The organism is Propionibacterium acidifaciens (genome assembly GCF_003798325.1).
Classification (GTDB): domain Bacteria; phylum Actinomycetota; class Actinomycetes; order Propionibacteriales; family Propionibacteriaceae; genus Propionibacterium; species Propionibacterium acidifaciens.
Genome location: NZ_CP033719.1, coordinates 1208964 through 1264985, shown reverse-complemented (window position 1 = coordinate 1264985; position 56022 = coordinate 1208964). Strand labels below are relative to the sequence as shown.

At 68.7% G+C, this 56022-nt stretch carries 54 protein-coding genes, 1 tRNA gene and 1 riboswitch (1 of these 56 cut by a window edge); of the genes, 21 read left to right on the top strand and 34 right to left on the bottom strand.

The window, feature by feature from the left end; all coding sequences use genetic code 11:
- The 4 genes from EGX94_RS05400 to EGX94_RS05385 form a co-directional block, all read right to left on the bottom strand.
- Window positions 1-786 carry the 5' portion of an L-lactate dehydrogenase gene (locus EGX94_RS05400; RefSeq protein ID WP_021798041.1) on the bottom strand. It extends 171 nt beyond the left edge of the window, so 786 of the gene's 957 nt are visible here — the first part of the coding sequence; the start codon lies at window positions 784-786; the stop codon falls past the left edge of the window.
- Window positions 787-1052: 266 nt separating this feature from the next.
- The gene (locus EGX94_RS05395) at window positions 1053-2171 is read right to left on the bottom strand and encodes a hypothetical protein (protein ID WP_123825995.1); all 1119 of its coding nucleotides are present in this window, start codon (window positions 2169-2171) and stop codon (window positions 1053-1055) included.
- Window positions 2146-2865, bottom strand: coding sequence for an ATP-binding cassette domain-containing protein (locus tag EGX94_RS05390; RefSeq protein ID WP_196807775.1), 720 nt, complete (start codon window positions 2863-2865; stop codon window positions 2146-2148). The genes EGX94_RS05395 and EGX94_RS05390 overlap by 26 nt, the downstream gene beginning before the upstream one ends.
- A complete protein-coding gene (locus tag EGX94_RS05385; RefSeq protein ID WP_021798008.1) occupies window positions 2855-3106 on the bottom strand; it encodes a hypothetical protein in 252 nt (83 codons plus the stop codon). The genes EGX94_RS05390 and EGX94_RS05385 overlap by 11 nt, the downstream gene beginning before the upstream one ends.
- Before the next feature lie 140 nt (window positions 3107-3246).
- Here EGX94_RS05385 and EGX94_RS05380 point away from each other — a divergent pair, with 140 nt between their 5' ends.
- Entirely contained in the window at window positions 3247-3537 is a 291-nt protein-coding gene (locus tag EGX94_RS05380) for a hypothetical protein (RefSeq protein ID WP_123825993.1), read from the top strand.
- A gap of 81 nt (window positions 3538-3618) precedes the next feature.
- Window positions 3619-3858, top strand: a complete 240-nt coding sequence (locus EGX94_RS05375) for a hypothetical protein (protein ID WP_123825991.1) — start codon at window positions 3619-3621, stop codon at window positions 3856-3858.
- 169 nt (window positions 3859-4027) lie between these two features.
- Here the strand turns inward: EGX94_RS05375 and EGX94_RS05370 are convergent, their stop codons facing one another.
- From EGX94_RS05370 to EGX94_RS05355, 4 genes are all read right to left on the bottom strand, one after another.
- The gene (locus tag EGX94_RS05370; protein WP_021798025.1) at window positions 4028-5443 is read right to left on the bottom strand and encodes a radical SAM protein; all 1416 of its coding nucleotides are present in this window, start codon (window positions 5441-5443) and stop codon (window positions 4028-4030) included.
- A 346-nt stretch (window positions 5444-5789) separates the two neighbouring features.
- Window positions 5790-7118 carry an IS256 family transposase gene (locus EGX94_RS05365; RefSeq protein WP_123826441.1) on the bottom strand — a complete coding sequence of 443 codons (1329 nt, stop codon included), beginning with the start codon at window positions 7116-7118 and terminating at the stop codon, window positions 5790-5792.
- Between the two features lie 31 nt (window positions 7119-7149).
- Window positions 7150-7311: a subtilosin A family bacteriocin gene (locus EGX94_RS14295; RefSeq protein WP_021798039.1), complete on the bottom strand. Its 162-nt coding sequence runs from the start codon at window positions 7309-7311 to the stop codon at window positions 7150-7152.
- A gap of 791 nt (window positions 7312-8102) precedes the next feature.
- Entirely contained in the window at window positions 8103-8432 is a 330-nt protein-coding gene (locus EGX94_RS05355) for a VOC family protein (protein ID WP_021798043.1), read from the bottom strand.
- Window positions 8433-8581: 149 nt separating this feature from the next.
- Between EGX94_RS05355 and EGX94_RS05350 the strand changes: the two genes are divergently transcribed.
- The 5 genes from EGX94_RS05350 (at window position 8582) to EGX94_RS05330 (ending at window position 13286) form a co-directional block, all read left to right on the top strand.
- Window positions 8582-9079: a hypothetical protein gene (locus tag EGX94_RS05350; RefSeq protein WP_021798015.1), complete on the top strand. Its 498-nt coding sequence runs from the start codon at window positions 8582-8584 to the stop codon at window positions 9077-9079.
- Between the two features lie 211 nt (window positions 9080-9290).
- The gene (locus tag EGX94_RS05345) at window positions 9291-9752 is read left to right on the top strand and encodes a hypothetical protein (protein ID WP_021798017.1); all 462 of its coding nucleotides are present in this window, start codon (window positions 9291-9293) and stop codon (window positions 9750-9752) included.
- A 182-nt stretch (window positions 9753-9934) separates the two neighbouring features.
- Window positions 9935-10201 (top strand): hypothetical protein, encoded by a 267-nt coding sequence (locus tag EGX94_RS05340; protein ID WP_021798012.1) that lies wholly within the window; start codon window positions 9935-9937, stop codon window positions 10199-10201.
- 192 nt (window positions 10202-10393) lie between these two features.
- Window positions 10394-11722 (top strand): Ig-like domain-containing protein, encoded by a 1329-nt coding sequence (locus EGX94_RS05335; protein WP_021798019.1) that lies wholly within the window; start codon window positions 10394-10396, stop codon window positions 11720-11722.
- A 382-nt stretch (window positions 11723-12104) separates the two neighbouring features.
- The gene (locus EGX94_RS05330) at window positions 12105-13286 is read left to right on the top strand and encodes an aminotransferase class I/II-fold pyridoxal phosphate-dependent enzyme (protein WP_021798010.1); all 1182 of its coding nucleotides are present in this window, start codon (window positions 12105-12107) and stop codon (window positions 13284-13286) included.
- Window positions 13287-13323: 37 nt separating this feature from the next.
- Here the strand turns inward: EGX94_RS05330 and EGX94_RS05325 are convergent.
- The 9 genes from EGX94_RS05325 to gdhA all read right to left on the bottom strand — a co-directional run bounded on the left by EGX94_RS05325 (window position 13324) and on the right by gdhA (window position 22946).
- Window positions 13324-13397: transfer RNA gene (locus EGX94_RS05325), tRNA-Gly, on the bottom strand.
- Between the two features lie 93 nt (window positions 13398-13490).
- Window positions 13491-14072, bottom strand: coding sequence for a type II toxin-antitoxin system PemK/MazF family toxin (locus EGX94_RS13720; protein ID WP_021798037.1), 582 nt, complete (start codon window positions 14070-14072; stop codon window positions 13491-13493).
- A gap of 13 nt (window positions 14073-14085) precedes the next feature.
- Window positions 14086-14772, bottom strand: coding sequence for a hypothetical protein (locus EGX94_RS05315; protein WP_123825989.1), 687 nt, complete (start codon window positions 14770-14772; stop codon window positions 14086-14088).
- 168 nt (window positions 14773-14940) lie between these two features.
- The gene (locus EGX94_RS05310; RefSeq protein ID WP_021798630.1) at window positions 14941-16455 is read right to left on the bottom strand and encodes an acetyl-CoA hydrolase/transferase family protein; all 1515 of its coding nucleotides are present in this window, start codon (window positions 16453-16455) and stop codon (window positions 14941-14943) included.
- Between the two features lie 140 nt (window positions 16456-16595).
- Window positions 16596-17783: a DUF1015 family protein gene (locus EGX94_RS05305; RefSeq protein WP_021798615.1), complete on the bottom strand. Its 1188-nt coding sequence runs from the start codon at window positions 17781-17783 to the stop codon at window positions 16596-16598.
- 423 nt (window positions 17784-18206) lie between these two features.
- The gene (locus tag EGX94_RS05300; RefSeq protein ID WP_021798624.1) at window positions 18207-19064 is read right to left on the bottom strand and encodes an aldo/keto reductase; all 858 of its coding nucleotides are present in this window, start codon (window positions 19062-19064) and stop codon (window positions 18207-18209) included.
- Between the two features lie 395 nt (window positions 19065-19459).
- Window positions 19460-20251 (bottom strand): YwiC-like family protein, encoded by a 792-nt coding sequence (locus tag EGX94_RS05295; RefSeq protein WP_021798616.1) that lies wholly within the window; start codon window positions 20249-20251, stop codon window positions 19460-19462.
- Between the two features lie 156 nt (window positions 20252-20407).
- A complete protein-coding gene (locus EGX94_RS05290; RefSeq protein ID WP_021798621.1) occupies window positions 20408-21397 on the bottom strand; it encodes a class I SAM-dependent methyltransferase in 990 nt (329 codons plus the stop codon).
- A gap of 205 nt (window positions 21398-21602) precedes the next feature.
- On the bottom strand, window positions 21603-22946 hold the full coding sequence (gene gdhA, locus EGX94_RS05285; protein WP_021798612.1) for an NADP-specific glutamate dehydrogenase: 1344 nt from the start codon (window positions 22944-22946) through the stop codon (window positions 21603-21605).
- Between the two features lie 547 nt (window positions 22947-23493).
- On the opposite strand from gdhA, the gene EGX94_RS05280 reads away from it, so the two are divergent.
- Window positions 23494-24816, top strand: a complete 1323-nt coding sequence (locus EGX94_RS05280) for an MATE family efflux transporter (protein ID WP_021798629.1) — start codon at window positions 23494-23496, stop codon at window positions 24814-24816.
- Here EGX94_RS05280 and EGX94_RS05275 read toward each other — a convergent pair.
- Window positions 24767-25162: a DUF3024 domain-containing protein gene (locus EGX94_RS05275; RefSeq protein WP_021798632.1), complete on the bottom strand. Its 396-nt coding sequence runs from the start codon at window positions 25160-25162 to the stop codon at window positions 24767-24769. The genes EGX94_RS05280 and EGX94_RS05275 overlap by 50 nt on opposite strands.
- A 283-nt stretch (window positions 25163-25445) precedes the next feature.
- Here EGX94_RS05275 and EGX94_RS13715 point away from each other — a divergent pair, with 283 nt between their 5' ends.
- From EGX94_RS13715 to EGX94_RS05250, 7 genes are all read left to right on the top strand, one after another.
- Window positions 25446-25745, top strand: a complete 300-nt coding sequence (locus EGX94_RS13715; RefSeq protein ID WP_021798609.1) for a hypothetical protein — start codon at window positions 25446-25448, stop codon at window positions 25743-25745.
- Between the two features lie 216 nt (window positions 25746-25961).
- Entirely contained in the window at window positions 25962-26603 is a 642-nt protein-coding gene (locus EGX94_RS13710) for an ImmA/IrrE family metallo-endopeptidase (RefSeq protein ID WP_021798622.1), read from the top strand.
- A complete protein-coding gene (locus EGX94_RS05265; RefSeq protein WP_021798610.1) occupies window positions 26600-27013 on the top strand; it encodes a DUF4411 family protein in 414 nt (137 codons plus the stop codon). Before EGX94_RS13710 ends, EGX94_RS05265 begins: the two co-directional genes overlap by 4 nt.
- A gap of 101 nt (window positions 27014-27114) precedes the next feature.
- Window positions 27115-27513: a DUF1998 domain-containing protein gene (locus EGX94_RS05260; protein ID WP_043123083.1), complete on the top strand. Its 399-nt coding sequence runs from the start codon at window positions 27115-27117 to the stop codon at window positions 27511-27513.
- Complete coding sequence (locus EGX94_RS14040; RefSeq protein ID WP_021798625.1) at window positions 27506-27634, top strand: hypothetical protein; 129 nt, start codon at window positions 27506-27508, stop codon at window positions 27632-27634. Before EGX94_RS05260 ends, EGX94_RS14040 begins: the two co-directional genes overlap by 8 nt.
- Before the next feature lie 157 nt (window positions 27635-27791).
- Window positions 27792-28037 (top strand): plasmid maintenance system killer protein, encoded by a 246-nt coding sequence (locus EGX94_RS05255; protein WP_021798627.1) that lies wholly within the window; start codon window positions 27792-27794, stop codon window positions 28035-28037.
- Window positions 28038-28048: 11 nt separating this feature from the next.
- Entirely contained in the window at window positions 28049-29149 is a 1101-nt protein-coding gene (locus EGX94_RS05250; protein ID WP_021798617.1) for a HigA family addiction module antitoxin, read from the top strand.
- A gap of 81 nt (window positions 29150-29230) precedes the next feature.
- Here the strand turns inward: EGX94_RS05250 and EGX94_RS05245 are convergent, their stop codons facing one another.
- From EGX94_RS05245 to EGX94_RS05220, 6 genes are all read right to left on the bottom strand, one after another.
- Window positions 29231-29734 (bottom strand): transposase family protein, encoded by a 504-nt coding sequence (locus EGX94_RS05245; protein WP_021798619.1) that lies wholly within the window; start codon window positions 29732-29734, stop codon window positions 29231-29233.
- A 645-nt stretch (window positions 29735-30379) separates the two neighbouring features.
- On the bottom strand, window positions 30380-30961 hold the full coding sequence (locus tag EGX94_RS05240; protein ID WP_043123077.1) for a hypothetical protein: 582 nt from the start codon (window positions 30959-30961) through the stop codon (window positions 30380-30382).
- Window positions 30962-31299: 338 nt separating this feature from the next.
- Window positions 31300-31845 carry a hypothetical protein gene (locus EGX94_RS05235; protein ID WP_043123073.1) on the bottom strand — a complete coding sequence of 182 codons (546 nt, stop codon included), beginning with the start codon at window positions 31843-31845 and terminating at the stop codon, window positions 31300-31302.
- Between the two features lie 662 nt (window positions 31846-32507).
- The gene (locus EGX94_RS05230; protein WP_021798628.1) at window positions 32508-33575 is read right to left on the bottom strand and encodes an IS630 family transposase; all 1068 of its coding nucleotides are present in this window, start codon (window positions 33573-33575) and stop codon (window positions 32508-32510) included.
- Between the two features lie 229 nt (window positions 33576-33804).
- Window positions 33805-34839: an Abi family protein gene (locus tag EGX94_RS05225; protein WP_021798611.1), complete on the bottom strand. Its 1035-nt coding sequence runs from the start codon at window positions 34837-34839 to the stop codon at window positions 33805-33807.
- A gap of 174 nt (window positions 34840-35013) precedes the next feature.
- Entirely contained in the window at window positions 35014-35376 is a 363-nt protein-coding gene (locus EGX94_RS05220) for a hypothetical protein (protein WP_021798618.1), read from the bottom strand.
- A 141-nt stretch (window positions 35377-35517) separates the two neighbouring features.
- On the opposite strand from EGX94_RS05220, the gene ppsR reads away from it, so the two are divergent.
- The 3 genes from ppsR to EGX94_RS05205 all read left to right on the top strand — a co-directional run bounded on the left by ppsR (window position 35518) and on the right by EGX94_RS05205 (window position 40824).
- Entirely contained in the window at window positions 35518-36408 is an 891-nt protein-coding gene (ppsR, locus tag EGX94_RS05215) for a pyruvate, phosphate dikinase/phosphoenolpyruvate synthase regulator (RefSeq protein ID WP_021798614.1), read from the top strand.
- Between the two features lie 191 nt (window positions 36409-36599).
- Window positions 36600-39212: a pyruvate, phosphate dikinase gene (gene ppdK, locus EGX94_RS05210; RefSeq protein ID WP_404825145.1), complete on the top strand. Its 2613-nt coding sequence runs from the start codon at window positions 36600-36602 to the stop codon at window positions 39210-39212.
- Window positions 39213-39438: 226 nt separating this feature from the next.
- A complete protein-coding gene (locus EGX94_RS05205) occupies window positions 39439-40824 on the top strand; it encodes an FHA domain-containing protein (protein WP_123825985.1) in 1386 nt (461 codons plus the stop codon).
- Between the two features lie 262 nt (window positions 40825-41086).
- On the opposite strand, the gene EGX94_RS05200 is transcribed toward EGX94_RS05205, so the two are convergent.
- From EGX94_RS05200 to EGX94_RS05190, 3 genes are all read right to left on the bottom strand, one after another.
- A complete protein-coding gene (locus EGX94_RS05200) occupies window positions 41087-41296 on the bottom strand; it encodes a hypothetical protein (RefSeq protein ID WP_123825983.1) in 210 nt (69 codons plus the stop codon).
- Window positions 41297-41594: 298 nt separating this feature from the next.
- On the bottom strand, window positions 41595-43391 hold the full coding sequence (locus EGX94_RS05195; protein WP_123825981.1) for a sensor histidine kinase: 1797 nt from the start codon (window positions 43389-43391) through the stop codon (window positions 41595-41597).
- Window positions 43366-44100, bottom strand: a complete 735-nt coding sequence (locus tag EGX94_RS05190) for a response regulator transcription factor (protein ID WP_021797453.1) — start codon at window positions 44098-44100, stop codon at window positions 43366-43368. Before EGX94_RS05190 ends, EGX94_RS05195 begins: the two co-directional genes overlap by 26 nt.
- A 369-nt stretch (window positions 44101-44469) precedes the next feature.
- Here EGX94_RS05190 and EGX94_RS05185 point away from each other — a divergent pair, with 369 nt between their 5' ends.
- The 3 genes from EGX94_RS05185 to EGX94_RS05175 all read left to right on the top strand — a co-directional run bounded on the left by EGX94_RS05185 (window position 44470) and on the right by EGX94_RS05175 (window position 47823).
- On the top strand, window positions 44470-45744 hold the full coding sequence (locus tag EGX94_RS05185) for an inorganic phosphate transporter (RefSeq protein ID WP_021797452.1): 1275 nt from the start codon (window positions 44470-44472) through the stop codon (window positions 45742-45744).
- The gene (locus tag EGX94_RS05180) at window positions 45741-45971 is read left to right on the top strand and encodes a hypothetical protein (RefSeq protein ID WP_021797455.1); all 231 of its coding nucleotides are present in this window, start codon (window positions 45741-45743) and stop codon (window positions 45969-45971) included. Before EGX94_RS05185 ends, EGX94_RS05180 begins: the two co-directional genes overlap by 4 nt.
- 103 nt (window positions 45972-46074) lie before the next feature.
- Entirely contained in the window at window positions 46075-47823 is a 1749-nt protein-coding gene (locus EGX94_RS05175; protein ID WP_123825979.1) for an alpha/beta-hydrolase family protein, read from the top strand.
- 661 nt (window positions 47824-48484) lie between these two features.
- Here EGX94_RS05175 and EGX94_RS05170 read toward each other — a convergent pair.
- The 7 genes from EGX94_RS05170 to EGX94_RS05140 all read right to left on the bottom strand — a co-directional run bounded on the left by EGX94_RS05170 (window position 48485) and on the right by EGX94_RS05140 (window position 55528).
- Window positions 48485-49411 (bottom strand): IS630 family transposase, encoded by a 927-nt coding sequence (locus EGX94_RS05170; RefSeq protein ID WP_192962698.1) that lies wholly within the window; start codon window positions 49409-49411, stop codon window positions 48485-48487.
- Window positions 49412-49467: 56 nt separating this feature from the next.
- Window positions 49468-50535, bottom strand: coding sequence for an IS630 family transposase (locus EGX94_RS05165; protein WP_081707412.1), 1068 nt, complete (start codon window positions 50533-50535; stop codon window positions 49468-49470).
- A gap of 1370 nt (window positions 50536-51905) precedes the next feature.
- The gene (cobA, locus tag EGX94_RS05160) at window positions 51906-52679 is read right to left on the bottom strand and encodes a uroporphyrinogen-III C-methyltransferase (RefSeq protein ID WP_021797793.1); all 774 of its coding nucleotides are present in this window, start codon (window positions 52677-52679) and stop codon (window positions 51906-51908) included.
- A 37-nt stretch (window positions 52680-52716) separates the two neighbouring features.
- Complete coding sequence (locus EGX94_RS05155; protein WP_021797810.1) at window positions 52717-53559, bottom strand: energy-coupling factor ABC transporter ATP-binding protein; 843 nt, start codon at window positions 53557-53559, stop codon at window positions 52717-52719.
- Complete coding sequence (gene cbiQ / locus EGX94_RS05150; protein WP_021797797.1) at window positions 53556-54359, bottom strand: cobalt ECF transporter T component CbiQ; 804 nt, start codon at window positions 54357-54359, stop codon at window positions 53556-53558. Before cbiQ ends, EGX94_RS05155 begins: the two co-directional genes overlap by 4 nt.
- 10 nt (window positions 54360-54369) lie before the next feature.
- Entirely contained in the window at window positions 54370-54825 is a 456-nt protein-coding gene (locus EGX94_RS05145; protein ID WP_021797816.1) for an energy-coupling factor ABC transporter substrate-binding protein, read from the bottom strand.
- On the bottom strand, window positions 54818-55528 hold the full coding sequence (locus tag EGX94_RS05140; protein WP_021797813.1) for an energy-coupling factor ABC transporter permease: 711 nt from the start codon (window positions 55526-55528) through the stop codon (window positions 54818-54820). Before EGX94_RS05140 ends, EGX94_RS05145 begins: the two co-directional genes overlap by 8 nt.
- 33 nt (window positions 55529-55561) lie before the next feature.
- Window positions 55562-55695, bottom strand: a riboswitch (cobalamin riboswitch).
- Window positions 55696-56022 lie beyond the last annotated feature (327 nt).

Sequence of the window (56022 nt, the reverse complement as noted above, 5' to 3'; positions counted from 1 at the left end):
GCTCGAGACCGGCAGCACGCTGCGCGTCGGCGACAGCAGGGCCTCGACCAGCCGGGCCCCGGCGAGGCCGATGGCGTAGTTCGTCGCGCCCTTGCCCTCGATCACCTCGTACGCGGCGAAGGCCGCCTCGTGCGCCAGGCCGTCGAGCACCTCCTGGGTGAACACCCGCTCGCCGGCCACCGTCCAGTCGCGGATCGCCACGGACGAGATGCGGGCGCTCGACCACAGCGGGAACTCGGAGTCGCCGTGCTCGCCGACGATCATCGAGTGCACATTGGGCTGGGCGACCTGGGCCTTCTGCGCGACGAGGTAGCGCAGGCGCGAGGTGTCGAGCAGGGTGCCGGTCGACAGCACCTGCGCGGTGGGCAGCCCCGAGACCCTCTGGGCGACGACGGTGAGCACGTCGCAGGGGTTCGTCACGAGCACGTAGAGCGCCTCGGGAGCCTGCTCGACGAGCTGGGGCATCATCGACGAGAGGATCCTGGCATTGGTGGCGGCCAGGTCGAGGCGGGTCTGGCCCGGCTTCTGCTTCGCCCCGGCGGTGATGATGACGATGGAGGAGTCCCGCACCGCGGTGATGTCGTCCCCGCCCATGACGACCGAGTTCGTGAACTGGGTGCCGTGCGCGAGGTCCTTCACCTCGGCCTCGACCTTCTTGGTGGCGATGTCGTACAGGGCGACGACCTTCGCCGAGTCGCGGATGAGCGCGGCGTAGGCGAGCGAGGTGCCGACCGCCCCGGCTCCGACGATGGACAGCTTGGAGGGATGACGCGTGGACGTTCGCATGTCATCACGATAGGCGCTCGCGCGCGGGTCCCGGAGCCGTCGTTCCCGTGGGCCGGGACGATGGCACTCTCATCCATCGCTCACCCATCGGTGGCGGACGGGCCGCCGCCCCCTGCATCCGCCGGGGCCCGCGCCGGACCGTCGTCACGAGCGGCCCCCGCCCGAACCGTCCCCTGCACCCGCCGGGGCCTGCGGGTCCGGGAGGACCCGTCCGCGGTGTCTGCGAAGACGCCCCGGCCGGGGCCGGGCGAGCAGATCCAGCGCGGTCATGCCGGCGAGCCCACGAGCATCACGAGCGTCGTCGCCGCCAGTCCGGCAGCGGGTGGGAGGTATTTCCGGGGGTGGCGGAGCACCTCCCGCTCCGACTTCCACGAGGTGATGGGGCGGTATCTTTCGAGCGTTCCCGCGACGAGCGCGGCCGCTGCCGCGCACGAGATCAGCTCCGCGAGGAGGATCGGCAAGGGGACTCCACTGCGGCTCAGCATGATGGCAGCGGGGATCCCGCTCAGCACGTAGAAGACACAGGCGCTCGAGTAATACCGTGCGAAGATCGCGTTCGATCCGGGAGCCGCGACGATCACCGAATAGGTGCTGGGATTCCTCGAGAAGAATGAGTTGAGCGGTGTGTTCGCGGTGACGAAGGCCATGCCCAGAGGCGTGATGAGACCCTGATCGGCCGTTGTGAAGGTGAAGATCGCGCTCATGACGGCAAGACCGATCGAGTCCACGAGCGTCATGGTGCTGGACCGCAGCTCGCCGAGCAGGATGTTCGGATCGGCGGTCGCGTGCCGCGCGGTTCCGTGCAGGGCGCCCACGTCGTGGACCGCCGCGAGGCCCACGGCTCCGAGAACGAGGACGAGCAGGGTTCCGATGCCGTCGTGGACGATCCAGAGGGCGGCCGAGACGATCAGGCCCAGCAGCATGGCGAGCCGGACGACGGCCCTCGACGCCGACCGTGAGAGCACGGACACCACTGCCGCGCCCATCCCGAAGAGGACGGTGCACCAGGTCTTCTCGGCGTCGGGGCTGTCGGCCGAGAACACCGAGAACAGGATGATCGGGCACGCCACGTCGAGCGTCAGGACTCCCGCGGCGACGAGGACCGTCTGGCGGACGAGGGTCGCCTCCTCGATCGGGAAGGCCCTGAGGATGCGCCATTTCTGCGTGCCGATCCAGGTTCTGCTGATTGTCGACGCCGCTCCCAGCAGGGCCACGCACAGCGATGCGACGATGATTCCCGTTCCCACCCGGATGCCGATGTTCAGGGCGAGGAACACGGCGATCGCACTCAGGGAGGCCCCCCACAGCACGGAGCGAACAGTGATGAACTGCCCGCGGACCGCGATGAGAGCGCTCGTCCTACTGGATGAGCGAGGCCACGTCATGGGGATCCTCCGGCGTCGGGAACGGGCCGGTGAGCGCACCGCCCTTCAACACGTGGACGCCGCTGCTGCATCTCGTGAAGGACTCGGCGATGTGCGAGCTGAGGAGGACGGACCGTCCCCCGTCCCGTGCCGCCGAGATGGATTCGTACAGGAACTCGGTCGCCGTGAAGTCCAGGAAGTCGACTGGTTCGTCGAGCAGCAGCAGGGGCGTCGAGACGTAGAACGCGGCTATCAGGTTCGCCTTCTTCCGTGATCCACTCGACAGTTCGGAGAAGACGGTCGTGAAATAGCTTTCGAAGCGGAACCCGCGCACCAGGGAATCGAGCCGGGCGGTGTCGTGCGGCATCCCGTACGCTCGTTCGATGAATCGGATGAAGCAGGGCAGATCCCAGGTCGGGAAGGATGTTTCCTCGGTCAGGCTCAGATATCGCTGGCGCTTGAACAGTTCACTTCGCGGGGTGGTCGGCATCCCGTTGAGAAGAAACTTCTCACAGCTCATTCCTCGGTGCACCGAGCTGATCGTCAGCAGGAGCGTGGTTTTCCCGGCGCCATTGGCCCCGAGCAGGCCGATGACCTCTCCGGGGGCGATCTCGATGCGGACGTCCCTGAGCACTGGGCGGTCGCGTTCGTACCACGCTGAAAGGCCCTCGATCGTCAGCAGGGGGGAGCCTGGTTTCATCGGTTCAGTCCTCATCCATGGTCGTGGACGCCGCGGGTGATGGGTCGTCGTCGGGCCGTTTCCCTAAGCGGTCCCTTGCAGCTACAAAGCCAAGAGCAATGCCTCCCAAGGCAAAAATAATTCCGATGGCCAGGTCATGAGACGAGACACTCTTCATCGCCGAAACGATAAACACAACAGCAAAAACAGCCTTCAGGTAAGAATGGTTTAATTTCGGCATTGCATCAAGTCCTTCTTTCTTGGTGGACCAATCCACGTGTGACTAGGGTGCTATAGGCCCCTAGGGTCACAATCGCCATCCCAACTAGTAGTTCACTCCCGCTTAGGCGCGCTTGGATCACTGATAATATCAAAGCTACTACAGATGATGCGAGGCAAAGCAATGAGAGAACATGGATGGCTAATCCAAAAGACGATAATTTTTCGGAAAGCCAAGTTATTACTAGAAAGCAAGGGGTCAAACAGGCGTATGCTATTAGTTCGGGCAGCGTTGAGGTTGCTAGGATGGTGATTGAAATCAGTCCGGCGAAGAGCTGTTTAAAGAGGCTCAGCCGCATTCTCTGGAGCATGAGTATGAGCAACATGACTTCAAACGCCATGGTCGGCAGTTTGACTCTCGGGCTCAAGTGGCTCATGATTGGCATTGATTTGAGAAATGTAAAAATTATAATCAGAGCTAATATTTGAGCGGAAAGGCAGTGTAGAAAGTGTTTCCTGAGCAATTCCAAGTACGATGTCTTTGCCAAGAGTTCCTGTCTTCTTACTCCCATGCTTGTAACGGAAGTGAACACTATCGACGCAAGCGTTGCGGCTGTACCTAAAAGAATAAAGGGCGGTGCTGCTCCAAAAGCCTGGGCGGGGTTGCTTCTAACGGCAAAAAGTCCAAAGCCAAAGTTTCCTAACGTTTCCAAAATTAATGGTATGGGGATCCGTTTTGACATTGTAGCCTTCTCGCCTCTTGGGTATTTCGTAGGATTCGTGAGTATCGAGTTGCAGTTTCAATGGTGAAAAATCCCGAGGTGGGTCGAAGGATCCTCGTAGTAGATTCCGTGAAGATAGCTTTGTTGGCATCAGGTGAGGATGATTATGGTTAGGGGCAAGTTTGCTCGAGCTGTGAGTCATGTAGATAGGTTCATTCTATCTCTTGGTGTGGATGTGAGACTGGGATAAAATGGTCCTAGTCGATCTTTTCTGATCGAGGGGGCAGTGGGAGGGAGGGGAGGTCAAGAGCGACCGGTTTCGGGCGGATGAGGTCAACCAGATCATAAAGGTTGTTTAAAGTAACCCATTTGCAGTAATCATTTGATGATCTGTGAATGTTTTGCTGCAACCCTCTGAGAAAACACATATGACACTCATAATAGTGAGGACAGTCTGTCGGGCATCCGGTTTTTGATGAAGGTGCTGGTACGTCAAGAAGCCGATTGTAAATATCGGTTCCAAAGATATCCGTCAGAGAAGTTTCATGAAAATCTCCAAACCTCGAATTCTTGGGGAAAAGAGGACATGGTCGAAGAGATCCATCGGCTGAGATTGTTATTCCATTTGTACCGGCGCCACAATTGATTCCGATGCTGTCAGAGCCCTCCTCTCCCTTGATAATTGGAATGATCGACTCATATTTTTTCAGGATTCTTCTCAGATAAGCACCGTATTCGGAACTCTGTGGAATCATTCGTTCTCTTCTGAAACCTTCTCCTCTTCCGAAGCCTTCGACAAAGTTAAAGCTGAAGGAGAAGGCTCCAAGCTCTATGGCGAGTTTAGCCAAGGACTCGATTTCCCACATGTTGTCTTGAAAAATCACTGATGCAATGCGCACTTTGATCCCATTTGAGGTGAGGCGCTTGACTGAAGCGACTGACCGTTCAAATGCATTGCGGGCGCCGCGGATACGATTGTGCAGCTCCGGGTTTGTTGAATCGATGGAAACGTTGACAAAGACCTTATTCTTGTGTTCGGTTAAAATGTCAAGTGCTGCTTGCGGTATGTGTGTTCCATTGGTCAGAAGGCCGATATGGGCAAAATTCCTGCAAGCGTATTCAAGGATCTCAGCGGCATCATGATTGAGGAAAAATTCACCGCCGGTGAGGTCGATCATGGTTGTGCCGTTTGTGCGGAGCTCGTCCATAATGCGGATGGCTGTGACGAGGCTCATGGAATTTTTATTATTTGGTCCGGCGGAAAAATAGCAGAAAGAACATTCCAAGTTACATTTGTCGGTTACTTCAAGTGATGCGTGTACTGGGAATATTGAGTCGTCAGACCCGATGACGACGAGCTTGGTGTGCGCAGTGGTTTGGTTGGATATCTTCGTGACGCCCTCATCTGTCATTTGCTTGATGAAGCTGATGATCCATGGTGAAGCGTCTGCTGGGTTAAGGTCATATTTCGTACAAAAATTGCTGATCACCTCAGGCAGACTCCGCTCCCCATTGATTTCTTGAAGCAGAAGTTTACCTGTCACATTGATATTGCACTGATGTTGATGGGGCTTGCCATCTACTATGCGTTCATTGGTGACCCAATAGCCATTTTTGTGCTGGTGGAGGATAGGCCTGCCCGTCAGCTGAATAGGCAGTGTCTGAGCTGACATGTCTCACTCTGTTTCGTCAGTAAATTATATTGATTCCATTCGAGCGGGGTAAGGTGTTAAGGACTCATTCTGATTCAGAGTCATATTTGTGCTGCTCTTGATGGAAAATGTTGAAACTCATGCAAGTCTTGCCACAAGCCAAACAAAATATCTAGTCAGTTGATTCATAAAATGAAATTACGTAATCTTTGTCTGACCAACATGTCTTCCTTGTTTGAGTGGGTCTCTCATGGGGCGCGGCCACGGTGATCCGCGGTACGGTGTTCTGTGTCTTGCTTTTGTTCAAAGCAGGGTCAAGGGGCTAGACCAAGAGAGCCTGTCAATGTTTTTGTGTAAGCGGGGTTGGTTAGAGGTAGGGGTTGATGCGGTCTGGGTAGGCGGTGGTCAGCTGGGCGAGGGCTTGTTTCCAGTTGGTGGTGGTCTGGCCCTCGACGAGGCGGGGCTTGGCCCTGCGCTTGCCGGCGGGTTTGCCTCGGTCTCGTTCGCGTTCGAGAGCGCGTTTGTCCTCGATGTTGCAGATCGCCAGCCACAGTAGTTTCACGGCGGCGGTGTCGTTGGGGAAGTGTCCCCGGTTCTTGGAGACCTTGCGGAGTTGGTAGTTCAGCGACTCGATACTGTTGGCCGTGTAGATGACGCGGCGCAAGGCCGGCGGGAACGCCAGGAACGGCGTGAACCGCTCCCACGCCCTCTCCCACACTCCCACCGTGTCGGGGTAGCGGGCCCCCAGCGGCGAGGCCGCGAACTCGGCCAGAGCGGATGAAGCGGCGTCCTCGCTGGCGGCGGTGTAGACCGGCTTGAGGGCGGCGGCGACCCTCTTGCGATCCTGGTAGGCCACGAACCGCATGGAGGAGCGGATCAGGTGCACCACGCAGGTCTGGACCACCGAGTCGGGCCAGGTCGCCTCGACGGCCTCGGCCAGGCCCGTCAGCCCGTCGCAGCACACGATGAGCACGTCATTCACGCCCCTGTTGGCGAGCTCGGCGCACACATGCGCCCAGAAGGAAGCGCCCTCGTCGGCCTGCACCCAGATCCCCAGGACGTGCTTGATGCCTTCCATGTCCACCCCGACTGCGATATGGGCCGCCCGGTTGGACACCCGCCCCTGGTCGCGGATCTTGACGCGGATCGCGTCGAGGTGGATCACCGGGTAGAACTCCTCCAGCGGGCGACTCTGCCACTGCAGGACGGCGTCGGCGACGGCGTCGGTGATGTTGCTGATCGTCCCCGCGTTCAGCTCTGCCCCCAGGGTGGAGTCCAGGTGGTGGCGGATCTCGCGCACCGTCATCCCGCCGGCGTACAGGCTGATGATCATCGCGTCCAGCCCGTCCATGCGCCGCTGGCCCTTGCGCACCAGGCGGGGCGTGAACGTGCCGGCGCGGTCGCGGGGAACCTCGATCTCGAACGAGCCGACCTCGGAGCTGATGGTCTTGGCCGTGGTGCCGTTGCGCGCGTTGCCACGGGCCACCGCGGTGGGCTCGCCCTTCTCATAGCCAAGGTGCTCGGTCAGCTCGGCGGCCAACCCGCGCTCGAGGGTCTCCTTGAGCAGCGCCGGCAACAGCCCGTCGCTGCCCGTCAGCTCCACCTGGCCGGAATCGATCCGCTCAAACAGCTCATCCAGGCCACCAGAAGCAGCAAGGTCCTCGACCACGCTGCGCCCACCAGAGCGACCAGTCATCTCATCAGTCACAGTCATCAGTATCAGTCCTTCAACGAAGGCTTACACAGACCACTGAACACGCCCGACCAAGAAGCCCTTCGACGGCTGCTAACTCGAAATCGGGTATAGGTCCATCGACCAGACAGGCGCCAGCGATTGAGCAGGCGGCGCATGGCTTGAATTCCAGTACGGCGGCAGGTTCTACCTTCATGTCGTTTCACCTCCCTTCGTGATCATTGTGTGCGGAACACCAGTGGTCGCGCCATGTTTTTAAAAATAAGACCGGTTGGTAGTACTGTCAATCGGTTCATCGCGGCTCAGGGATTTGCGGGGGATCTGGCGAGTCGGGCACCCAGGGCGTGTCAGATGGTGATGATCCGAGTGAGTTGATGCGGCATCGGTGGTGACGGGATGACGACGAGGCGCCGCTCCGGGCTTCATCGTCAGGGTACCGTTCGTCATTTCCGGGATCTTCACTGATCATGTGGGGCGACATGGACGCTGAAGTCGCTGGTTCGGGGTGGGGGATCCTCGATAGGGGAGTGCCGGGGTGGGGTCGTCCGAACGATGATGCGGAGGCGCCGTGGCGGCTGGACGACCCATTCAGAACCCGGGCGATGCCAGGAGGACCTTGGTCGGAGGACTCCACCGGATGGGGTCTTGAACAAGCCTCCGGGTTCGGCGGCGGGCCGCTTCCTCTGTGCGCGGGGATGCCCCCGTGTGCTCCGTGTCCCTCAGCGCGTCCAGCCACCGCTTCCTCTGTGCGCGGGGATGCCCCTGCGGGCGGCAGCGGGCCGGGCTCGATGAGTCTTGTTCCCGGCATCAGTGAACCAAGTTCTTATCCGGGGTTGCGCCTCTCGCCGGATCTCTCATGAATATAAGCCCGGTGGACTGGGAAGCTTGTTCACGGCACGACAGGATGGAGGCTTGACAAGTGGGAACGCTCGTGCGAACGACTCCTGATGAAAAGGTCCCGCACTGTGGCTCCGGTCGGATGCGGGGTCAGCCCCGATAGTCGGTGAAGCCCACCGTGTTGCCCCACGGATCGGTCATCTCGACGCTCCAGCCCGTGGCGATCCGGAACGCCTCGAGACCGAGCCCGGCGGCGACCGCGCGGGCGTCGTCCACCTCGAACCAGACGGTCGAGTGGCTGGGGTCGTCGGGGTCGAGCCGGAGGCACAGTCCCGCGCCGCCGTCGGCCGGGTGGAGGACCGCCACCTCCTCGCGGACGACCACCGGCCGCAGTCCGACCCGCTCCCGATACCAGTCCACGGCCCGGGCGAGGTCGGGAACCGCGAGGATGACGTTGTCGAGACGGAGGGGTTCGATCATGTCGGGGATTCTTCCAGGCCCGTCGGCGCCTGACCGGCCGGGCCCCTGCCGTTTACTGTCAAGAGGCTCTTGATAGTAAGTGGCAAGGGGCGGTAAATACAATGGTACGGGGTACGGGGTCTTCCCGGGCTCGAGAGGGGGGAATCGTCATGAACGCCGAAGGCGCCGGAAGAGCACCGCTCGCGGACCTGCCGGTCGACCGGACCTACATCGGCCGGGCCGTGCCGCGCGAGGGGAGGGGATGGTGGGTGCAACTGGAGCGCCGCACGAACCCCGACGGCCCCGAGACGGAGGTCGTCGCGGTCGGCGAGTGCGCCACGCTGGAGCGCCTCGAGGAGCGGGCCTGGGAGCCCGTCCGCTCGATCACCGACGACCCCGACGTGCGCGTCATCACGGCCCCTCGGATCGACGACGAGCTCATGATGCGCGTCGTCGGAGCATGGCGGGCGATGGCCGACGCCAAGCGGGCCGAGGCGGACGCCGCACGGCAGGTGCGCGCCGTTGTCGGGGAACTGCGCGACCTCGGCCTGTCGGTCACGGACATCGCCTTCCTCACGCACGTCTCGCGCGGACGGGTCTCGCAGCTGCTGGCCCAGGACCCGCGCCGCGGGCGCCGGTCCGGTGACGCGCGTCCCCGATCGGACTGAGCCCCGACCGGTGCTCGGCCCTACCGCGGGGTGTGAACCATGATGGGCTTCTCGGGCGCCCGTCGACGGCGCCGGACGGCGTGGGCCCGGTGCGCCCCCGGCCTCCGGGTCATGCGGTCCGCGCCCTTCCGGGGATTTCTGTCGGCCCGGGCCCGCCGCCGGGCCCGCCGCCGGGCCCGCCGCCGGACTCGCAGCCGATACGATGCATCCCATGTTGATCAGCTGTTTCGTTGCCCCCGACGATGAGCAGGCGGCGCAGGTCATCGACTGGCCCTCCGGTCCGGTCGAGCCCGCCGGCGACGCCGAGGGGCAGGACGCCTTCCCCGTGGTCGACACGAAGATCGAACCCGTGGTCACGCTGACGAAGCTGGCCGAGATCCTCAGCGGAATCCCCTACGACGAGCTGGCCGCCGACAAGCGCATCTCGACGCTGCTGGCGCAGAAGGACGAGTACGAGGTCCTCGTCCTGACCGTCTCCGATTCGGTCAAGGCGGCCCTCGCCGGCGCCTCGGACGAGGACCTCGTCCGAGCGGCGGGGCCCTGGTCGCAGATCGAGGAGTTCCACGGACTCATCGATCCCGACGACTTGCTCGAGGTGATGCGCGAACTCGGTCTTCTCGCGCGCCAGGCGGTCGACAGCGGGCACTCCATGTACGTGTGGTGGTGCGCATGACGATGGCGGGTACGACCCGTGAGGGTCGTGTCCGCCGGATCATGGCCGTGGTGGCCGTCCTCCAGGGCGTCTCGACGCTCGTCGGTTTCGTCGAGCTGCTGCTCGTGCCGTAGTGGTTCGCGCCCCAGCTCGAAGGCACCTTCTTCGCCGGCCGCCAACAGCTCGCGGCAGTCCTCCTCGGCGTGCTCGTCGGCGGCTTCCAGTGGGCGGCGCTCTGGCTCCAGGCGCGGGGCTCGCGCTGGTCCGTCCTCGCCCATGCTGCGGCCGGGCTGGTCATGACCTGCTGGATCGGCGCCGAATGCCTCGTCATCGACTCCTTCGGCTGGCCGCACGCGCTGTGGGGAGGACTGGGCGTGACCCAGCTGCTGCTCGTGTGCGTCCTCCTCGGGGTGCTGCGCGCCCCCAGCCGTGGGCGCGAATTCTCCTCGCGGGAGGGCGGGCCCCGATGATCGTCCCGCGGATAGCCGCGCCCGCGGTGGGGTCGAGACCGTCCGCATTGTGCGGACCGGCCGTGGTCTACGGACAGCCGCGCCCGCGGTGGCCCGTGAACCGGGGTCGGTCACGCACAGTCTGCGGAATATGATAGATTACTGAGAAATTCTCAGACGGACATGTTCTTCCGCAGCACAGGGAGCACCCCCATGGCCTCAGCCTTCCCTCGCCGCGGCTTCTCGAGAAGCCGCTCCCGCCTGCCCTCGGCCGTCCTCGCGTCGCTGGCGATCGTCCTCGCCTGCGTCGGCGGCCCCGTCCCGGCGGCCGTCGCCGACCCCGTGGACCCGCAGACCCCCGTGCTCGACACCGGGGTCTCGCTCGAGGACGGCCTGAAGGTCGGGGCGGCCGTGACGGTGGACCAGCAGGCCGTGCACGACCGGGCGCAGGCCGCGCTGCGCGCCCTGCGGATCAGGATGTACAACGACCCGAGCCTGCCCTTCGAGGGCAGCCTGGGGCATTCCGAGACGCTCAAGGACTACGCCGCCAAGGCCGGCTACGACTCGGCCGAGGCCTACGCCGACGCCTTCACCTGGAGCCAGGAGCTCGAGATGATCGCGATCCAGCGCGCCGCCGAGAACTCGATCACGGGCATGAGCCACGACCGGACGGCCGGCTCCTCGACCTTCACCGCCGCCCAGCGCAGCGGGACGACGAGCAACGGCGAGATCATCACCGAGTACCGGGACATCGACAGCGCCATCGACGGCGCCGGGCCCGGCTCGTGGTCCGGCGAGTACGACAGCCTGAAGGCGAACGACGGCAGGTACTCCGGCCCCGAGGTGGCCGGCCATCTGCACACCCTGCTCGATCCCGGCTACACCTGCTACGGCTTCACCTCGGCCGGCGTCTCGATGGGCGAGGCCGGGCTGGCGCAGACCTGCTCGTCCGCCACCGACCGGCCCTCCGCGTCCTCGGGCACCTATCTGGTCCCCGTCGCGATCCCCGCCGACCGGGCCGCCGACGTGGCCTACGGCTCGGACTCGCTCGACGTCGGCCGGAGCGGGCGGCTCACGGCGACCGTCTCGTATCTGAACGCCACGGACCTGCCCGTCATCGTCGACAGCTACGGCTCCTCGGACGAGAAGGTCGTCACGGTCGCCCCGGACGGCACGATGCGGGCCGTCGGCCCCGGCACCGCCACGATCACGATGGTGAGCAACGGCGTCACCCTGACGCACAGGGTCACCGTGGACGGGGCATCGCCCGTCGGGACGCCGAGCCCGACGCCGTCCGAGACGTCCAGCCCGGCCCCGATGCCGCCGCCGACCCTGGCGCCCCCGGCCGGGGGGACGTCCCCCGCCGCGCCGAGCGCGTCCGCCCCGGCGGCCGCCGACACGGCCTCCGCCACCTCGGCGAAGGGCTCGACCCTGTCGAAGCCGCTGGCCCGCACCGTGCTCAAGGGCGGGGTGACGCTCCTCTCCACCGGCCTGCTCATCCGCGGCGTCACGCTGGGGCTCGCCCGGCTGAGAAGGCCCTGACCCGTCTGCCGCCCCCGCGGGCCCGGCCCCTCGTCGGTCCTCGGAGGCGGAACACGTCGTGCACGCCGCTCCCCGCGCCGGACGGCGAGCATCCCGGCCCCTCGTCGGGCTCGTGCGGCTCGTCACCGCCCGGGGCGAGGTCTCGACGGCGCCGGGCGACCGCCACGAGGCGGCGGGCGACCGCGCGGGACAGGGAACCGTGGAGCGGTTTCGCGGTCGGCCGGGGCGATCGCGGCGCCACCCCCGGGGCGAGGAAGAACCGTCGGGGGCGTCGGAGCGGACCATTCGGCGGACCCGCGCTCGACCGGCCCGGGCGCCCGGCCTAGCCTGATGCCGCGGTCCACCGCAGCCCGGGGGTGGACGCCGAGCAAGGAGAGCCGTCATGACCACGCCGACGATCGCGCAGCGGGCCCTGTCCGCCCGGCCCTTCCACGCCATGAGCATCGGGGCGCGCGCCCGTGAGCTGGAGGCCGAGGGGATCGGCGTCGCCAAGCTGAGCCTCGGCGAGCCCTCCTTCGGCGCCCCGCCCGGGGTGCACGAGGCGATGCGCGAGGCGATGGACGGGCGCCCCCTGCCCTACACGCCCGCCGCGGGGCTCCCTGCGCTGCGCGAGGCCGTGGCCGGGCTCTACCGCGAACGCCACGGCGTCGACCTCGATCCGCGCCGCATCCTCATCACCGCCGGCGCCTCCGCGGGCCTGCTGCTGGCGACCGCGCTCACGACCGACCCCGGCGACGAGGTCGTCATGGCCGACCCCTGCTACCCGTGCAACCGCGAGCTCGTCGACGCCTTCGGCGGCCGCGTGGCGCTCGCGCCGACGACCCCCGCCACGCGCTACCAGCTCGACCGGGCCGTCATGGAGGCGGCCTGGAGCGGGCGCACCGCCGCCGTGCAGCTGGCGACGCCCTCGAACCCGACGGGCACCACCATCGCCTTCGACGAGCTCGAGGCCGTCTGCGGGTCGGCCCGCGAGCGCGGCGCCTGGCGCATCGTCGACGAGATCTACCTGTCGCTGGCCGATCCGGCTCCGGACGGCTCGTCCGCCCGCACGGCCCTCGAGGCCGATCCGGACGCCGTCATCGTGTCCTCGTTCTCGAAGTACTTCGGCATGACGGGCTGGCGCCTGGGTTGGCTGGTGCTGCCCGAGGCGCTCGTCGGGCCGGCTGACGACCTGGCCGTCAACTTCTTCCTGTGCGCCTCGACGCCGACGCAGCTCGCCGCGGTGTCGTGCTTCACGCCCTCCTCGCTCGCCGCGTGCGAGGACCGCAGGCTCGAGCTCCTGGCCCGCCGGGGCATCGTCCTCGACGGGCTCGAGCGGATCGGGCTGCCGGTGCCCGTGCGCCCCGACGGCGCCTTCTACGCCTACTTCGACGTCAGCGGCACCGGGCTGGACGCGTGGACCTTCTGCGAGCGGGCCCTCGAGGAGTCGCACGTGGCCCTCACCCCCGGCATTGACTTCGGCCCGGCGACCGGCGACACCCACGTGCGCCTGTCCTACGCGGCCGGCAGGGACGAGCTGGCCGAGGGGCTGGAGCGGCTGGGCGGCTTCGTCGCCGGGCTGTGAGGGCGCCGGGCCCGGAGAACCCGGACCCTGGAGGGGATGGAGCGGGCGACGGGAATCGAACCCGCGTGTCCAGCTTGGGAAGCTGGCGCTCTACCATTGAGCTACGCCCGCGATGCCGTGAGGCTGGCCCACACTCTAGCGCATCCGTCCGGGGCTCCGACACCGGCCGTCTCCGCCCTCCGCTGGGTTCGTCGGCGGGGCGCGTCAGTCGTTCCAGTGCCTGTCCACCTCGGCGGCGACGACGTCGAAGCGGTCCTTCGCCAGCCTGCCCGCCAGACGCCGTACGTTGTCCGGGTCGACGCGGAGGATGCGGTCGGTGCGCACCTCGGAGTCGCGATGCCGGGAGTCCCAGTCGCCCGAGCCGATGTTGCACCACCAGCGGCCCTCGCGGTGCTCCCGGTCCGCCCGGTCGTCGTGGTCCTGGCTGGTGAGCATGAGGCCGAGCAGCCAGTCGCCGTCGCGCCCCACGATGAGCACCGGCCGGTCCTTGCCCTGCGAGTAGTCCTCCTCGAACGGCACCCAGGTCCACACGACCTCGCCGGGATCGGCCATCCGGTCGGGGTGCGGGTCGTAGCTCAGCTGGGGCCTGCGGTCGTAGTCGCCGGGGTAGCCCTTCGTCGGGCGCGGGCCCTGCTGCGCCGCGGTCCCGTGGACCCCCGTCCGCCCGGCGCGCGGGGCCGGGACGAGCCCGGGGCACCTGCGCGGGCCACGGGCCGCCTCGCCGAGGGATGCGCGCAGCACGTCGCGGGCGATGCGTCCGAGCGCGTTCCGGACCTGGTCGGCCACGGGCTCTCCCCTCTCACTGGAATCGGGGCAGGCGCCCGTAGAAGACGGGCCCGCCGGTGTCCTCGCTCCTCGGGGCCGGCGCGCGCAGCGCCTCCCAGGCGTCGAGGTAGTCCGTCATGCCGCGGGCGCGCGCCAGCACCGCGCCGGCGGCCGCCAGCGGGATCGCCGCGCACGCCAGCGGGTTGAACAGCGCGCCCGGGCACGCGGCCGCCAGCGCGACGAGCGACAGCCGCCGCGCGAGCCGCTCGCCCGTCCACGCCTGGTAGGCCGCCACGCACGGCGCCCCCACCATCACGACGACGAGCGCCGCCAGCGCCAGGACGAGGGCGATGGAGCCCGCGCCCCCGGGCCTCGGGTCGAGCCAGCCGACGATCCACGCCGAGCGGTCGAAGCCCGCCACGTGCATGGCGCGCCACCAGTACAGGGCGTAGCCGAGGCCGCTCGCCCCCGCCGCTGCGTAGAAGCAGCACTGGAGCGCGACGAGCGCACCCGTGCGGTGCGGCTCCCCGGTGCGGGCCGACACGGGCACGCCGTGGTGCATCTCCTCCAACGGGGGCAGCGTCTCGACACGATGGTCGGGGGCCAGCCCGATGCCCTGCGGTTCGTTCGTGCCGTCGGGCGCCGGGGCGGGGGCGGCCGGTGCGGGGGAGTGGGCCCACTCGTCCGTCCGCGCGTCCGGGCTGCTCTGGTCGGAACTCATCGCTCGGGGCTCACCTCGTCTGCTTCTCGTCTGACGGGCCGGTCGGGCCGCGGCCCTCGCCCAGCCTATGCCACCGCCGGGCACGGCGGACGGACTGCGCCGGCGGCGGCCGTCGGCAGTACGAGGGGGACCACCCGACGGGCGGTCCCCCTCGTACTGCCGAGGACGTCAGCTCAGCCTCATCGTGCCGTTCTCGAGGAAGCTGCGGTGGAAGTCGAAGCTGTGCGCCAAGTCGTGCGGCGTGTGCTTGGCCTTCGAGGACGCCAGCGCGGCCTCGTAGTACTCGGTCAGCTGCGCCCGGTAGTCCGGGTGGGCGCAGTTCTCGATGATCTTCCGGGCCCGCTGGCGGGGGGCCAGGCCGCGCAGATCGGCGAGGCCCTGCTCGGTGATGATGACCATGACGTCGTGCTCGGTGTGGTCGACGTGGCTGGCCATCGGGACGATCGCCGAGATGGCGCCGTTCTTGGCGGTCGACGGGGAGACGAACGCCGAGATGTAGGCGTTGCGCGTGAAGTCGCCCGAGCCCCCGATGCCGTTCATCATCCGGGTGCCGCACACGTGGGTGGAGTTCACATTGCCGTAGATGTCGGCCTCGATCATGCCGTTGCAGCTCAGCACGCCGAGACGGCGGATGACCTCCGGGTGGTTCGAGATCTCCTGCGGGCGCAGGACGATGGACCTGCGGTACTTCTCCGCACCCTCGTTCATCTTGTGCGCGTACTCGGGGCTCAGCGAGAAGGCCGTGGCGGAGGCGACGGTCAGCTTGCCGGCGTCGATGAGGTCGACCATGCCGTCCTGGATGACCTCGGTGTAGCTGGTGAGGTTCTCGAGATCGGACTTCAGCAGGCCGTCGAGCACCGCGTTCGGGATGTTGCCCACGCCCGACTGGAGCGGCAGCAGGTTCTTCGGCATGCGGCCGTGCTCGACCTCGTTGGCGTAGAAGTCGAGCAGATATCCGGCGATGGCGCGCGAGTCGTCGTCGATCGGCTTGAACGGCGAGTTGCGGTCGGGGTCCTCGGTCTCGATGACCGCGACGACCTTGCCCGGGTCGAGCGTCAGGAAGGCGTCGCCGATGCGGTCGCCGGGGTTCGTGATCGGGATGGCGGGGCGGTTGGGCGGCGTGAGGTAGCCGTTCCACACGTCGTGCATGCCCTCCAGCTCGAGGGACTGCCAGGAGTTGACCTCGATGATGACCTTCTCGGCCATGTCGAGGTAGGTCTTGTTGTTGCCCACCGAGGAGGTCGGGACGATGCTGCCATCCTCGGTGATGCGGGTGGCCTCGACGGCGGCGAAGTCGAGCCTGCCGCAGAAGCCCTCGGCCACGAGCTGGGCCGAGTGCGACAGGTGGATGTCGGTGTAGCGGATCGTGCCGTCGTTGATCTTCTTGCGAAGGGTCGGATCGGACTGGTACGGCATGCGCCAGCCCATGCCGTCGACCTCGGCGAGCACGCCGTCGAGCTCGGGGGCGGTGGAGGCGCCGGTGAACGCGTTCACGGTGAAGTCCTCGCCGGCCTCGTGCGCAGCCTTGATACGGGCGGCGAGAGCCTTCGGGAGCTCCTTGGGGTAACCGGATCCGGTGAATCCGCCGAAGCCGATCTGGGCTCCGGCCGGGATGAGGGCGGCTGCCTCGTCCGCGCTCATCACCTTGCCGCGCAGCTGTGCGTTGGCAATGCGGTCAGTCATAGTTCCTCTCCTGGTCCGTGGCCGCGCACGCCCGATGGCGCACTGGCCGTCGCCTTGACCTTATCGTGACGGACCGTCGCGATGAGCGGCAGGGCGGAGGACCCGCGCGACGACGTCGGCCCGGCGCGGCCACTCGCCGCTCAGCTCAGCGAGGCGGTGGGGCGCATGACGAAGCCGGTGCGCAGCTTCGGGGTGAAGAAGGTCGACTTCGGCGGCATGAGCAGGCCCTCGCGGGCGGTGCGCATGATCTCGTCGAGGCCCGTCGGGCGGATGAGGATGCCGGCGGCGTGATCCTTGACGACCCTGCGCATCTCGTCCAGGCCGTGCTGGTAGCCGAGGACGACGCCGGTGCCGTCCAGGGCCCGCTCGAGCCAGGCGCCGTCGAGGGCGCGGACGCCGGCGAAGGCGCCCGGCCGGGCGATGAGCCAGCTCGCCCGACCGTCGGGGGGCAGGAGCACGAGGCGGCCCTGCGCGACCATGGCGGCCAGGGTGGCCGGGGTCGGCTCCCCGTCGAGGGGCTCGAGGGTGAAGAAGCGCTCCAGCGCGGCGACCAGGTCGTCCCAGGCGACGCCGTCGAGCAGGCGGTGGATGGCCTCGATCGACAGCTGGTCGTCCACGAGCTCGTTGACGAAGGTCAGCGTCAGCTCGGCGTCGGTGTCGGTGCGGCCGGTGGCGGCTCGGACCTCGTCGCGGTAGCTGCGCGAGATCGTGTAGCGGTGGTGGCCGTCGGCGATGAGGACGTCGTCGGAGCCGATGATCGCGCTGATCGCGGCGATGCGCCGCGGATCGGTGACGCGCTCGACGGTGTGACGGACGCCGTCGACGACGATCCCGCCGACCGGCTCGGCCGGCTCCCGGAGGGCCTCCGTGAGCCCCGGGGCCGGCGACAGCCCCCACACGGGCGAACCGTTCGTGGCGGTGGCCCGGGTCAGGTCGAGGCGGTCGGTGACCGCCTTCTTCGTCGTGCGCTCATGGGGGAGCACGCCGCCTGCGCCCTCGTCGACGACCTCCAGGCCGCCGAGCACGCCGGAGATGACGCGGTCGGCGCCCGTGGCGTCGGTGAAGGCCATCCGGTAGATCGTGAAGCTGGGCCGCTCGTCGGGCACCATGACGCCCTCGGCGAGCCACCGCCGCAGGGTGGCGGCGGCCCGCTCGTAGCGGTCGTCGTCGCCGCGAGGGTCGTCGACCCAGGCGATGTTGTGCGGGTCGCGGGCCTTCAAAGCCTCGACATCGGCGTCGCTCAGCACGTCGTAGGGCGGCGCGATGACGGCGTCGAGGTCGGTCTGCGGGGCGTAACGGAGTGCGTGGAAGGGTTCGAAGCGCGGCATGCGACCAAGGCTAGCGGGGCCCGCGCCCATCGGCCCGACCGCGCGCGGGCCAGCCGGCCAGCGTGCTCGCCACCGCGGGCCCCGCGCCCACCGGTCCGCCCACCCTTGGCGGGCCCTGGGTGGGCGGATCCGGCCTGGTGGGCGGGTTCGGGTTGCGGAAGCGGAACCGCCTGAGCCTCGACTTCCTGCGGCTCCCAGACGGACAGGTCCGGATGGCTCGCCAACACCGGCATCCCCACCCGGCTGCTTCGGCTCCCGGACGGGCGAGCCCGGGGTAGTTGCCGGCGAGACCGGTCGGCAGATCGCCCTGCGGCCTCCAGACGGGCGGGTCCGGGGCTGCGCGAGCCGTGCCCGCGTGCCGTCATCCCGGGGCGGCTCCCGGACGGGCGGGTCAGGGGCGCCCTGCTCGTGAGGCGCTCGGTCTCAGGGGCGCTCCGTCCACTGCACCATGTCGGGGTGGCTTCCCTGGCGCTCGCCGCGGTCGAGGGCGCTCACCGCGTCCATCTGGGCTGGCGAGAGCGCGAAGTCGAACAGCTGCGCGTTCTCGACGATGCGCTCGCGGTGCATCGACTTGGGGAAGACGACGTCGCCGCGCTGGATGTGCCAGCGCAGGACGACCTGGGAGGCCGTGCGGCCCAGCTCGGCGCCGATCGCCAGGATCGTCGGGTCGCAGGCGACCTTGCCGCGGGCCAGCGGCGACCAGGCCTCGGTGACGATGCCCATCTGGGCGTGCAGGGCCCGCAGCGGCTCCTGGGTGAGGTAGGGGCTGATCTCGATCTGGTTGACGGCCGGGGCGATGCCGGTGGCGTCGGTGATCTCGCGCAGGTGCTCGGCCTGGTGGTTCGAGACGCCGATCGCCCGGACTCGGCCGGACTGGAGGATCTCGATCATTGTGCGCCAGGTCTCGACGATGTTCGTCACCGCGGCCATCGGCCAGTGGACGAGGAAGAGGTCGAGGCGCTCCAGGCCCAGCTCCGTGAGGCTTCGGTCGAGGGAGCGCAGGGCGTCGTCGTGGCCGTGGTTGCCGTTGTCGAGCTTGCTCGTGACGAACAGCTCGTCGCGGTCGATGCCGCTGGCGGCGAGCGCGCGGCCCACGCCGGCCTCGTTGCCGTACATCTGGGCGGTGTCGATGTGGCGGTAGCCGGCCTCGAGCGCCTCGGAGACGACACGCTCGGCCTCCTCGGGCGGCACCCTGTAGGTGCCGAAGCCGAACTGCGGGATCTCGACGACGCCGTTGACGGCGTTGCTGAGTCTGAGCATCGGTGCGGGAACTGCGGTCATGCCACCACCGTAATCGGCTGTCCGGCCAGAGTCGACCGTCCGACCCGTCCGGTGGTTTCCGCGGGATGACGTGCAGGCCCGGCGGGGCGGGTGGGGAGCGGATCCGGTGTGCGCTCCCGCGGACGGAGTGCAGGAACGCGGGGCCGGGGCCTGCGCCGGGGCCGGGCAATGTCAGGCGGAGCGCTCGGCCGGATGGCATGAGAGGGGACTCGTGCAGGCCCTCGGGCGTCCGCGACCTTTCGCGGCTCAGGGCCCCGGCGACACGGGGCGAGTGGGGCGTGACGTCCGGGGGCATGGGATGCCCCGCCGACGCGCTCCTCTCCGACTTGCGGGGCGGGCCTTCCAGACGTCCGGGGCCGTGACGTCCCCCCGCGGCCGGTGGGCCGGGCGGCTCCTCAGGTCAGCCCGCAGGCGATGGCCGCTGCGCTGAGGACGATCTCGACGACCCCCAGCGTCCCCGGTCGGAAGGGGAGGCCGTTGTCCTGGAGCCGCTTCATGGCCGTCGTGCGCGCCAGGGCCACTGCGAAGAAGACGATCCACCACGGTGAGCCGGTGCCGAGCCAGGGCCCGCACAGGACGACGGCAGCGGCGAACCAGGCCGCGTGCCAGAGAACCGAGTTGCGGGCGGCGGCCGGGTTGTTCCGCTCCCGGATGAGGGACTTCACGTGGAGGACCGTCCCGGCGAAGTAGCCGTACAGCAGCAGGCCGGTCAGGCCGTCGTGCAGGCCCGGGGCGAGCGGCGGCCAGCCGCCGCAGCGCAGCACGTAGAACATGAGGCAGGCCGCGGCGACGGTCGTCATGCCCGAGGTGACCGAGCGCTCCTCGTGGTTGCGCACGAGCGCGAGCGCCACGACGACGAGGGGCACGAAGCCGACGAGCCAGACGGCCAGGCAGAGCCCGTGCAGTGCCAGGATTGCCAGTCCGCTCGCCGCGCAGACGGCGAGGTAGGTGAGGATCGGGGTGCGCAGGCCCGCACGGCGCCGGGCCGGCGTCTTGATCCAGGTGACGGTCTGCGCGAACAGGCAGTAGCCGACGATCCACAGGACGGCCAGCGGGATCCACCACAGGGGCAGGCCGGTCGCGCGCTGGCGGGTCAGGGCGCCGACGACGAACGGGACGACGAGCATCGCCCAGGCGCCGTGCTGATTCGGCAGCCACCGCTTCTTCCAGTTCCTCGACCCGGTCACGGGCGCACGATAACGGCGATCCGGGCGCGACGGGGAGTCCCGAAGTCCGGGGTCCGGGACGTCGTCGCGTCGGGGACCGGGCGGCGCGGCCCCGGCGGTCGCCGCGGGGCGGAGGTCCGCCGCGAGGGCGACCGCTCCCCGGAGCATGGACGGTTCTCAGCGGGCGACCGAGCGGGTGACCGTGTAGAAGGGGTTCTGCCGGACGACGACCGTCGGGCCGACCTTCTCGGCCAGCCGCCTGCGCCAGGGCAGGTGCGAGTTGTGGACGCACCACATCCGCCCGCCGGGGCGCAGCAGGCGGGCGGCGTCGTCGAACATGGCCAGGGCCGGTTCGGAGTCCTTGGCGATGCCGCGGTGGAAGGGCGGGTTGGTGACGATGACGTCGAGGCACTCCGGGGGCCAGTCGTGCAGCGCGGCGGCCCAGTGCGCCTCCACGGCCACGCCGTTGGCCTCGGCCGTCAGCAGCGTCGAGGCGACGGCGGCGCGGCTCACGTCGACGGCGCGGACCCGTGCGCCCGGGTTGGCGCGGGCCAGCAGGGTGGCCAGGACGCCCGAGCCGCAGCCCAGGTCGAGCAGCTCGTCGCCGTGGATGTCGGGGCACAGCTCGGCGAGCAGGCGGGTGCCGTCGTCCACCCGGTTCGTGGCGAAGACCTCGCCGTGCGCGATGACGCCGATGCCCAGCTCGGGGTGGGTGCGCTCGCGTGGCCAGCGCAGGCGGCGCCTCCGCGGCCCCGAGGCGCGCAGGGCCCGGCACTTCGCGACGCCGGGGGAGGCCGAGACCGTGTCGAAATGGCGTCCGAGCACGTCGTTCATCGAGTGCGTCATGGCCCTCTGACGGCCGGCCGAGACGACCCGTACCCGCGGGTCGGCCCATGCGGCGATGCGTTCGGCGTCGTCGTCGAGGGCCGACAGGGCCTTGGGCAGGCGCAGCCACACGAGATCGACGCCGGCCAGCGACGACTCGTCGAAGTCCTCGAGCAGCAGCCCGGTCGGCACCGTGCCGGCATCGCGGCGGTCGTCGCACCACAGGCTCACCCGCGGCGCGGCCCGCCGCGCCGCCTCGGCGAGGCCCGGGGCGTTGACGACGAGCACGTGCTCGGCGCGCTCGGGCGATTCGGCGGCGATGAGGCGCTCGACAGGATCCATGGGGGCAAATTTATCCGTCCTGCGGGGCCGCGAGCGGCACGGTGGTGTTCCGGAACTGCGGTGCGAGCGGTTGTCCGTGCGTCATCCGCGGGTCGGGGCTGTCGGCCGCGTTCGGGGCCGCGAGGGCGTCCGGCGGCGGCACGACGCAGGAGGCGGCCGCCCGGTGGACGGCCGCCTCCTGTCGGAACGGTTGCGCGGGCGCCGATCAGACCAGGCCGAAGTCGAGCATGGCGTCGGCGACCTTGGTGAAGCCGGCGATGTTCGCGCCGACGACGTAGTCGCCGGGATGGCCGTACTCCTCGGCCGTCGCCCGGCAGGTGTCATGGATGTTGTCCATGATCGCGTGCAGCTCGGCGTCGGTCTTCTCGAAGGTCCACGATTCGCGGGCGGCGTTCTGCTGCATCTCGAGACCGCTGGTGGCGACGCCGCCGGCGTTGGAGGCCTTGCCGGGGGCGTAGAGGACGCCGGCGGACTGGAAGGCGTGGAAGGCCTCGGGGGTGCAGGGCATGTTGGCGCCCTCGGCGACGACCTGGACGCCGTTGGCGATGAGGGCCTTGGCGTCGTCCAGGTTCAGCTCGTTCTGGGTGGCGCAGGGCAGGGCGATGTCGGCCTTGATCTGCCAGATGCCGCCCTTGCCGGCGGGCGTGAAGGTGGCGGAGGCGCGCTCGTCGGCGTAGGTGCTGATGCGCTCGCGGCGCTGTTCCTTGACGGACTGGAGGAGGGCGACGTCGATGCCCTTCTCGTCGACGACCAGGCCGGAGGAGTCGGAGCAGGCCACGACGGTGGCGCCGAGCTCCTGGGCCTTCGCGATGGCGTAGATGGCCACATTGCCCGAGCCCGACACGACGACGCGCTTGCCGTCGAAGGAGTCGTTCTTCGTGCCGAGCATGCGGTCGGCGAAGTAGACGGTGCCGAAACCGGTGGCCTCGGTGCGGGCGAGCGAGCCGCCCCAGTCGAGTCCCTTGCCGGTGAGGACGCCCGCGTCGAAGCGGTTGGTGATGCGCTTGTACTGGCCGAACAGGTAGCCGATCTCGCGGCCGCCCACGCCGATGTCGCCGGCGGGGACGTCGGTGTTGAGGCCGATGTGGCGGTACAGCTCGGTCATGAAGGACTGGCAGAAGCGCATGACCTCGGCGTCCGACCTGCCGTGCGGGTCGAAGTCGGAGCCGCCCTTGCCGCCGCCCATGGCCAGGCCGGTGAGGGAGTTCTTGAAGATCTGCTCGAAGCCGAGGAACTTGATGATGGAGAGGTTGACGTTCTCGCGGAACCGCAGGCCGCCCTTGTAGGGGCCGAGCGCCGAGCTGAACTCGATGCGGAAACCGCGGTTGACCTGGACCTTGCCGGAGTCGTCGACCCACGGCACGCGGAACATGATCTGGCGGTCGGGCTCGGTGACCCGCTCGAGGATCGCGGCGTCGAGGTACTCGGGCTTGCGCTCGAGCGCGGGCTCGATGCTCTCGAAGACCTCCTTGACCGCCTGGTGGAACTCGGGCTGGCCGGGGTTGCGGTCCAGGACCCCGTCGTAGATGGACTGAACGGCTTCGCGCATTGGCGTGGCTCCTTGTCGCTTTCGGATGTCCGGCTCCTCGCCGGTGACACCACCGAATATGGCACCAGCGCACGCCGGTTGAGAAGCCATCTCATGTCTTGACGTCAAGATATTTGTAACGATTGTGTTTCACCCCCGTGCGGCCCGGATGAGGTGCAGCGGGCCCGTGACGCCGATGAGGCCGACGTCGCCCCGGGCCGCGTCAGGGGGCAGGTGGGGCCGCCGGTCGTGGGCGTCTCCGTCTGCCGTCTCCGGTCCGTCTGCCGTCTCCGGCTGCGGCCGTGTTCGATGTCGAGCGGCTCGTGCGCCCGCGCGCCCGGGGGACGCCTCCGACGCGGTCGTCCCTCCAGCCCCGGAGCTCGGCGTGCGTCCGCGCGCCCGCGGGCGTCTTCAGGGCACGGGCGAGGCTACCGCCGGCGGCGGCCGTGCGTCCGCGCGCCCGCGGGTGTCTCGTGGAGCCGAACTGGATCCCGGCGTGCTGCGAACGTGCGCCCGCGCGCCCGGGGGGCGCCTCCGTCTGCGTCGCGGCCGGGTAGCCTGCCTGTCCGTGGCCCTGTGGACGAGAACCGACCGTGACCTGCTGTCGCTGGCCCTGCCCACCTTCGCCACGCTCGTCTCCGAGCCGCTGCTCGTCATGGCCGACACCGCCTTCATCGGGCACGTCGGCGCCGTGCCGCTGGCCGGGCTGGGGCTGGGAGGCAACGTGCTGGGCGTCATCACGGGCCTGTGCGTCTTCCTGGCCTACTCGACGACCAGCGTCGTCGCCCATCGCCTCGGTGCCGGGCGCGACCGGGCCGCCTACGAGGCCGGACGAGACGGCATGGCCCTGGGCGGGACGCTCGGCGTCGTCCTCGCGGCACTGCTCGCCTGGCTCGCCCCGACGGTCGTCGGCTGGTACGGGCCGGCCTCCGACGTCGCCGCCGCGGCCGTCACCTATCTGCGGATCGTCGCGGCCGGGCTGCCCTTCCAACTCGTCGTGCTCGCCTCGACCGGGCTGCTGCGCGGCCTGCAGGACACCCGGACGCCGATGGCCGTGGCGATCGGCGTCAATGTGACGAACATCGGCCTGGACGCCCTGCTCATCAACGGCCTCGGCCTGGGCATCGCCGGCTCGGCGACCGCCACGGCCGCCGCCCAGGGGTTGTCGTGCATCGTGCTCGTGGCGGTCATCGTCCGCCGCTGCCGGGGGCTCGGCCTGGGGCTGCGCCCGAGCCCGCGCGGCATGGGCGCGGCGGCCTCGGCCGGCGGCTGGCTGGTGCTGCGCACCGCCACCCTGTGGTTCTCGCTCACGGCGACGACCGTCGTCGCCACCGGGCTCGGCTCGCTGACGCTGGCCGCCCACCAGGTGACGAACTCGCTGTACTCCTTCCTCACCTTCGCCCTCGACTCGCTGGCCATCGCCTGCCAGGCCCTCATCGGGCACCGGCTCGGCGCGGGCGGGACGGCCGGGGCGCGGACCGTCATGGCGCGCGCCCTCGGCTGGGGCTGCGTGCAGGCCGCCGTCCTCGGTCTGGTCCTCGTCGCCGTGCGGCCCTGGCTCGCGCGGCTGTTCACCTCCGACGCCGCCGTGCAGCGACTCGTCATGCACTCCTTCGTCGTGCTCGCCGCGATCATGCCGCTGGCCGCGCTCGTCTTCGTGCTCGACGGGGTGCTCATCGGCGCCGGCGACACCCGCTACCTGGCGCTGGCCGGCCTGTTCGTCGCGGCCTGCCACCTGCCGATGCTCGCGGCCGTCGCCCACTGGTGCACCGGCGGGCCGGCCGGGCTGGTCTGGCTGTGGACGGCCTACGCCGGTTTCCTCGCCGCCCGCGCCCTGACGCTCACCCTGCGCGCCCGGACGGGCCGCTGGCTGCGCACCGGGGCGGGGTGAGGCGGGGCCGGGTCAGCCCCAGAGGATCGGGTCCTGGCAGGTGTCGAGGACGTCGAGGACGCCCTTGCACCGCCCGGGTCGGCTGGAACCGGTCGTACTCGTGGAAGCGCGAATTCCGGTCGGCCCAGTACAGGCTCCACAGTCCGGTGGCCCTGGTACAGCGGAACCGCGCGACGGGCGTGGAGATCCAGTCGCCCTCGCCGTCCCAGGGCGGCCGCGACTGGCTGGTCGTGACGCGCCGGTCGGCGACCTCGGCCACGACGCGCACCCGACTGCGGAACGGGGCCGGGACCCGGTTGTCGCACCAGCGCTGGATCCGAGCGGCATCGGGTTCGGGCGGTGGCATGCCACCCGGCTTATGAGGGATTGACGGTCAAGTCGAGGCGGGGGACGCCCGGGCTGCGGCGTCCGGCTCGCGCAGGGGGTCGTGTGCTGGCCGGACGGGCCCGGTGTTGTCCGTTGGGCGAGTTCCCAGGTGCGGCTACGAGAAGTGATGCTTGACTTGGAGGCAGAGGTGGCAGCGGAACCATTGGAAGCGATGGAACCATTGAAAGGGTGCGGCTCTCGGTGCGGTGAACGTTCGCGCCGGGCCCAGAGCATCCCGAGCCCGCCGGAACAGGAGGTGTCTGGTGGTCGTCCATGTCGATGTCGCTCCGGCGCTGCTCCGCTGGGCGGTCGAGCGGGCCGGCTGGGACGAGACGACGGCGGCAAGGCGCGCCCCGCAGCTGGGCAGTTGGCTGACGGGCGAGAAGCGCCCGACCCTCAAGCAGCTCAAGAAGTTCGCCACCGCCACCCATGCGCCGTTCGGAAGCCTGTTCCTGTCGGAACCCCCGGACGAACCGGTGCCAATCCCGGACATGCGCACCATCGGCAACGCCGGGGTCTCTCGCCCCTCGGTGGACCTTCTCGACACGATCTACCTGTGCTAGAGGCGCCAGAACTGGTACCACGATTATGCGTCCGACAACGGGGCAGAGCGGCTCAAATTCGTCGGGTCCGCGACGCTTGACGCACCGCCAACCCAGGTTGCCCTAGACATCGCTGGAAGGCTCGACTTCGGTGTTGAGGAGCGTCAGGCGTTCCCCGACAAAGGGGAGGCTCGGCGTGGCCTGATCGACCGCATTGAGAACATCGGCGTCCTCGTCATGGTCAACGGGGTGGTGGGTGCCGACACGCACCGCAGGCTCGACCCGGCGGAGTTCCGCGGGTTCGCGCTCTTCGGTCCGCTGGCGCCTCTGGTCTTCGTCAACGGCGCTGACACGAAGGCAGCGCAGCTGTTCACCCTCGTTCACGAGCTGGCGCACATCTGGCTCGGACGCAGCGCACTGTCGGAGGCAGCCATGGACTCCCGGGAGAGCGAAACCGAGGAGCAGTGGTGCAACAGCGTGGCAGCCGAGGTTCTTCTCCCGCTCGATGACCTTCGCTCTGATTACGGCAGGCAGATGACCGTTGAGGAACTCGACCGCTTGGCGAAGCGCTACAAGATCAGCACCTTGGTCGTGCTCAAGCGCATCTTCGACGCCGGCTTCCTGACCTGGGACGAGTACACCGAACGCTACCGGGCCGAGCACGGGCGGGTCATGCGCCTCGTCGACGACAAGAACGGGGACAGCGGCGGGGGCAACTACTACAGAACCCAGCCTCTGCGACTGAGCCGTCAGTTCGCCAAGGCCGTCATCTCCAGCACTCGCGAAGGATCCACCAGCTACCGGGAGGCCTACCAGCTGCTCGGCACGAAGAAGCACGCGACCTTCGAGGGCCTCGCCGAAGAGCTGAAAGTCGCATGATGTTCATCGTCGACGCCAACGTCCTCATCGAGGCGAAGAACCGCTACTACTCCTTCGACATCGCCCCTGGCTTCTGGTACTGGTTGGAGAAAGCTTGCAGTAGGGACGTCGTGTGCAGCATCGAGGGGATTCGAGAGGAACTGCTCCAAGGAAAAGATGAGCTTTCTGATTGGGCGCGAGACCATCGCGATTTTTTCTTTCCCTTGGATGACAGGACTGCACAGGTCTTCCCGGGGCTGTCTGGATGGGCTCGATCTCAGAATCTCACGGACGACGCGCTCAATGCTTTTGCCGCAGATGCAGCCGACTTCATGCTCGTCGCTCATGCGAGTGCGCATTCCTGTACAGTCGTCACCCACGAGAAAACGGGGAATGGTTCGCGCAAGCGAGTGAAGATCCCCGATGCCTGAGCGGCCCTCGGTGTCCCGTGCGTCGACACCTTCGACATGCTCCGCGTTGACCGCGCCACGCTTGAGCTTGCGCCGTGATGTCGGACCCTTCCGATAGGATCATGCACTCCGGCTACGGGGCCGCCAGCCTCAGCGAACGCCTCTACGCCTGGCCGGAGGCAGAGGACCGGCCCGCGGCGGCGGGCCTGCTCATCACGACGACCGCCTCCGACTCCGACGGCACGCTCGGTGGTCTGGTGGCGCTGAGCGACCCATCGCGGCTGGGGGAGATTCTCGACGCCGCCCTGCGCGGGCTCATGCGCTGCTCGTCCGACCCGGTGTGCGCCCGGCGGGTGCCCGAGGACCCCGAGGACTTCCTGCACGGCGCCGCCTGCCACTGCTGCGTCATGGCCTCGGAGACCCCCTGCGAGCGGGCCAACCGCTTCCTCGACCGCCGTTTCGTCGTGCCACTGCCCGGCGAGTGGGCCGGGCTCGCCTTCTTCGGGGACCCCCGTGGGTGAGAGCGCCGGACGGCGCACCATCGAGCTCGGCCTGCGGCTGGACGAGCCCCTGCTCGCCCGCAGCGTCGAGGACCGGTTGCGCGTCCTCGAACCATCCGTGTACGAGCGGGTGAGGTACTGAGTCCCGTGGCAGGTGGAGCCAGCAGGAACGATTTGCAGTGTCGTGCGGGAGTGGTAACCTGGGCGCCGACGTTGAGATGTAACGAGATCAGTGACAGTTCTTGAAGGTTCGGTATGAGGGCAGGAGGCTTGAGAAGCTGTACACGGATGAACGCGAGATGCGAAGGAAGCGCAGCGACATCGCCGATCGTCTTCGGCTGCGGATCAAGGCCTTGGAGACGGAGAACGTCGGGGAGTTACCGACACACGATCCGCTCGGGAAGTGGCATCCGCTCAGGGCCGACCTGGAAGGCCTGTGGGCCGGCCGGCTCAGCGCCAACTACCGTCTGCTGATCAGGCCGGAGGGTCAGAACCAGCAGGACGCGGTGGTCGTGACAGTCGTCGATATTGCTGACTACCACTGAGGAGGGTCGCCATGACAGCAACAACGAATTACGCCGTTGCTCCGGGCGAGTACCTGGGGGAATGGATCGACGAGCAGGACCTGTCCCAGCAGCGTGTCGCCGAGCTCGTGGGGTGCAGTCGCAAGCAGGTCAACGAGATTGTCAATGGGCGTGCACCGGTCACCAGTGATACCGCGGTCCGTCTGGAACGGCTCACGGGTATTCCGGTGGATTCGTGGCTACGATATGAAGCGGCTTATCGTGCTGACGTGGCGCGGATCGCAGACCAGGAGGATCTTGCGACGCACGTTGGTGAGATCGCCCCCAACGCCGCCGCCTATCTCCGCGAAATCGGAGCGACGAAGGCTACGAGACGCACGCCGGGCAGGCTTGTGTCCGATTTTCTGGCCTTCCATCGTTGCGGGACATGGGGGGCGTATGAGCAGCTGTACGAGACAGCCTCGACGGGTGACTACGCGCTGGCTGCGCTACGGGAATCCGGTGCACGGCTCGAAAGGACGGTCATGACGGCTTGGCTTCGGGCTGCGGAGCTCACGGAAGCCTTCGAATGCGGTCGTGATTACGATTACAATCCGGACAGGCTCCGCGCGGCCCTCCCACGGCTGCGCGAGCGGGCAGCGACTCCCGACGCCACGATGCTCAAGGACATGGCTGACCTGCTCGCCGACGTCGGTGTGGTCTTCCTGGTGGTCGAGCCTCCCAAGAAGTTCCCGCTGTTCGGCATAACCCGGTGGATCGACAAGCGCGTGCCCGTCATTCAGCAGACCGGCAGGCGGTGCAAGGATGGTTTCGTCGTCTGGACCCTGTTCCATGAGCTCGGTCACGTCCTCGAGGACCCCCGCGGCGAGATGCATCTGGAGTACAGCAACGAAAAGAAGCGCAACACCGCTGCGGAAAAGGCGGCCAATGCGTTCGCCCTGGACGTCCTGTTCGGCGAGTCCGGGATGAAACCATTCAGGGGGCTCACACGAGATCAGGACATCGCCAAGACTGCCAAACGGCTAGGTGTGGCGCCAGGGGTCGCCGTCCACCAGATGCACCGGCGCAGGATGCTCGACTACGGGTTCGGTAACCGGCACTTCGTTGATCTCTCCGGCGGCTTCACTGCATAACAGCTTTTGTCGAAGCTGTTCTCCGAGAGACGCTGAGGCTCATGTAAAACCTTGCCACAACCAACGGAAACACCTGGATGGTTATTCAAAACTATTCTTGGGGAATTGGAGTGCGGTGACTGCTGTGATGGTTTGCGGGAAGGTGTGGAGGGGTCTGCGGTAGCCGGTGTGGAGTGTCCGCCGGGTCTTGAGTTGGGCGATTGCTCGTTCGATCGGGGCCCGTGACGAACTGATGATCTTGTTGTATTGCTTCTGCCGGTCCACGGGTTCGCCCCCTGGTGGTTTCCGTATCGGGGTTGTCATGCCCGGCCCGATGCAGCCCTCGTCGCCCAGTGGCGGCGTGTCCGGGAAATTGTCGAGGAGACCGGTCAGTTGAAGGGCTTTCGCGTCGTGGGTCGATCCGGGGGCCGGGTCGGACACCCAGACGAGTCTTCCGGCCAGGGTGCAGGCGACCTGGAGGCCCGGCCCGGCCCGGTGGTGCTTGCCCGAGTACAGGCCCGGCTCGTGCTTCCAGTCCCAGCACGGCACGAGAGTGCCGTCCACGATCAGGGCCCGGGCCTGGTCCAGGTCGTCTGCGGTGGGCACGAAGTCCTCGAGGACCTCGACAAGACGGGCCGTCCACCGGCGGATGGCCCGGCAGGTCGAGGCCCGACCGGCCCCGAACGACTCGGCCAGTTCGGCTCGGGCGCGGTCGCGCCGCAGGTAGGCCAGTGACCCTGATCTCTTCTTTCTGGCTCAGTGCCGGTGGCCGCCCAGTGGTCTGCTGGGGACGGGGGTAATTGTGGACGAGGGTCTGGTAGAGGACTGCGATTGCTTCGGCCGGCAGGCCTGTTGCACGGTCCATGCGAGGACCTGTTCTGGGAGTATTGGCGTGTTCGATGATCCAATTGTCCCAGTGACAGGTCCTCACCTTCCACCAAGACACACCCGCAACCGCGGAACAGGCAAAAGAACCAACCCCTCAAATCAGGATTTTGAATAACCCTCCAGGTCATGGCTATGGGTTGCGTCTCTCGCTGAGCCTCCGTGAACAGGTTCCCGCGAACAAGCCTTGAAGACGCTGTGAACAGGTCTCGAGGCGCCGATGAAGTCCCTTGGCCGGAAAAGAGTGCGCGGAGCCCCCGCGCACGCCCCCGCACCCCCGGGAAGCTCATTCAAGGCTCTTGGCGAATCTGATTCCGGCCTGGTGTTTTCCCTTGGCAGTGCGCTGGTTTTGGACAACCCATGCTGTCATGGGTCTGGTTCGGTGAGGACGGAGACGAGTTCGATCACTGTGATGGCACGAGTGCCGGCGGGTCGGGTCACGGTGTCGGTCCCGGATCGGCCGGCGGCGGTCCATGAGACGTTCCAGGTACGGGTCGCGGTGACCGTGTACTCGCCGGTGTGTTCCCAGGTGTGTCCGCAGTACGGGGATGGGGCGTTGACTCCGTCCGGGTTGCGGTACGGAACTGTATGGTGGCAGGCCTGTCGGCGGCCGTCGCCGGTGTCCACGGTGAGGATGCCGGGTGTGGCGGTGATGTCGATGGTCAGGCCGTCGGCTGTGACGCTGGTGTGGAGGACGCCGGGGTCGGGGGCGTGGAACCAGGTGTGGAATCCCACTGCGGTGGCGCCCCATTCGTTGGTGGCGGGGTCGGGGTCGAGGAGAAGGCCCGGTTCGGTCAGGGTGAGCGTGGCGATCGCCCGGCGGGCGGCCTCGGCGGGGTCCACGGCCGGGCCTGCGGCCGGGGCGCTACCTGCTGGGGTGTCCGGGTCGGTGGTGCGGGAGACCGCGTAGAGGCAGCTGGTCGTGACAGTCGGGTCGGGATCGGCCACGAGTCGGCGACATTCCTCGACAGGATCAACCCCGCCACCCCCGCCCCCGGAGCCGGCGGGGGCCCAGTCCCCGGCCGCCGCCGGGGCCCACTGCCCGCCCGGCCCCTCGGAGACCGCTGGAACGAACCCGCCACCAGCGCCGGCGGCATCACCGGCAGACCGATAAGCATCCGACACCGACACCGAATAATCAGAACCAGAATCAGACATCGACATGTTCTCATTGAACCAGTCCATTGTTTCACTCGAGCAGGACGGGTCGCCAACACTGCATCCCCGAGCCCCCGTTGGAGTTGCGGTGAAACCGACGCCAAGCACGATGACGCTTAATCCTATCCTCAGTAAATCTCGCATGAGTCAACCCCTTCACCGTTCCCGCCATATATTTTAAGGTCTCCATCAGTGTCATATTTGAAGAACATTGAATTGAGATTCAGTCCTCCGCCGATAACGGTGCCACTCGAATCAATCAGAGGGCTGTCATTGGAGTCAATGCACACTTGCAATGTCGCCAGCGAATCTTCGCGGGTTATCTCTGGCGCCCATTTGAGAGAAGCTATCTGTTCGCGAGTTCCGGGTTTCATTCGCCAACCGTTCTTCGCCATCTGCGCCAAAGCACCACTGAACATCAGCGAGTACTTTCCCATGATGTACTGGTTCATCTCGACGGGAACACCATTGACCCCGCCCTCGAGAAAAGCCTGCTGCTCCAACTCGAAATACGCCCGGTAGACCCGCTCGGCCTCCGCGTACAACTCGTCCTGCGACAACGACGCCGACGCGGACGACACCAGCGCCGACGACGCCGGCGCCGTCGGGTCGGCAGACCCCTGCCGGCCGCACGCCGGCACCACGACCACCACGCAGAACACACCCAGGACCACGGCCCGGCACCATCGCCGACTCACGGAACGACCTCCACAGGGGGTGGGAAGTACACGACGCCATCATCGTCGCATACCCACCCCCGCCACCGAAAGGCCTGTGGAAAACCCCGCAACCGGCCGGCCTCGCAGAACCCGACCAGACCCGGCCCGCACCAGCCGGCCCGCGCCCAAGGGGCGGCGCCCAGGCGAACCCGGCACGCCGACGCCTCAACCCGGTCAGGCCGAACCAGCCGCAGACGGCGGGCGCAACACCCACGCGCGCACCTTCCCCGGGCGGACGTACCTGGCGTCCGCGACCGACCCCCCTCCCAGTGGACCACCTACTGGCAGGGTCGCTACCAGTCCCTGCTCCGATCCGGCACTGGCCGCACCGCGCATGACCGTCTGACGGCACCAGCGAGAAAGCACCGGTCCCCGCCCCTCACCTCGCGTTTGTGTTCCCGCCTCGCATTCGTGTTCCCACCTCGCGTTTGTGTTCGCACCCGGGATATGTCTGAGGTGTTAACGAAAAAGTGAGGTGGGAACGGGTCTGGTGGGTGGGGCCGTCATGAGAGATCGTCTTCGACTTCAGTAGGCGCGACCGCCCCGGCGAACGATTCGCTCCGGACATCATGAGGCTTATTCAAAACTCTTGACAAACCCGGCTCTGGCTATGGCCGTCATGAAACAAAATCGTTTCTGGTTTTGCGGGGTGGGAGGTGTTCGAAGTCGTAGTCGAATGTTCGGCCGGTGACGTATGAGGCGAATGCGCCGAAGGTTTCTTCTGGGGTCTCGCGCTGGATGTTCGCGATGTTGCTTTTGGCCGCGTTCCAGACATGCTCGACCGGATTGTGGTCGGGCGCGTACGGCGGCAGATGAATCGGTGTGATGCGCTCCAACAGCTGGCCCGGCTCGTAGAGATCGGTCAACGCTTTCGCGTGGTGGAAGCGGGCGTTGTCCAGGACGGCCGCGATCTTCTCTGTCTCGGTTTCGCGTTGAAGTCGGTCCAGGGCGAGGATCGTCTGCTCAGTGTTCTGGTTCCCCTCGATCGGGTACAACTTGACCTTCTTGCTGGTCAGGGAGAGCGCACCGAAGAACGACTGGGACGTCTTCTTCCGGTCCACGGACAGCTTGGTGCGCTGCCCTTTCGGGAGCCACATCCGGCGAGTCTCGGCCTCGTGCTCCAAGCGGACCTCGTCCGCCGTGTAGACCTCCCAGCCCTGGTCCAACAGGGCCTTGACTTGGGTCTTCACCTCGGCCATGCGCCGGGTGATGGCTTTCTCGTTGCGGTGCTTGTCGAACGGGTCGGGCAGCTTGAAACTCAGCCCGCACAGGCGCAGGAGCAGCTGGTACGAGGAGTCCGCCTGGTACTCGACGTCGAACAGGATCTTCACGACCTCACGTATCGCCGGGACGTCCCAGAACTCGGCGTGAACACCAGACCGGGAGGGCGGCTGGGCCAAGATGGCCTTGAGTTCTTCCTTCTGAGCGCGGGTGAATTTCGCCGCGTTCTGGTTCCCGGCATGGTCGGTCAGGACCGAGCACATCCTGGTGGCCCGCCACTCGGCCAGCCATTCCTGCACGGTCCGCTCCGTGCGCTCAACCATTTTCGCAATGATGCTGATACTGACTCCTTCGGAGGCATACAGGATCGCTTCTGCTTTCATCCGAACCAGCACATGATCGTCGGAACGCTTCTTCCACCTGATCAGGACGGCTGTTTCTTCCGGGGTGACCTCAACCTGCATGCCTCAATCATATCCGAAACAGCACAGGAAATCCACGGAAAATACGGTTTCGTTTCATGCCGGCCATAGGTATTCGTCCTTGACGACGCGCTGTTTTGAATAACCCTCCTGAAGTGCGGGGATGGAGATCGAGGTCCTCATGGGTCTTGCGCAGCCCTCCAGGCGTGCACTCCTGAAGCGTGCGTGTAACGAGGACTGACTGGTTTGCGCAGGGCCGTCGTGGGGTGTTTCAGCGGTGCCGAATCCTGTTCTGGGCGGGCTTCCAGAGCTTCTCGTGCTCCCAGCCCTCGATGAACCCCATCGAGGCCACGGGGGAGAGGGGAAACTTCTCGCTCACTGAGGAGGGGAAGGTCCGCATGACTGCGACGAAGTCCTGCGGCCACGTCGAGTCCGGGGTGAGCTCGCGAAGAAGATAAGCGGTGGTTGCAGCGTGGAAATACACCCGATGGTCCACGGGTGCTTTCGGTGAGATTGCCAGATGTCTCAGCAGTGCTGGGTTCGTCAGCATCTCCAGATTGAGCTTGTCGGCTTGGAAGGGTATCGGGCGATTCCACACTCGATTGCCGTGAGCGCACTGATTTCTCAAGATGTTGAGCGGGTTCAGCCACCCCACGAGCACGTTTGAATTTTTGACTCCGAGTGACCGCGCAATGGTCCTCCTGTCCTTCTTGTTGAGCAAATTGTACAAGGAAATGAGGCATCCCATCGTCATGAAACCGACTGCTGCCCAGATCGGCACTTCGTCGTCATAGCATTCGGTGAAGTGCATGACGAATTCTTGTTTCCCGTTCTTCGCCTTCTCTTGGAGAGAGTCATATTCTTCACGCCACACCTCGTACCGCGACTTGTTCCTCTTCCGGCGATGAGGATTCTGGGCTGTTGGGTCGAGCTCAGACTCATCGAGGTGGGCCAAGGCGCCCCGTTTCCCCAAGGTGTAACCGATCTTGACCCTCAGGCCCACCTCGAGTTGCTGGAGCCCGTCCAAGAGAATTCCTCGAAGCCTGTGGTCGAAATCATGCAGTGCGACGGCGTCTTCGAAAGAAGCTCCCTCGATGAAGGTCTCGCCTCGCTTCTGCTGCTTCCCCTTGGCCTGTTGCGGATTCTCTTCGAGGGTCCGCAGGGGGAAAGTGTAGCCGGACAAGCGGTAGTATCCGATGCGTTTGAGGCCCTGGATGGCGCGGGGATGATCTGCGACGGCGAGACCACGATCGCGCATCAGGGCGAGCTGCTGGTCATAGCTCAGGTGGGGTTTGTCGTACTTCATCGTGGCGTCCAGAATCTAATCGCAGGACGTGAAAACGAACCCATCGCGCATCGGTGGTGACAACCGGTGATGCGTGAGAGGGGTCCGTGTTGATGACAGTGATGCTACATGGCTGTGGGCTGTCATGCAACATGAGGCCCACAAGATGAGTCAAGGTCGTCGGGCCCGCACCCCTCAGCCCTGCGCCGGCGCACCCGCCTGACCGGTCAGCACCCGGCCGAGCTCCTCGAAGAAGCGGTTGATGACCTTGCGGTTGCGCCGGCCCTGCCCGATGAGCGTCGGCAGGGCGCCGCTGGAGGTCAGCTGGACCGCTGTGGCGCTCTGCTGGGGGTCGACCGGGGCGATCCGCGCCTCGAGGCTCTCGCCCCAGGAGGCGAGGCTCATGCCGGTGGAGAACCTGATGGTCCCGCGGTCCGGGTCGGACGCCACGAGCTTGTACCGCAGGCCCTCGATCGCCTGGTGCGCGGCGTTGAAGACCGGCGCGTAGGCGAAGGGGTACTGCGTGCTGAGGGTCGTGTGCTGCTCGAAAACCGCCATGGGCACGAGTCTAGGGTCGCCGGGCCCACCGGCTGCCGGCGTCCATGTGCTGGCTGCCCGGCCGGAGCAGTCATACGGGTCCGGGCGGCCGGCGATGACGCCCGGACCGGCCCGGTGGCCCCACAACCGTAGACTTCCCGCATGGCCGCAGCACTGGAGATCCACGTCATCGCCGACTCCTCGGGCGAGACCGCGGCGCGCCTGGCCCGGGCGGCGCGCATGCAGTTCCCCTCCCGCGAGTTCCAGATCGTCCGCCACGCCCGCGTCCACAACGCCGAGCAGATGCTCGAGGTCTTCGACGCCATCAGCGCCTCGGTCGACCCGGAGCGTGGCCAGGCCGGACGCGCCGTCTTCTACACGCTCGTCAACGGCGAGCTGCGCGGCATGGTCGCCCGGTTCTGCACCGACAAGGCCATCCCCTGCGCCGACCTCATGGGCGACGCCCTCGACGCCCTGGCCGCCGCGGCGGGCACCGACGCCGACGAGGTGCCGATGCGCCCGGTCGGCGTCGAGGCCGACTACTTCGACCGCATCTCGGCCATGGAGTTCGCCGTGCGCAACGACGACGGCGTCATGCCCGATTCGCTGCGCGAGTGCGACATCTGCCTCGTCGGGGCCTCCCGCTCCGGCAAGACGCCGCTGTCCATCTACCTCGGCTACGCCGGCTACAAGACGGTCAACGTGCCGATCGTGCCGGGCATCACCCCGCCCGCCCAGCTGCGCACCATCGACCGCTGGCGCATCGTCGGCCTGACGATCGACGCCGAGCGCCTCCTCCAGATCCGCACCCGACGGGTGAAGGGCCTGGGCGGCTTCGGGCAGAAGGACGGCTACTCCGACCTGCTGAGCATCTACGACGAACTCGACGAGGTCGGGCGGGTCCAGCGCTCCCTCGGCTGCCCGGTCATCGACACGACCGGGCTCGCCCTCGAGGAGGCCGCCGCCCGCGTCATCGAGATCGTCGAGGAGCGCGCCCGCCGCGCCGGCGCCCATCTGCGCCGTCCGGCCGGGTCGATGAAGCTGGCGCCCTGAGCCGCCGGCGCCCCGGGGGCCGACGTCCCGGCCGGACGGGCTCGTGGCCCGAACCCGCATCAGGGCCTAGAGTTGCCCTGTCGGGGTTTCCTCCCCACCCACGCAGACGCATGTCACAGCAGATGCACGTCGAAGGAGATTGCGCAGTGAGCGAAAAGTACATCTACGACCTGTCCGAGGGCGACGCTTCGATGAAACCGCTCCTGGGCGGCAAGGGCGCCGGCGTCGCCGAGATGACCCGTCTCGGTGTTCCGGTCCCCGACGGCTTCACCGTCACCACCCAGGCCTGCATCGAGACCATGAACAACAACGGTGAATGGCCCGAGGGCCTGCGCGGGCAGATCGCCGACGCCCTCACCCGCTTCGAGCAGCGCGCCGGTCGCGTGCTCGGCGCCTCCACCAAGCCGCTGCTGGTCTCCGTCCGCTCCGGCGCCGTCGTCTCGATGCCCGGCATGATGGACACGATCCTCAACCTCGGCATCTCCGACGAGTCGGTCGACGCGATCGCCGCCGAGTCCGGCAACGAGCGCTTCGCATGGGACTGCTACCGCCGCTTCATCCAGATGTACGGCGAGGTCGTCGAGGGCCTCAGCTCCCACGTCTACGAGGACGCGCTGACCGCCATGAAGCGGGCCAAGGGCGCCGAGTCCGACACCGACCTGAGCGCGGCCGACCTCAAGGAGCTCACCGCCGAGTTCAAGCGCATCTCCAACGAGGAGTTGGGCGGCAACTGGACGAACGACCCGCGCGAGCAGCTGTTCCGCGCCGTCGAGGCCGTCTTCCGCAGCTGGCAGAACCCGCGCGCGCAGGTCTACCGCAAGGCCAACCACATCCCCGACGACCTCGGCACCGCCGTCAACGTCATGCAGATGGTCTTCGGCAACCGCGGCGACACGAGCGGCACCGGCGTCTGCTTCACCCGCAACCCGTCCACCGGCGAGAAGGCCCTCTACGGCGAGTTCCTCACCAACGCCCAGGGCGAGGACGTCGTGGCCGGCATCCGCACCCCGCGTCCGCTGTCCGAGCTGCGCGACGTGCTGCCCGAGGCCTACGACCAGCTCATCAAGACGATGCGCACGATGGAGACCCACTACCGCGACATGCAGGACATGGAGTTCACCATCGAGAACGGCAAGCTCTACATGCTGCAGACCCGCAACGGCAAGCGCACCGCCGCCGCCGCGCTGAAGGTCGCCGCCGACCTCGTCGACGAGGGCCTCATCGACAAGGAGGAGGCCGTGCGCCGCATCGAGCCCGAGCAGCTCGACCAGCTCCTGCACCCGGCCATCGACCCGAACCACTCGGCCGCCCCGGTGGTCACCGGCCTGCCCGCCAGCCCCGGCGCCGGCGTCGGCGCGGCCGTCTTCGACGCCGACACGGCCGCCGAGAAGGGCGCCGCCGGCGAGCCCGTCATCCTCATCCGCTTCGAGACGACCCCCGACGACATCCACGGCGTGCTCCAGTCCCAGGGCGTGCTCACCGCCCACGGCGGCATGACGAGCCACGCGGCCGTCGTCGCCCGCGGCTTCGGCAAGCCCTGCGTCGCCGGCGCCACGACGATCAAGATCAACCCCGACGCCAAGACCGTCACGATCGGCGACGTCGTCATCCACGAGGGCGACCAGATCACCGTCAACGGCTCGACCGGCGAGGTCTTCAACGGGCCTCTCGCGCTCATCCCGCCGCGCCTGGGCGAGGACTTCCAGAAGGTCGTCGGCTGGGCCGACGAGATCCGCGACCTCGGTGTGGAGGCCAACGCCGACAACGGCCCCGACGCCGCCAAGGCCCGTGAGCTGGGCGCCGAGGGCATCGGCCTGTGCCGCACCGAGCACATGTTCTTCGGCGAGCACCGCCTGCCGGCCATGCACGAGATGATCCTCGCCACCAACGACGAGGAGCGCCGCAGCGCCCTCGACAAGATCCTGCCGATGCAGCAGGCCGACTTCGAGGCGATCTTCACCGAGATGAAGGGCCTGCCGGTCACCGTCCGGCTGCTCGACCCGCCGCTGCACGAGTTCATGCCCGACCTGGTCACCCAGGCCCTCACGGTGCAGGAGCTCGAGCTCACCGGCGCCGACCCGGGCGAGCTCGCCGCCGAGCGCACGACCCTGGCCCAGGTGAAGAAGCTGCACGAGCAGAACCCGATGCTCGGCACCCGCGGCTGCCGCCTCGGCATGCTCTACCCGCAGATCCCCGACATGCAGGCCCGCGCCGTCGTCCGCGCCGCCCTGGCCGTCTTCGAGCGCGAGGGCGAGACGGTGCAATTGCAGATCATGATCCCGCTGGTCCACCTGCAGCAGGAGCTGAAGACCCAGCGCGAGATCGTCGTGGCGGCGGTCGACGACGAGCTCGCCAAGGCCGGCAAGCAGCTCGACTACAAGGTCGGCACCATGATCGAGCTGCCCCGCGCGGCCCTGTGCGCCGACCAGATCGCCCAGTACGCCGACTTCTTCAGTTTCGGCACGAACGACCTCACGCAGACGACGCTGGGCATCAGCCGCGACGACGCCGAGAACGGCTTCCTCGGCTGGTACGAGAGCTCCGGCGTCGTCAAGCGCGATCCGTTCGCCACCGTCGACGTCGACGGCGTCGGCCAGCTGGTGCGGATGGGCGTCGAGAAGGGCCGCTCGGTGAACCCGTCGCTCAGCACCGGCGTCTGCGGCGAGCACGGCGGCGACCCCGACTCGATCGCCTTCTTCCAGACGATCGGACTGGACTACGTGTCCTGCTCGCCGTACCGCGTCCCGATCGCCCGCTTCGCCGCGGCCAAGGCGAAACTCGCCCAGCAGGACTCCGCGAGCTGACCGAACGGTCGCCGCGGGGCGCGGAGACCGACACGGTCGGGGCCGGGGGCGCGCGCCCCCGGCCCCGACCGTGTCCGCCCCGAGCGGCGCGTGCGCGGTCGGCGCCGGGGATTCGGCGCATCGACCGTTGTCGCCGCGGGCCCGCGGGTTGTTGACCGGCCCCGGGGGTGTCGGACCACAATGAAGGCAAGCCGCCGAAGAGGCGGAACCCACGAAAGGACGACGCATGACTGAGCAGGTCGACGACGCCGTGATGGCACCGAACCCCTCACCCGCCGCGCTGGGCGGCTGGCGCGTCAGCTACCGGCCCGGATCGTGGCTCGTGCTGTCCGGCCCCAGCTCGCTGGTGATGCTGGACGCCCGGCCCGGCCAGGCCGACGAGTTCATCAACGGGCTGTGGGAGGACATCGTCGGGGCCGCCTCGGTGTCGGCCCTCGTCGGACGGCTCGCCGCGCGCGGCCTGGACCGCATCGCCGATCTCGCCGTCCTGTTCCTCGAGGACGGCGTCATGCGGACCCTCGTCCGCGGCGGTGTGCGCGTGCTCGACGCCGACACGGGCGCCTCCCTCGTCGACGGCGCCGGCGTCATCACATGGCGCGAGTCCCAGATCGCCACCGGTCGCGTCCACGTCGACGTCGGCCAGGACTCCGACGGCCCCGAGCTGCCGCTCGTCGTCGGCGCCGCCCAGTGCTCCGGGCTGCTCGTCGACCTGGACGGCCTGCCCCCGGTCGCCGTCGCCGAGTCCCGGCCCGCCGAGACCGGGGCCGGATCCTCCGGCGAGCAGTGGCACCCGGTCGGGCCGGGCGTCCCGGACGAGGGCGCCGCGGCGTTCACCGGCTCGGCGCTCGGCGCCGACCACCACCGCGACTGGGGCGCCGTGCCGTCCCCGGCGCCCGAGCCGGCTCCGCCCGCCGAGGTGGCGGCCCCCGCAGCGGCCGCCACCGAGCGCTTCGACGCCGTCGCCGGGGACGCCTCCGGACCCTACGGCCGGCCCGAGTCCTCCTACGAGCAGCAGGGCTTCGACGAGCCCACCGATGCCGCGCCGATGAACTGGATGGCGCAGCGCCCTCGCGACGACTCCTTCATGTACGAGAAGACCGAGGTGCTCGGCGGCCCCGGGGAGGCGCCGCAGGCCCCGCAGGAGCAGGCCCCCGAGCAGCCGCCCCTCGCCGGGCCCCCGGCCGGCGGGGCCGAGCGCACCCTCGGCCAGGACGCGGTCGGCCCCCACGACGACTCCGAGCCCTCGCGCGCCGACTGGGCCCCCTCCCGGCCCCGGGCCGTCGCGCAGGTCGTCACGCTCAGCGGCCTCTCCCAGCCGCTGGACGGCCCGCTGCTCGTCGGCCGCTCCCCGCAGCCGCCCGGCGGCATGACCGCCGGGACGATGCGCGTGCCGAGCCCGCACCACGACATCTCGCGGTCCCACGTCCACCTGGAGCCGAAGGACGGGCAGATCCTCGTGACCGACATGAACTCGACGAACGGCACGATCATCTACATGCCCAACGCGAACCCGTTGCGCCTCGAGAACGGCCAGTCCATCCTCGTCCCGGTCGGCACGACGCTCGACCTGGGCGACGGCGAGCAGATCAACCTCTCGGTGCCGCTGGGCTGAGCCGTGCCGGGGGCGGGGGAGGGCGCCGGGCCGCGGGAGGCCCGTGCCTGCCTGCGCGTGCTCGACCGGCTCCGGTCCGACGCCGCGGTCTGCGTCGTCGGCTCGCTCAACGCCGACCTGCGCGTGAGCACCGAGCGCCTGCCTCGCCGGCGGCATCCCCCTGGCGGACGGCGCGCGGCTCGCCGGGGCGGTCTCGGCCCTCGCCGCCTGCGGGCCGGGGCCCGGGGCCCCTACCCGGACGTCGGGCGGGTGCGGGACTTCCTCAGTGCCGCCGCCCGCGCGTGACGATCGTCTGCACGATCGCGACGACGGCCGGCGTCACGGCCAGCGCGACGTGCAGCGCACGCGAGCGCAGGACCTCGTCGGCGAGACCGGCGAGGCCGCCACGGTCGTGGAGGATGGTGCTGAGCGCGGTGCCGGGGCGCTCCCGGTCGTCCTCGCCCGACTCGGTGAATGGGATCAACTGCGACATGTGCTCGCCCCCGAGATGCTCCGCCCGTTGCGGGGCCGTCCGTCGTGGACGGTCCCGCCTCCAGGGTAGACCCCGTCCAGGACGGGCTCCGCGCGGCGGGCCGGGGCCGCCCGGGGAGCGGCGGCACGGGCTGTCCCGCGGCTCGCCCCGGCGGGTCGTCGACGGGGCGCACTCCCCGCGGATGACGACGAGGCGGCCCGACTCGGTGCGGCCGGCGGAGGGGCCGGCGCCGCTCGCGGAGGCGGGTTCTGCCCGTCCTCCCGGCCGGAGCGCCTGCGCCGCGCTGCGCGAACGGTCCTCAGCGCCGACCGCGGAAGGGGCTCTGCCAGCCCCGGGACCGGGAGGGCTTGGCGGCCGGGCCGGTCCGCGGCTCCTCGCGGCGGGCCGCCGGACGCGGGGCCTCGGCGGCGGCCTCGCCCGGTCCGAGGATGCGCGGTATGCGCAGCGTGAAGCAGGAGTAGCCGGGGTGCGAGTCGACGGTGGCGGTGCCGTGGTGGGCGTTCATGATCGAGGCGACGATCGCCAGGCCCAGGCCGGTGGAGCCCTCCTCGGAGTGGGTACGGGCCATGTCCGCCCGCGCGAAGCGCTCGAAGACGTGATCGATGAGGTCGGGCGGCACGCCGGGGCCGTTGTCCTCGACGGTGATCACCGCGTCGCGCCCGTCGAGGCGGACCGTTGTCGTGACGATCGTGCCGGCCGGGGTGTGCTTGCGGGCGTTCGACAGCAGGTTGGTGAAGACCTGGTGCAGCTGGAACTCGTCGGCGCGCACCATGAGCGGGGCGTCGGGCAGGTTGAGGCGCCACGTGTGGTCCCGGCTGGAGACCTGGGCGTCGGAGACCGCGTTGAGCACGACCTCGTTGACGTCCACGTCGGTGAGCTCGTTCTCCCGGCCGGCGTCGAGGTGGGCCAGCAGGAGCATGTCCTCGACGAGCGAGCCCATCCGCTGCGACTCGCTCGCGATGCGGGTCATGGCGAACGCGGTGCTCTCGTTGAGCTGGTCGGGCCGTTTGAGGCTGAGTTCGGAGTAGCCGCGGATGGCGGCCAGCGGATTGCGCAGCTCGTGGCTGGCGTCCGCGACGAACTGTTTGACCTTCGACTCGGACTGTTCGCGCGCCTTCAGCGCGTCCTCCACGTTGTCGAGCATCCGGTTGAACGAGCGGCCCACCCGGCCGACCTCGTTGCGCGGGTCGAGGTCGCGGTCGTCGAGCCGGTCGGGCAGGGTGACCAGCCCCGTCTCGAGATCCATCTCGGAGACCTTGTTGGCCGTCTTCATGAGGCGGTTGAGCGGCGCCAGGGTCTGCCGGACGACGGCCGTCGCGATGACGCCGGAGACCACGATGGCGAGCGCCACGACGATGCCCTCGGCCAGCACCAGCCGCTGCATCGCATGCGTCCACTGGGTCATCGGGATGCCGACGTAGAGCGTGCCCCGTACGCTCGAGGTGCTGCCGTCCTCCTTCACGATGGCGACCATGACCGAGCGGGACATGGCCCGGTAGCCGCCCAGCTCGGGCAGCTTGACGTCATGGGACCTGCCGTCCGTGGGGACCTCGGTGATCTTCGTGTTCACCGCGTCGGAGGTGTTGACCGTGTTGCGCCGGTCGACGTCCTCGACGATGCCCTGGACGTTGTCCTCGGTGTCGACGAGGACGACGACGGCGCCGACCGGCAGGCCGCCCAGCGGCACGTCGCTCGTGCCGAAGATCGAGTCGGTCGCCGAGTCGCCCCGGCTCTGCTCGTCGGGCGTGGGCCCGCTCGAGGGCTGGGAGGCCCCGGACGGCTGGCCCCCGGTGTTCGTGCTCGGCAGGCCGAGCGCCTCGGTGAGCTGGGCGTCCACCTGCTGCACGAGGATGTGATGGACCATGAGGGCGCTGAACATGCTCAGGATGATCGCCACGGCGGCGACGATCGCGCTGAGCCGGACAACGAGCTTGTAGTTCAGCGTGCCCCGGCCCATCGGGCGCCAGGGCTGCTCCTCCTCGTCGGCCGTGTGCCCGCCGGCCCCGCCGCTCGGGGGATCGACGGGGGCCGCCGGGTCGTCGGGCGCCGAGGGCGCGGAGCGCCGGGGCTCAGCCGACAGCCGGCTTGAGAACATACCCGGCGCCCCTCATGGTGTGGATCATCGGTGCGCGGCCCGCGTCGATCTTCTTGCGCAGATAGCTGATGTACAGCTCCACGACGTTCGCCTGGCCGCCGAAGTCGTAGTTCCAGACGCGGTCGAGGATCTGCGCCTTCGACAGCACCCGCCTGGGGTTCCTCATGAGATAGCGCAGGAGCTCGAACTCCGTGGCCGTCAGGTGGATCTCGTCGCCGCCGCGGGTGACCTCGTGCGAGTCCTCGTCCAGGACGAGGTCGCCGACGATCAGCTCCGACTCGGAGCGCTTGGAGGCCGCGCCGCTGCGGCGCAGCAGGGCGCGCAGCCGCGCCATGACCTCCTCGACGCTGAAGGGCTTGGTGACGTAGTCGTCGCCGCCGGCGGTCAGCCCGTTGATGCGGTCCGAGACGGCATCCTTGGCGGTGAGGAAGATCACGGGGATCTCGGGCTGCTCGGCCCGGATGCGGCGCATCACCTCGAGCCCGTCGAAGTCGGGCAGCATCAGGTCGAGCACGACGGCGTCGGGGTGCACCTCGCGGGCGACGCGGACCGCCTCGGAGCCGCTCGCCGCGGTGCTGGGGTTCCAGCCCTCGTAGCGCATCGCCATGGACAGGAGTTCGGTGAGGCTCGGTTCGTCGTCGACGGCGAGCACGCGGATCGGCGTGCCGTCGGGACGGGAGATGACCTCCGGGGACTGTGGACCTGGCATGACCCTACTGTGGCAGTTCGGCCGCCGGCTCGTCTATGTCTTTCCTTTTCGTTTCCTGTGAACCATCCGTTCCGGTGCGGGCGCCGCCCGTGGACGCCGGACCGGCCCGACGGGCATGCGGCGGACGTCCGGTGCGACGAGCACCCAAGGTGAACACTTGGTGAACAGGCCCACCTCGTCCTGGGTGCGGGCCCGGTGATGCGCAAGAATCAAATCCGACGGCGAGCGCCGCCCGAGCCCCGCAGGTGCTCCACCTGTGGGGCGGGAGATCCCAGGGCGACCGGTCCGACCCCGGGGCGGGCCGTTACGATCGCGTGAGGTGCGTATGAGAGCAGTTGCGAACGACTGCAGCGACGGGCGTGAGCTCCGATGACTCTCGCAATCGTCGTGATCGTTGTCGTGACCGCCTTGGTCTTCGACTTCACCAACGGCTTCCACGACTCCTCCAACTCGATGGCCACCGCCGTCGCGACCGGGGCCTTCCGGCCCAGGATCGCCGTCACCGTGGCCGCCGTCCTCAACATCGTCGGCGCCTGCCTGTCCACCGAGGTCGCCCGGACGATCAGCTCCGGCATCGTCAACGACGCGCTCGTGACTCCGACGATGGTCTTCGCCGGCCTCGCCGGGGCCATCATCTGGAACCTCGTCACCTGGCTGCTCGGCCTGCCGTCGAGCTCCTCGCACGCCATGTTCGGCGGCCTCATCGGCGCCGTCCTCGTCACCGCCGGGCACAGCGGCGTCCACTGGGGCGTCATCGTCTCCAAGATCATCCTCCCGGCGCTCGTCGCGCCGGCCGTGGCCGGCGTCGCCGCGGGCGTCGCCACCTTCTGCGCCTACCGCATCACCGACCACTCGGTCACCCATGCGGGCCGCTACTACCGCATGGGTCAGCGCATCTCGTCGTCGATGCTCGCCCTGGCCCACGGCACCTCGGACGGCCAGAAGACGATGGGCATCATCACGCTCGTCCTCATCGCCGCCGGCATGCAGGCCCCCGGCACCCACCCGCACTGGTGGGTCATCGGCATGGCCGGTCTCGCCATCGGCCTGGGCACCTACTCCGGCGGCTGGCGCATCATGCGCACCATGGGCAGCGGCCTCGTCGCCGTCGAGGCCCCGCAGGGCTTCTGCGCCGAGACCGCCTCGACCGTCGCCGTCCTCGCCTCCAGCCACCTCGGCTTCGGCCTGTCGACCACTCACGTGTGCACCGGCTCGATCCTCGGCTCTGGCGTCGGACGCGGCGCCAAGGTCAACTGGTCGGTCGCCGGCCAGATGGCCAGCGCCTGGCTCGCCACCCTGCCCTGCGCCGCGGTCGTCGGCGCCGTCGCCGGCTGGCTCGCCGGGCGCGGCATCGTCGGCATCGGCGTCGTCGCCGTGGCCCTCGTCATCGCGGCGGGGGCGATCCTCACGCGGGCCAACCGCACCAAGGTCCATCACGGCAACGTGAACGACGACCCCCGGGCCGTCCCCTCCCCGGCCCGGCAGCCTGGCGGGCGCGTCGTCGAGGACCTCCCCGTCGTCGTCGAGGGCTCCGTCGCCCACGAGGCCGAGAGGGTGCTCAAGAGCGCGGCCGGGCGGGCCCCCGGCGGCGATGATGACCCCCGGCCCGGCCAGCACCTGGCCGGCAGCGGAGTCGCCTCGTGAGCATCGACTGGGGCGCCCTCGGCGTCGTCAGCATCGTCACGCTCATCGGAACGGTCTTCGTCGTCTGCGTCGTCTCGTGCGCGGCGCTGCTCATGGACCTCTCGCACGCCAGGGCCCAGGCCGGCCGTCCCGCCGGGGCCATGCGGGCCGGCGCGGCCGCTCTCGTCGGCTGCTGCGCGGCCATCCTGCTGTTCGGGCTGTGGCTGATCATCCCCTACTTCCACTGAGCCGCACCGCCGATCCCTCGGCGGGCCCGGCGCGCCCGCCCGGTCGTCCCGCGCCGGCCGCTCGCGCGCTGCGCGGGCGGGGCCGCTCTCTAGACTGTTCCCCATGCGGCTGAACCGTCCCCACCTGAACCGTCTCGGCGTCCACCGGCCGCACCCGGCCCGGCCGTCCGCCGGGCCCCCGTCGGCGGGCGGGGCGGTCGGCGCGCTGGCCGGATACGTCGCCGCCTACGCCCCGTCCCTGCTGCCGCGCACCTGGCTCCTCCAGGGGGTCGTCGCGGCCGTCTCCTCGGTCTTCGGCTACCAGGTCGGCATGATCGCGGGCCGGGCCGCCGGTCTGCTCGGCGACGTCCTGGGCGTGCGCCCCGACCCGGCGGTGCGGCCCCGGGCCGGCCGGCGCGCCCTCGCCGCGGCGGCGCTGTCCGTCGGCGCGGCCGCTGCGGTCGGCGTCCCGCTGGCCGCGCTGCGCTCCCAGCGCCGCACCGCCCGCGCCTGCCGGGCGGACGAGCCGACGGCGGGCTGGCAGCTCGCCTCGGCGGCCGCCGGGGCCGGCATCTTCCTGCTGCTCGAGGCCCAGTGGCGGGCCACCGCCGCGGCCATCGACTGGGTCGGCGCGCACCTGCACGGGCGCATCGCCTGGCGGGTGGCCGAGCGGCTCGTCGCCACGCTCGTCGTGCTGGCCACCATCGTCGTCGTCTTCGACCAGGTGATCCTGCGCGGCGTCATCGAGGTTGGCCGCACCGCCTCGGAGCGCATCGACCTCACGACGCCCGAGGGCATGGCCCAGCCCGCCTCGCCGACCCGCTCGGGCAGCCCCGCCTCCCGCGAGGCGTGGTCCACGCTCGGGCTGCAGGGCAAGATCTTCGTCACCGGCGGGCCCGACGCCGCGCGCATCGAGCAGGTGACCGGTCGTCCCGCCCTCGACCCGCTGCGCGCCTACGCGGCGATGGGCTCGCGCAGCCTGCGCGGCGTCACCGAGGCCGTCCTGGCCGAGATGGACCGCACCGGAGCGTGGAGCCGGGGCAGCCTGTGCATCGTCACGACGACCGGACGCGGCAGCGCCAACGAGTGGAGCGCCTCGGCCTTCGAGTACCTCACCGGCGGGGACTGCTGCACCATCGGCATGCAGTACTCGGGCCTGCCCAGCGCCATCACCCTGTTCACCGACAAGCAGATCCCCGTCGTCGCCTCGCGCATCCTCTTCGACGCCATCTCGCGGCGCCTCGCCGCGCTGCCCGCCGACCGGCGTCCCAGGGTCTACCTCTCCGGCGAGTCCCTCGGCGCCTTCGGCTCCAACGGCGTCTTCGCCGACGTCGACGACCTGCTGGCCCGCGCCGACGGCGCCGTCTGGATGGGCGCGCCCGACTTCACCCCGCTCAAGTCCGGGCTCAGCGCCGCCCGCGACCCCGGCTCGACCGTGGTCGTGCCGGTCGTCGACGGCGGCCGCCACGTGCGCTTCGCCGGTCGGCCCGAGCACCTCACCCGCACCGAGTTCGGCCGCCGGCTCGGCCCCTGGTCGTTCCCGCGCATCGTCTACCTGCAGAACGACACCGACCCGGTCGTGTGGTGGGGCACGCGGCTGCTGTGGCGCCGCCCCGAGTGGTTCGACGGCCTGCGCGCCCCCGGCAGCACGATGTCGCGCATGCGCTGGGTGCCGTTCGTCACCTTCTGGCAGATCGCCTGCGACATGCCCGTGTGCTACCGGGTGCCGGAGGGCTTCGGCCACAAGTACTCGGCCGAGCAGATCGTGCCCGCCTGGGCCGCCGTGCTCGGCGGGGAGCCCACCGACGACCACGGGGCCGTCATCGACGCGCTGGTCGAGGACATCCGGGCCGATCGCCCCCGGTCGCACTGAGCGGGACACCGCCGGTGCGGTTCAGCGTGCGACCAGGGATGCGAGCCCCGGCCGGGCCGGGCGGACCGTCGGCCAGGCGGTGCCAGGGCCCTCGACTAACGCCTCGTCCTCGACCGCTCAGGACCCGAGCCGGTCCCAGGCCCCGCGAATCGTCTCGACCAACAACCGGGAGGCCTGCCCCTGCACGGCCGCGCCGCCGCGTGATCGAGACCGGTCGTCCAAGGGGTCATCGGAACCGAGGTCAGGCTGATCCCTGACAGCCGGTTCCTCCCGTCCCACCGGCATCAACGCGGCAGGGCCGGCCTCCGTACGAGTCGGGCCCGGATGCTCCACGACACGACGCCGCCCGTGCTTCTTCTCCACGATCTGCACGGCAGGCGCCCCGAAGCGGTCCTCACCTTCCGCGCGAACGGGCGCATGAGCCACCATCCCATCGAGACCATTAGTGCCTCCCGACCGCCCACGCAAATCACGCCGACAAGCCCCGACGCACCCCGAACAGCTCAAACCAACGCTGAGGCGTGCAACTCAGGGGGGCGACGATATTCTCGCTTGTGTCAACCACGGAAATCACCTTTTAGATCAGACCGAAGCTCATATGGCTGTCATGAAACAAAATCGTTTCTGTGGCTGTCATGAAACAAAATCGTTTCTGTGGCTGTCATGAAACAAAATCGTTTCTGGTTTCGCGGAGTGGGAGGTGCTCGAAGTCGTAGTCGAAGGAGCGTCCGGTGACGTATGAGGCGAACGCGCCGAAGGTCTCTTCGGGGGTCTCGCGCTGAATGTTCGCGATGTTGCTCCTGGCCGCGTTCCAGACGTGCTCCACCGGGTTGTGGTCGGGCGCGTACGGCGGCAGATGAATCGGCGTGATGCGCTCCAACAGCTGACCCGGCTCGTGGAGGCCGGTCAATGCTTTCGCGTGGTGGAATCGGGCGTTGTCCAGGACGACCGCGATCTTGCCGGTCTCGGTTTCTCGTTGGAGCCGGTCCAGCGCGAGGATCGTCTGCTCGGTGTTCTGGTTCCCCTCGATCGGATACAGCTTCACCTTCTTATTTGTGAGGGACAGGGCACCGAAGAACGACTGGGACACCTTCTGCCGGTCCACGTGGAACTTGGTGCGCTGACCCTTGGGTAGCCACATGCGGCGGGTCTCGGCCTCGTGCTCCAAGCGGACCTCGTCCGCCGTGTAGACCTCCCAGCCCTGATCCAACAGGTCCTTGACCTGGGCCTTCACCTCGGCCATGCGCCGGGTGATGGCCTGCTCGTCACGGTGCCCGTCGAACGGGTCGGGCAGTTCGAGGCTCGGCCCGCAGAAGCGCGGGAGCAGCTGGTACGAGGAGTCCGTCTGGTGTTCGGCGTCGGACAGGGTCTTCACGACGTCACGTATCGCTGGGACGTCCCAGAACTCGGCGTGGACACCCGCCTGGGAGGGCGGCTGGGCCAGGATGGCCTTGAGTTCTTCCTTCTGTGCGCGGGCGGGTTCCGCCGCGTTCTGGTTCCCGGCGTGCCCGGTGAGCACCGGGCACATCCTGGTGGCCTGCCACTCGGCCAGCCATTCCTGCACTGTCCTCTCAGTGCGCTCAACCATCTTTGGAGTGCTTGGTGTTTTTCGGACAGTGGTGAAATGATCGTGAGGTATGGCGGTCATGAAACAAGATCGTTTCTGGTTTCGCGGGGTGGGAGGTGTTCGAAGTCGTAGTCGAATGTTCGGCCGGTGATGTATGAGGCGAACGCGCCGAAGGTTTCTTCGGGGGTCTCGCGCTGGATGTTCGCGATGTTGTTCTTGGCCGTGTTCCAGACGTGCTCGACCGGGTTGTGGTCGGGCGCATACGGTGGCAGATGAATCGGGGTGATGCGTTCCAGCAGCCGGCCGGGCTCGTAGAGACCGGTCAGCATCTTGGCGTGGTGGAACCGGGCGTTGTCGAGGACGACCGCGATCTTCTCGGTGTCGGTTTCGCGTTGAAGTCGGTCCAGCGCGAGGATTGTCTGCTCGGTGTTCTGGTTCCCCTCGATCGGATACAACTTGACCTTCTTGCTGGTCAACGAGAGAGCACCGAAGAACGACTGGGACGTCTTCTTCCGGTCCACGGACAGTTTGGTGCGCTGTCCTTTCGGGGGCTGCATGCGGCGGGTCTCGGCCTCATGCTCCAGGCGCACCTCGTCTGCCGCGTACACCTCCCAACCGGCGTCCAACAGGTCCTTGACCTGGGCTTTCACCTCGACCATGCGCTTGGTGACGGCCTGCTCGTCGCGGTGCTTGTCGAACGGGTCCGGCAGCTTGAAACTCAGCCCGCAGAACCGCAGGAGCAGCTGGTACGAAGAATCTGACTCGTACTCGACATCGAACAGGATCTTCACGACGTCACGTATCGCTGGGACGTCCCAGAACTCGGCATCAATCCCGGACTGTGAGGGCGGCTGGGCCAAGACGGCCTTGAGTTCTTCCTTCTGGGCACGGGTGAGTTTCGCCGCGTTCTGGTTCCCCGCATGCCCGGTCAGCACCGAGCACATCCTGCTGTCCCGCCAACCGGCCAGCCACTCCCGGATGGTTTTCACGCTGCGCTCAACCATTTCAGCGATGATGCTCACATCAACGCCTCGAGAAGCGTACAGGATCGCTTCTGCTTTCATCCGCACCAACACATAATTGTCCGCGCGCTTCTTCCACCTGATCAGGACGGCGGTTTCTTCCCCGGTGACCTCAACCTGCATGTCCCAATCATATCCGAAACAGCACAGGAAATCCACGAAAAATACGGTTTCGTTTCATGACGGCCATAGAATTAGATCATGTCGGCACCGAAATACAGTGCGGAATTTAAGGAACAAGTCGTTCTCGGGATCGTCCGGGGGTCCGGGCCGGTGGCCGGGGTGGCCGGATCGTGTGGTCTTGTGGTGCGGGCGGTCGGGGGCCGGGTCGCGGGATGGCGGGGGGAGCGCCCCGGCCTCGGCGCTGATGCCGTGACCGTGGAAGGGCACGCCGGGATCGGGCGGCTGAGGGCGGGGCTCCGGGGGGCCCGCGTGGGGGACGGGTTCCTGGAGGGAGCGGTGGTCTTCTTCGCCCGGGGGTCCGGGTGGGCGCGGGACACCGCCGCATCCGCCGCGGAGGAGGCGACCGCCCCGTCCGGTCCGTGCGCCGGTGGGTGGAGGCATCCGGGTCCGGCTGCTGCGCCCGGCGGAGCCGTCCCGGGTCCTCGACGGCCCGGCGGGGGAGGACCCGGCGGCCATCGTTGTCGGGTTCTTCGACGAGTCTCTGAACGGGCCCACGGCTGCCGCCGGGTCCGCGCGGGGCCGGCCCGGGGCGGGGTCGAGGCCTCTCGCTCGGCGTGGTCCGCGGGATCGTGGCGGCGGCGGGTCCGGTTGCCTGTCGGCCTCGGGGACGGGCCGGGACGGATCGTGCCGGCGCCGGATCTTCCGGGCCGGCCGGGCCGGTTGCGCCGGGGCGTCGCCGCCGCCGCGCCCGGAATGAGACGGGTGGGCGGCGTCGCGCATGGTCCGGCCCGGCGGGGATCCGCCCACCCGGCGGTCGTCGTGGATTGTTTCCCGGGGGAGGGGTCGTCGGGGGCGCGATCGCCGGTCGCATGCGCGCCGGGCTCGTCGCCGGGGCCTCGGCCACGGCCTGTCCGCCGATCCGTGGTGTCGGGGTCCTCCACTCGGATCGGGGGGCTCGATGCACGTCGGCCGGATGCACGGGGTTCATGGCCGGCCGCGGGGTTCTCCCGTCCGTCGGGCGGGCCGGCAGCTGCTGTGGCAATGCCGCCGCCGAGTCGTTCACCGCGGTCTCGAGGGAGGGAACTCGTGAACCGTGGGGTCCGCTCGGCCCGGGACCATGCGATCCGGGACGTGACAGCCCGGACCGGGTCACGATGCGATCGCGAGCGTCTCCACTCGGCGATCGACCACCGGACCCCCGACCAAGCCGACACTGAATGGAGACAACAACACAAGGCAGCAGCCCGAGACCACCCATCAACCACTGCCTGAAAAACCTATATCACTCCATGCGCCGCCCCGGCCCGGGACACGGCGGGCGGCCTCGTGGCCGTGGACGGCCGCGCCGGTCGCGATGGGGTACGGCCGGTTCAGTGGTCGCTCGGCGCCCGGCGCTCCGGGTGGTCGAGGTCGATGGCCGCCAGCTCGCCGACGATGACCAGTGACGGGGGCCGCACCCGGCGGGCCTCCATCGCAGCGGCGGCCTCGCCGAGGGTCGTCGTCCACGAGGCCTGGTCGGGCAGCGAGGCGTTCGAGACGATGCCGACGGGCGTGCCGGGCGCCAGGCCGCCGGCGATGAGTTCGGGGGCGATGTCGCGCAGGTGCGCGACGCCCATGAGGATCACGAGCGTCGTGCGGCTGCGGGCCAGCTCGCGCCAGGGCACCTCGGAGCGGGGGTCGTTCGGCGAGACGTGGCCCGAGACCACGGTGAAGCCCTGCACCAGGTGACGGTGCGTCAGCGGGATGCCGGCCAGCGCCGGGCCCGAGGTGGACGAGGTGACGCCCGGCACGACGCGCACCGGCACGCCGGCCTCGGCGCAGGCCTGCCACTCCTCGCCGCCGCGGCCGAAGACGAAGCAGTCGCCGCCCTTGAGTCGCACGACCCGTCGGCCGCGCCGCGCATGGGCGACGAGCAGCCGGTTGATCTCCTCCTGGGGCACGTAGGAGCCCTGCGGGACCTTGCCGACCGGGACGCGTTCGGCGTCGGCGGGCGCCTGGTCGAGGACCTCGGCCGGGGCCAGCCGGTCGTAGAGCACGACATCGGCCTGCCGGATCGCCTTGAGCCCGGCGACGGTGATGAGGTCGGGGTCGCCGGGGCCGCCGCCCACGAGGGTGACGGTGCCGGGCTGCAGCGTGATGTCCATCTGTCCTTCCTGACGATCGGCGCGCGGTCCGGCAGGATCAGCGCGCTGCCCCGTCGTGGGCGCCCGCGGGCCGTTCGTCCGTGAGCATGGCGATCGCCTGCTCAAGGTTACGGGGTCGCCGGTCGAGGCCGAGCGCCGCGGCCAGCGCGAGCGTCCAGGGCTTCTCCAGGTGGGCCCGCGCGATGAGCCCGGAGTCGGCCAGCAGCTCGTCGACCGGGCCCTGGCGCACGGCGGCGTCGCAGACCACGGCGGCCTCGTCGGCCCAGTCCAGGGCCAGCGCCACGTCGTGGGTGGCCATGAGGATCGTCGCCCCGGCCGCGGTGAGCCGGTCGAGCGCCTCGCGCATCTGCCGCACACCGGCCGGGTCGAGGCCGGCAGTCGGCTCGTCCAGCAGCAGCAGGTCCGGGCGCATCGCCACCGCGCCGGCCGTCGCGACGCGCTTGCGCTCGCCGTACGACAGGTGGTGGGTGGCGCGCTCGGCGAGGTGATCGGCGCCGAGCAGCCGCAGGGACTGGTCCACGCGCTCGCGCACCTCGTCGACGGGCAGACCCAGGTTCATCGGGCCGAACGAGACGTCCTGGGCCACGTCGGCGCTGAACAGCTGGGCGTCGGGGTCCTGCAGGACCATCTGGACGTGGCGGCGGTGCTCGCGCAGCCCCTTGCGCGACCAGTCGAGCGGTTCGCCCTCGCGCAGCACCCGGCCCGAGGCCGGCTCCAGCGAGCCCGCCAGGACGCTCATGAGCGTCGTCTTGCCCGAGCCGTTCGCCCCGAGGAGCGCCAGGCGGGTGCCCCGCTCGATGTGCAGGGTGACGCCGTCGAGCACCCTGGGGCGGCCGGGGTGGCCGGCGACGACGTGATCGGCCTGAAGAAGTGCGGTCATGATGCGGTGCCCCCCAGACTGAGTGCCCAGATCGCCGCGATGACGGCGAGGGTGATGACGATGAAGCGGGGCGAGGCCCGGCGCCGTACGGGCAGGGTGGCCAGTGTGGTCTCGAAGCCGCGGTGGCTCATGCCCTCGTTGAGGCGCCCGGCGCGCTCCCAGGCGAGGATGCCGATGGCGCCGATGGCGGCCGCCGTGTTGTCCCAACGCCGGCGCAGTCCGTGCATGGGGCCGACGGGGTTGTCGCCGAGGCGGCAGCGCTGGGCCTCCATGACGGTGAGCATCGTGTCGAGGATGACGAACAGCAGCCGGTAGGTCAGGTTGGCGATCTCCAGCAGCGGCTCCGGCACGTGGAAGCGGCGCAGCCAGGTCAGCAGGTCGACCATCGGCGTGGTGGTGGCGAGAACCATGACGGACAGGGTGCCCGACATGCCGTGCAGGAACAGGCGCAGGGCCTGCACCGACGAGGTGGGCCCGATGCTCAGCGCTCCGAGGCTCCACCAGGCGTCCGTGGGCGTCCGGCCCACCGCCAGGAGCACCGAGACGCCGCCCAGCACGAGGAAGACGAGGGGGGCGCTCATCGCCTCGGCCAGCACGTGGAGGCGGATGCGGGCCGAGCCGAGGATGAAGGCGACGGCGGCGACCGAGACGAGGACGGTGCCCGGCCAGACCGGCGCGAGGAGCGCCGTGAGCACCAGGCCCATCGAGCAGAGCACCTTCTCACCGACGCGGCGACGCCGCCATGGGGAGTCCCAGGCGGCGTCGTCGAGAGCGTTGATGTGGTGGGAGTGGTTGTTCATCGGGCCCGGGTCATTCGTTCGTCGTCCGGTCCAGGGCGGCGTCGGCGGCCACCTGTGCGTCGGCGACCCTGGCGGCGTCGGACGAGCCGGCCTCGGCGGCCGCCTCCTTGCCGGCGACCCGCCTGCCGCTCATGCGGCCGAGGCAGAAGAAGATGATGCCCGAGCCGATGGCCGCCTGGATGGCGAACAGGCCCGACTCGACCTCACCGGCCGGTTCGAACAGCGGCTTGAACCAGGGCTCGGCGCCGGCCTGCTCGGCCGCCTCGGTGGCCGCGTCGTCCGTGCCGCCGAAGGCCTCGTCCGGGTCGGAGGCCATCTTGTTGCCCACGACGAGCGAGATGAGGAAGATGAGGACGACGGCGCCGAGCAGCGCCCAGGTCACCCACTTCTTCGAGCTGGTCAGGGCGCTGGATCCGGTGTCCGCGGTCCCGGCCGCGCCGGTCCTGCTCGTGGTGGTCTCAGACATGGGAGTCCTCCTTCGCGACGGCCGCGGCGCCGGCCCGGCCTGCGCCGATGTCGAAGCCGAGACCGGCCAGTTGCGGGGCGGCGACCCTCACCAGGAAGCGGAACAGGAGGATGCCGAGGAAGCCCTCCATGATGGACAGCGGGACTTGCGAGACGGCGAAGATGCCGAGGAACTTGAGGGCCGCGCCGACGACGCCGCTGGAGGCGTCGGGGAAGGCGAAGGCCAGCTGGAAGCTCGTCACGCAGTAGGTGGCGAGGTCGCTGATCGCCATGCACAGGAAGATCGCCAGGGCGTTCGGCCCGTGCAGCCTCTTCGTGAGCAGGTAGACCCAGTAGCCGATCCACGGGCCCGCGATGGCCATGGAGAAGGTGTTGGCGCCGAGGGTCGTGATGCCGCCGTGGGCGAGCAGCAGGGCCTGGAAGACGAGCACGATGACGCCCATGAACGCCATGACCGGCGGTTTGAACAGGATCGCCCCGACGCCGGTGCCGGTGGGGTGCGAGCTCGAGCCGGTGACGCTCGGCAGCTTGATGGAGCTGAGCAGGAAGGTGCAGGCGCCGGCGGTGGCGAGCAGGAGCTTGTTCTCGGGGTGCTCCCTGACCTCCTTGACGACCTTCACCGCCCCGTGGATCACGAACGGAGCGGCCGCCGCGTACCAGATGGCGCATTGGGCTGGGGGGAGAACGCCTTCAGCGATGTGCATGAAGTCATTCCTTTCTCGGGATCGTGCGTCCCGTCGCGGAAAGGGCCCCGAGCAGGACGTTCTCTGGCTCGCATCTCGTCGATGCTCACAGTGGCGCGACCGTGCCGGACTCCCACCGGCTTCCCGTCGCTGTCAGGGGCTTGTGCACTCGGGATTATTGCACCCGCGGGGTCCGAGCCCCCAGGCGACTCCCGGGAAGTCCCCGCGCCTCTGATCTGCTTTCGTGATTGCGCATGACGGCATGGAACGACTGACTAGGGAACGGACTGGTGGGGCCGGTCGCGGGTTCGGGGGCGCCCGCTCCCGTCAGTGCCCTTCTCACCGTCGTCCCGTCCCGCCCGGGCCGGGCGCTCCGCCGCGCGGAGAACGAGGAAGGAGCGCTGCACCGGGTCCCGCCCGCCTTCGGGACGCCGGGCGGTCGCCCGGATGCCGGATGACCCGTTCGCAGGGCCCACGGGCGCTCCGCCGCGCGGAGAACGAGGACGCTCGGAGGA

Excerpts from the sequence above, each read along its gene's own strand:
- EGX94_RS05350 (WP_021798015.1), top strand. The coding sequence starts at position 8,582 with ATGAACGCCGAAGGCGCCGGAAGAGCACCGCTCGCGGACCTGCCGGTC.
- ppsR (WP_021798614.1), top strand. The coding sequence starts at position 35,518 with ATGGCCGCAGCACTGGAGATCCACGTCATCGCCGACTCCTCGGGCGAG.
- EGX94_RS05315 (WP_123825989.1), bottom strand. The coding sequence starts at position 14,772 with ATGAGTTCCGACCAGAGCAGCCCGGACGCGCGGACGGACGAGTGGGCC.
- EGX94_RS05310 (WP_021798630.1), bottom strand. The coding sequence starts at position 16,455 with ATGACTGACCGCATTGCCAACGCACAGCTGCGCGGCAAGGTGATGAGC.
- EGX94_RS05275 (WP_021798632.1), bottom strand. The coding sequence starts at position 25,162 with ATGCCACCGCCCGAACCCGATGCCGCTCGGATCCAGCGCTGGTGCGAC.
- EGX94_RS05255 (WP_021798627.1), top strand. The coding sequence starts at position 27,792 with ATGCGAAGGAAGCGCAGCGACATCGCCGATCGTCTTCGGCTGCGGATC.
- EGX94_RS05335 (WP_021798019.1), top strand. The coding sequence starts at position 10,394 with ATGGCCTCAGCCTTCCCTCGCCGCGGCTTCTCGAGAAGCCGCTCCCGC.
- EGX94_RS05365 (WP_123826441.1), bottom strand. The coding sequence starts at position 7,118 with ATGACTGGTCGCTCTGGTGGGCGCAGCGTGGTCGAGGACCTTGCTGCT.
- EGX94_RS05205 (WP_123825985.1), top strand. The coding sequence starts at position 39,439 with ATGACTGAGCAGGTCGACGACGCCGTGATGGCACCGAACCCCTCACCC.
- EGX94_RS05290 (WP_021798621.1), bottom strand. The coding sequence starts at position 21,397 with ATGGATCCTGTCGAGCGCCTCATCGCCGCCGAATCGCCCGAGCGCGCC.
- cbiQ (WP_021797797.1), bottom strand. The coding sequence starts at position 54,359 with ATGAACAACCACTCCCACCACATCAACGCTCTCGACGACGCCGCCTGG.
- EGX94_RS05380 (WP_123825993.1), top strand. The coding sequence starts at position 3,247 with ATGGCTAATCCAAAAGACGATAATTTTTCGGAAAGCCAAGTTATTACT.
- EGX94_RS05220 (WP_021798618.1), bottom strand. The coding sequence starts at position 35,376 with ATGGCGGTTTTCGAGCAGCACACGACCCTCAGCACGCAGTACCCCTTC.
- EGX94_RS05370 (WP_021798025.1), bottom strand. The coding sequence starts at position 5,443 with ATGTCAGCTCAGACACTGCCTATTCAGCTGACGGGCAGGCCTATCCTC.
- ppdK (WP_404825145.1), top strand. The coding sequence starts at position 36,600 with ATGAAACCGCTCCTGGGCGGCAAGGGCGCCGGCGTCGCCGAGATGACC.
- EGX94_RS13710 (WP_021798622.1), top strand. The coding sequence starts at position 25,962 with ATGGTCAACGGGGTGGTGGGTGCCGACACGCACCGCAGGCTCGACCCG.
- EGX94_RS05260 (WP_043123083.1), top strand. The coding sequence starts at position 27,115 with ATGCACTCCGGCTACGGGGCCGCCAGCCTCAGCGAACGCCTCTACGCC.
- EGX94_RS14295 (WP_021798039.1), bottom strand. The coding sequence starts at position 7,311 with ATGAAGGTAGAACCTGCCGCCGTACTGGAATTCAAGCCATGCGCCGCC.
- EGX94_RS05395 (WP_123825995.1), bottom strand. The coding sequence starts at position 2,171 with ATGACGTGGCCTCGCTCATCCAGTAGGACGAGCGCTCTCATCGCGGTC.
- EGX94_RS05165 (WP_081707412.1), bottom strand. The coding sequence starts at position 50,535 with ATGCAGGTTGAGGTCACCGGGGAAGAAACCGCCGTCCTGATCAGGTGG.
- EGX94_RS05330 (WP_021798010.1), top strand. The coding sequence starts at position 12,105 with ATGACCACGCCGACGATCGCGCAGCGGGCCCTGTCCGCCCGGCCCTTC.
- EGX94_RS05355 (WP_021798043.1), bottom strand. The coding sequence starts at position 8,432 with ATGATCGAACCCCTCCGTCTCGACAACGTCATCCTCGCGGTTCCCGAC.
- EGX94_RS05200 (WP_123825983.1), bottom strand. The coding sequence starts at position 41,296 with ATGTCGCAGTTGATCCCATTCACCGAGTCGGGCGAGGACGACCGGGAG.
- EGX94_RS05230 (WP_021798628.1), bottom strand. The coding sequence starts at position 33,575 with ATGCAGGTTGAGGTCACCCCGGAAGAAACAGCCGTCCTGATCAGGTGG.
- cobA (WP_021797793.1), bottom strand. The coding sequence starts at position 52,679 with ATGGACATCACGCTGCAGCCCGGCACCGTCACCCTCGTGGGCGGCGGC.
- EGX94_RS05155 (WP_021797810.1), bottom strand. The coding sequence starts at position 53,559 with ATGACCGCACTTCTTCAGGCCGATCACGTCGTCGCCGGCCACCCCGGC.
- EGX94_RS05300 (WP_021798624.1), bottom strand. The coding sequence starts at position 19,064 with ATGACCGCAGTTCCCGCACCGATGCTCAGACTCAGCAACGCCGTCAAC.
- EGX94_RS05175 (WP_123825979.1), top strand. The coding sequence starts at position 46,075 with ATGCGGCTGAACCGTCCCCACCTGAACCGTCTCGGCGTCCACCGGCCG.
- EGX94_RS05375 (WP_123825991.1), top strand. The coding sequence starts at position 3,619 with ATGCTTGTAACGGAAGTGAACACTATCGACGCAAGCGTTGCGGCTGTA.
- EGX94_RS05265 (WP_021798610.1), top strand. The coding sequence starts at position 26,600 with ATGATGTTCATCGTCGACGCCAACGTCCTCATCGAGGCGAAGAACCGC.
- EGX94_RS05390 (WP_196807775.1), bottom strand. The coding sequence starts at position 2,865 with ATGAGGACTGAACCGATGAAACCAGGCTCCCCCCTGCTGACGATCGAG.
- EGX94_RS05225 (WP_021798611.1), bottom strand. The coding sequence starts at position 34,839 with ATGAAGTACGACAAACCCCACCTGAGCTATGACCAGCAGCTCGCCCTG.
- EGX94_RS05170 (WP_192962698.1), bottom strand. The coding sequence starts at position 49,411 with ATGGTTGAGCGCACTGAGAGGACAGTGCAGGAATGGCTGGCCGAGTGG.
- EGX94_RS05250 (WP_021798617.1), top strand. The coding sequence starts at position 28,049 with ATGACAGCAACAACGAATTACGCCGTTGCTCCGGGCGAGTACCTGGGG.
- EGX94_RS05195 (WP_123825981.1), bottom strand. The coding sequence starts at position 43,391 with ATGTTCTCAAGCCGGCTGTCGGCTGAGCCCCGGCGCTCCGCGCCCTCG.
- EGX94_RS05145 (WP_021797816.1), bottom strand. The coding sequence starts at position 54,825 with ATGTCTGAGACCACCACGAGCAGGACCGGCGCGGCCGGGACCGCGGAC.
- EGX94_RS05305 (WP_021798615.1), bottom strand. The coding sequence starts at position 17,783 with ATGCCGCGCTTCGAACCCTTCCACGCACTCCGTTACGCCCCGCAGACC.
- EGX94_RS05185 (WP_021797452.1), top strand. The coding sequence starts at position 44,470 with ATGACTCTCGCAATCGTCGTGATCGTTGTCGTGACCGCCTTGGTCTTC.
- EGX94_RS05345 (WP_021798017.1), top strand. The coding sequence starts at position 9,291 with ATGTTGATCAGCTGTTTCGTTGCCCCCGACGATGAGCAGGCGGCGCAG.
- EGX94_RS05140 (WP_021797813.1), bottom strand. The coding sequence starts at position 55,528 with ATGCACATCGCTGAAGGCGTTCTCCCCCCAGCCCAATGCGCCATCTGG.
- EGX94_RS05190 (WP_021797453.1), bottom strand. The coding sequence starts at position 44,100 with ATGCCAGGTCCACAGTCCCCGGAGGTCATCTCCCGTCCCGACGGCACG.
- gdhA (WP_021798612.1), bottom strand. The coding sequence starts at position 22,946 with ATGCGCGAAGCCGTTCAGTCCATCTACGACGGGGTCCTGGACCGCAAC.